The organism is Nocardioides sp. REDSEA-S30_B4 (assembly GCF_001627265.1).
Taxonomy (GTDB): domain Bacteria; phylum Actinomycetota; class Actinomycetes; order Propionibacteriales; family Nocardioidaceae; genus Nocardioides.
Genome location: NZ_LUPI01000094.1, coordinates 1 through 49,954 on the forward strand (window position 1 = coordinate 1; position 49,954 = coordinate 49,954).

Here is a 49,954-nt window from a genome sequence, read left to right on the forward strand (position 1 = left end):
CCCTCACCAAACCCCGCATCCGCCGCTGCCTCAAGCGCTACATCGCACGCGAGATCTACCGACACCTCGCAGCCCTTGACACGCTATAGAAGCGTCTCGGCGCTGGCTCGCCTCGCACCTCGACCAGCGGGACGCCGTGCATCAGTGACGTCTGGGCCGTGCGCGGGCGACGTCTGGGCCGTGCGTGAGTGACGGTTCGGCCGTGCGTGAGTGACGTCTCGGCGTCAGAGCAGGCCGGCCTTGCGGGCGAGGCGGTCGGCGAGCTCGGCGGGGTCGAGGTCGTCGCGCAGGATGCGGGCGGTGGACCAGCCGGAGGTGTCGAGGCCGGAGATGGCGGTGAAGGTCGCGAGGTCGTCGGCGTAGGTGTCGGCGAGCAGTCGCAGGTCCTCACCGGTCGGTGGAGGCGCGTCGAGGCGCCGCTCGTGGGAGTTGCGTGGGCGGGGGTCGATGTCGCGGCCGAAGCGGTGCAGGCCCAGGAAGTCGGTCATCGAGTCCAGCGCCGCGCCCGGGTCGCCGACGACGTCGTCGAAGCGCATCAGCAGCATCCGCTCGCGGGGCAGGTGCTCGAGCGCGCGGCGCAGCTGGATGCCGTAGAGGCCGCGCGCGACGACGGAGTACTGCCGCGCGTCGCGCTTGCTCCAGCCCTCCGGCACCTCGGAGACGCCGGGCGTGCGCATCCGGATCAGCTCGCCGAAGGAGGGGTACTCCCGCTTCCCGGCGAGCTTGTCGGTGAGCATCGTCCACTGCGAGAACGCCCGCTCGATCGGGTCGCGGAAGCACAGCACCACCTGCACCTGCGGCCCACCGGTCGCGGCGAGGTGGGCGTCGTAGGCGGCGATCCGCTCCACGGCCCCCGGCCAGAAGAGGTACGACGGTGTCGAGTCGATCGCCCGGCGTGCGAGCCCCTGCTGGTCGGCCCGCGGGACGGTGCCGTAGTCGGAGTAGTCCGGCGTCGACCAGTCGCGGGAGTCGTCGTCGAAGAAGTGCCGCTCCTTCACCCCGTGCCGGGCGACGTGACGGTGCCGGACCAGCAGCGCGTGCAGGGTGCCGGAGGCCCCCTTCTGCACGCCGCCCAGGATGATGCTGACGGGCAGGAACGTCGCCTCTTCCCCAGTCATGGGTCGCGAGTCTAGGTCGGCCGCGGTCGGCTCAGGCCGACGTGGTCGCGTCGCCGGGCAGGACCAGGACCAGCCGTGCACCGCCGTACGGCGACCGCTCGGCGTGCACGCGGCCCGCGTGCCGCTCGGCGGCCTGCGCCACGATCGAGAGGCCGAGCCCGGAGCCGGGCATCGCCCGGGACTCCTCGGACCGGTAGAACCGGTCGAAGACGTGGGGCAGGTCCTGCTCGGCGATGCCGGGGCCCTCGTCGTCGACGGTAAGCACGCCGTCGACCAGCGAGACCCGCACGGTGCCACCGGGCGGGCTCCACTTCGCGGCGTTGTCGAGGAGGTTCGTGACGGCGCGCTCCAGCGTCCCGGCCTCGCCGCGCACCACCCAGGGCGCGACGTCGACCTCGAAGGTGAGCAGCGGCGCGCGGCGGCGGACGCGCTCGACCGCGTGGTCGACCGCCTCGGCGAGGTCGATGGTCTCCACGACGGTCGGCAACGGCTCGTCGCGGGCCAGCTCGACGAGGTCGCCGACGAGCTGGCTGAGCTCCTCGATCTGGGCCGACACGTCGTCGAGCAGCTCCTCCCGGGTGCCGGGGGGCAGGTCCGCGCCGCCGCCGTCGGCCTGCCCGAGGAGCTCGATGTTGGTGCGCAGCGAGGTGAGCGGCGTGCGCAGCTCGTGCCCGGCGTCGGCGACGAGCTGGCGCTGACGGGCCCGGGAGTGGTCGAGCGCCTGCAGCATCTGGTTGAACGCGGTGGCCAGCCGGGCGACCTCGTCGTCGCCCTCGACGGTGATCGGCTCGAGCCGCTCGGTGCGGGCGATGGTCTCGACTGCGCCGGTGAGCCGGCGCACGGGACGCAGGCCGTTGGTCGCGACCGCCCACCCGGCCATGGCGGCGGTGATGATGCCGGAGAGGCCGAACAGGATGCTGACGAAGCCGAGCTTGGCCAGCACCTTCTCCTGCGGGTCCAGCGACTGCGCGAGCACGAGGGCCTGGCGGTCCTGACCGGCCGGCACCGCGACCACCCGGAAGCGCTCGTCACCGGTCTCGACGGTGCGCAGCGAGTAGTCGGCCGTGCCCAGCGCGACCGCGAGCTCCTCGTCGCCGAGGGAGATCTTGGGGTCGTCGGCGCTGTCGGCCGACAGGACCGGCGGGTTGTGGTCGAGGTCGATGAAGGCGATGCGGATGTCACCGGCACCCAGCGCCCACGGCGGGATGTCGGCGCGCACGTTGTTGGCCAGCGTCGCCTGGGTCGCCGCCTGCTGGGCCCGCTCGAGCAGCGAGGAGTCCAGGCTGCTCTGCAGCTGCAGACGGGTGGTGACGAACGCACCGAGCGCGACGAACGCGACGGCGACGCCCACCGCGATCGTGGTGAGCAGCGTGTCTTGCGGCGCAGGTAGCCGACGTAGACCTCCAGCGAGTTGGCGGTCGTGGGGAAGTCGTAGCCCCAGACCTCCTCGAGGATGAAGGACCGCTCGAGCCCCCGCCGCGGCCGGCGCAGGAACATCTCCAGCAGCGTGAACTCGGTGCGGGTCAGCTCGATGGCCCGCTGCCCGCGGTGCACCTCGCGGCTGGCGGTGTCCATGGTCAGGTCGGCGAAGGAGAGCACCTCGTCGTGGGCGCCCTCGGCGGGGGTGACCCGGCGCAGCAGGGCGCGCAGCCGTGCCAGCAGCTCGGCGAGCGCGAAGGGCTTGGTGAGGTAGTCGTCGGCCCCGGCGTCCAGGCCCTCGACCCTGTCGCCCACGGCGTCGCGCGCGGTCAGCACCAGCACCGGCAGGTCGTGGCCGGCGGCCCGCAGCGCACGGGTCGTCTCCAGCCCGCCCAGGCGCGGCATCATCACGTCCATCACGACCACGTCGGGCCGCGCGGTGCCGATCGAGGCCAGGGCCTCGGCACCGTCGCTGGCCAGCACGACGTCGTAGCCGTTGTACTCCAGGCTGCGGCGCAGCGACTCCCGCACGGCCTTGTCGTCGTCGACGACGAGGACGCGCTGTCGGGTGTCGGCGGAGGTGCTCACCCGATCACTGTGCCAGGCACGGCTGAGCGGTGGCTGAGAGTGCCCGCGGTGTCATGGGGTCCGGTCGTGGGGCGCGCGCTCACAGGTAGCGCGCGGCCAGGTCGGCGGCCCGCGGGCCGTAGCCGCCACCGAAGAGGCACGCGTGCACCAGCAGCGGGAAGAGCTGGTGCAGCGCGAGGCGGTCCTGCCAGCCCTCGGCCAACGGGTGCACCGACTCGTAGGCCTCGAGCACCTGCGGCAGGTGCGGCAGCCCGAAGAGGGCGAGCATGGCGAGGTCCACCTCGCGGTGCCCGCCGTACGCCGCCGGGTCGACCAGCCAGCCCTGCGCAGGCTCCCCGGGGGACCCGGCGCCCCACACGACGTTGCCGTTCCACAGGTCGCCGTGGAGCAGGGCCGGCGGCTCCTCCGGCAGCAGGCCGGGGAGCCGTCCGACGAGCGACTCGATCCGGGCGGCCTGGTGGTCCTCCAGTGCACCTCGGTCGCGGGCGAGCTTGAGGTAGGGCAGCACGCGGCGTACGGCGTAGAACTCCGCCCACGTGGGGGCGGTGCGCTGGGGCAGGGGGAGGCGGCCGATGAAGCCGTCCCGCTCGGCACCGAACGCCTCGGCGCCGGCGAGGTGGGTGTGCGCCAGCGCGCGCCCGAAGGCCGTCGCGGCCTCGAGGGAGGGACGCGCCGGCTCGACCCAGCGCACGACCAGGCACTCCTCGTCGACGGCCAGCACGTCGGGGACGGGGGCGGCGTCGCCGGGGGCGGAGCCCAGCCAGCGCAGCCCGGCGGCCTCGGCCTCGAAGAAGCCGTCCGGGACGCGGGGCGCGGTCTTCATCAGCGCGGTCGTGCCGTCGGAGAGACGCAGCTTGGTGGCGCGGCAGGTGTCGCCGCCGGCGACCTCCGCGGGCACGTGCGCTCCACCATCGACAGCACCTCCTCGAAGCCGGAGTCCCCACCGTAGTAGGGGTCCGGTACCTCGCCACCGGTGCCGACGGGGTCGAAGTCGCGGAAGAGCCGGACCCGGTCGGACCGGCCCCCGATGTCGGCGAGGTTGGAGCCGTCCATGGCCAGCAGCAGGTCGTGGTCCTCGAGCCAGGTGGGGGCGAACTGCTGCGCCCGGTGGACCGGGTCGTAGCCGGCGGCGGTGAGCGTGGCGGCGGCCCGACGGTCCATCGGGTCGCCGACGTGCCAGCCGCCGGTGCCGCAGGAGTCGACGGCGACCGAGGCGGCCAGGCCGGCCTCGTCGACGCGGGTGCGCAGCACGACGTCGGCCATCGGGGAGCGGCAGATGTTGCCCAGGCAGACCAGCCCGACGCGGTAGCGGCCGGGTTCGCGCGGCGCGGGCAGCGCAGGGGTGGTCACGAGGTGTCCCGAGAGCTCTGTGGCGGTGGTCAGTCGTCGGTGCCGAGGACGCCGTCGACGATCCAGGTGACGACGGTGATCACGATCGCGCCGCCGACCGCGGGCCAGAACCCGGTCACCTCGAACCCGATGTCGGCCGCCTCGGCGATCGCGTCGGTCAGCAGCAGCATGCCGGCATTGATGACCAGCAGGAACAGCCCCAGCGTGAGCAGGATCAGCGGGAAGGACAGCACCTTCAGCACCGGCTTCACGAACGCGGTGACCGCACCGAGGATCAGCGCCACCAGCAGCAGCGGCACGATCTTCTCCGAGGTCGGCGCGTTGCCGGGGGTGAACGTGATGCCGTCGATCAGCCACGCGGCGGCAGCCAGCGCGACGGCGTTGGTGAAGAGCCAGGTCACGATGCGCACCCCTCGATCATGGCAGGTGGACGCAGGTCCCCGCAGGGGCGCGGGTCCACACCCGGCCGGGGTTGCGCCACTACCCTCGGGGCGGTGTTCCCGGTCGGTGGTGTGGGCGTGATGCTGCTCGGCATCGCGGTGGCCGGCGTGCCGTGCCTGGCCCTGGTCGCGGTGCTGCGTCGTCGTACGGGCGCTGCGTGGGCGTGGTCCCTGGGCCTGCTGCTCTGGTCGCTGGCCACGATCGGCGTGCTCACGCTGATCCCCACCGACGGTGCGCCAGGCGTGGTCTACGCCGACGAGCGCTTCTACAACTCCTGCTCCTTCGACTACGGCGGGCCGGCGCCCGATGGCTTCTGGATCGTCAGCGGCGGGCAACGGCTGCTCAACGCCGTGATCTTCGTGCCGTCGGGCGCCCTGCTCGTGCTGGTGCTCGCCCGGTGGCGCAGCGCCCGGTGGACGATCCCGGTCGGGCTGCTCGGCCTGGGCCTGGTCTCGGTGGGGATCGAGGCCACCCAGCAGGTGCTCTCGCGCCTGGACCGCTCCTGCGACGTCACCGACGTCGTCGACAACCTCACCGGCGCCGCGATCGGGGTCCTGGTCGGGCTGGCGCTGCTGCCGCTCGTCCGTCCGTGGCGTCGGGACGTCGACGCCTAGGGTGGTCGTCATGACCACCCCGTCGACCCCGCAGCCGCGCTCGCACATCCGCGAGATCCCGGCCTACGTCCCCGGGAAGCCGCCCACCCCGCGGCCGGACCTGGTGACCTACAAGCTCTCCAGCAACGAGAACCCCTACCCGCCGCTGCCCGGCGTCATCGAGGCAGCCCGTGGCGCGGTGGACCTGATGAACCGCTACCCCGACATGGGCAACGCGACGTTGTACGCCGGCCTGGCCGCGCGCCTCGGCGTGCCGGTCGAGGACCTTGCCGCCGGCACCGGCTCGGTGGCGCTGATCTACCAGCTGCTGGCCGCCTTCTGCGACCCCGGCGACGAGGTCGTCTACGCGTGGCGCTCCTTCGAGGCCTACCCCATCGCCGTGACGTCCGCGGGGGCCGTCTCGGTGCAGGTGCCGCTGACCGACGAGGCCCGCCACGACCTCGACGCGATGGCCGCGGCGATCACCGACCGCACCAAGGTCGTCATCGTCTGCACCCCCAACAACCCCACCGGCCCGTCGGTGACCCAGACCGAGCTCGACGCGTTCCTCGCGAAGGTGCCGTCGCACGTCGTGGTCGTCGTCGACGAGGCCTACCTTGAGTTCGTCCGGATGCCCGACGCCGTCGACGGCCTCGCGACCTACCGCGCGCACCCCAACGTGGTGCTCTTCCGCACCTTCTCCAAGGCCTACGGCCTGGCGGGATTCCGCGTCGGCTACGCCGTCGCGCACTCCGAGATCGCCGCCGCGCTGCGCGCGGTCTCGCTGCCCTTCGGCGTCTCGGCCGTCGCCCAGGTGGCCGCGGTCGCCTCGCTGGAGGCAGAGTCGGCGCTGCTCGAGCGGGTCGACGCGCTGGTCGCCGAGCGCGACCGGGTCGGCGCGGCCCTGCGTGAGGTCGGTTGGGACGTGCCCGAGGCCCGAATCCCCGACAGCCAGGGGAACTTCTTCTGGTTCGCCCTCGGCGAGCGCACCGCCGACTTCGCCGCCGCCTGCGACCAGGCCGGCATCGTGGTCCGGCCCTTCGCCGGCGAGGGCTGCCGGGTCTCGGTCGGCGAGCCCGAGGCGAACGACCGGCTGGTGGAGGTCGCAGCCCGGTTCGCGTGAGTCGGCCGCGTGAGTCGGGCCGCGTGAGGCTGGTCGGGGTGCTGTGAGGTTCATCGGCGCCCCGATGGACCTCACGGACCCCCCGACGCAGCTGCATCGGCGTACCGAGAGGTTCAGCGGCCCCCCGCTGAACCTCACGGGCCGTTCCCCGCAGCGACCCCGGTGGTCCCCCCTCGGGCGTTACCGCGGCGCAACCCTCGTCCGGCAGGCTTGCGCCATGTCGATCAAGGTCGCGCTGGAGCACCGCACCACCTACGACTTCGCCGAGCCCGTGTCGGTGGCACCGCACGTGGTGCGGCTGCGGCCGGCGCCGCACTGCCGCACGCCGATCGAGGCCTACAGCCTGGACGTGAAGCCGGCCAACCACTTCGTGAACTGGCAGCAGGATCCCTTCGGCAACTGGCTGGCCCGTCTGGTCTTCCCCGAGAAGGTCGAGACCCTCGACATCACCGTCGGGCTGGTCGCGGACCTGATGACGATCAACCCGTTCGACTTCTTCATCGAGGAGTACGCCGAGCGGTTCCCCTTCACCTACGAAGACTCGCTCGCCGCCGACCTCGCGCCGTACCTGCGCCCCGTCGACGCCAGCGACGACCTGGCCGCCTGGCGGGAGAGGCTGCCCGACCTGCCCGAGGACGGCGTCCCCACGGTCACGTTCCTCGCCGAGCTCAACTCCGCGGTCCACCGCGACGTCGCCTACAGCGTGCGCATGGAGCCGGGCGTGCAGGACCCCGACGAGACGCTGCGCCTGGGCATCGGGTCCTGCCGCGACTCCGCGTGGCTGCTGGTCAGCCTGCTGCGGATGTACGGCCTGGCCGCCCGCTTCGTCTCCGGCTACCTCGTCCAGCTCGCCGCCGACCAGGAGAGCCTCGACGGCCCCAGCGGCCCGGCCGAGGACTTCACCGACCTGCACGCCTGGACCGAGGTGTTCGTCCCGGGCGCCGGCTGGGTCGGCATGGACCCCACCTCCGCGCTCTTCGCCGGCGAGGGCCACATCCCGCTCTCGGCGACCCCGCACCCCAGCAGCGCCGCGCCCATCGAGGGCGCCACCGACCCGGTCGAGGTCACCTTCTCCTTCCACAACCAGGTCACCCGCGTCCACGAGGACCCCCGGGTCACCAAGCCCTACACCGATGCCCAGTGGGCCCGCATCGACGCGCTCGGCGAGGCCGTCGACGAGCGCCTCCAGAAGGGCGACGTGCGCCTGACGATGGGTGGTGAGCCCACGTTCGTCTCCCTCGACGACGCCACCACGCCGCAGTGGAACACCGACGCCGACGGCCCCGAGAAGCGAGCGCTGGCCCGCGACCTCGCCGACCGCCTCCGGCAGGTGTACGCCGGTGGAGGGGTCGTGCACCGGGGCCAGGGCAAGTGGTACCCGGGCGAGCCGCTGCCCCGCTGGAACATCGGTCTCCAGTGGCGCACCGACGGGGTGCCGCTGTGGCAGGACCCCGCGCTGTTCGCCGAGCCCTGGGTGGAGGCCCCCGACGGGCAGAGCGCCACCGACGAGGACGCTCGCGCACTGGCCGAGCGGGTCACCGCCGTGCTGGGCCTGCCCGCGGAGCAGCTGCGGGCGGCGTACGAGGACCCGTTCGCGGCGCTGGCCGACCACGTGCGCCAGCCGCACGGCGAGCGCCCGAGCGAGGAGGAGGGCCTCGAGGGGCTGGACCAGCAGGCGCTGGACCTGGTCGCCCGGCTCGACGCCGACGTCACCGAGCCCACCGGCTGGGTGCTGCCGCTGGCCACCGGCGAGGAGTGGACCAGCCCGCAGTGGCGCTTCCGCCGCGGCCGGCTGGTGCTGACCCCGGGCACGAGTGCCGTGGGGCTGCGCCTGCCGCTGGACTCGATCTCGTGGACCGACCCCGAGGCGACCGACCAGCCGTCGTACCTCGAGGCCGGCCCGCCGCTGGAGCCGAAGGTGCCGAGCGTGGAGGTCGTCGACCCCGAGGGCGCGCCCACCACGGCGCTGGCCTTCGAGGCCCGGGACGGGCACGTGCACGTCTTCCTGCCGCCGACCGAGCGGCTGGAGGACTACGCCGACCTGCTGCGGCTGGTCGAGGTGTCTGCCCGCAAGGTGGGCCGACCGGTGGTGCTCGAGGGCTACGGCCCGCCGCCGGACCCGCGCCTGACCAGCCTCACCGTCACCCCCGACCCCGGCGTCATCGAGGTCAACGTGCAGCCGACCCGGTCCTGGGCCGAGCAGCGCGACCTGACCGAGACGCTCTACGAGCACGCCCGGCAGGCGCGGCTGACGACCGAGAAGTTCGACCTCGACGGGCTGCACACCGGCACCGGCGGCGGCAACCACCTCACCCTCGGCGGCCACCAGCCCGTCGACAGCCCGCTGCTGCGGCGCCCCGACCTGCTGGTCAGCCTGCTGACCTACTGGCAGCGGCACCCCTCGCTGTCCTACCTCTTCTCCGGGCGCTTCATCGGCCCGACCAGCCAGGCGCCGCGCTTCGACGAGGGCCGGCCCGAGGCGGTCTACGAGATGGAGATCGCGATCCAGGAGATCGGCCGGATCGTCGAGCACCTGGCGACCGAGACCGACGAGGACGGCGAGCCGCTCGAGCCGCGCCCGTGGCTGGTCGACCGCGCCCTGCGACACCTGCTGACCGACCTGACCGGCAACACCCACCGCGCGGAGTTCTGCATCGACAAGCTCTACAGCCCCGACTCCTCGCGGGGACGCCTCGGGCTGCTGGAGCTGCGCGGCTTCGAGATGCCGCCGCACCCGCAGATGGCGTTGGTGCAGGCCCTGCTGGTGCGCAGCCTGGTCGCGATGTTCTGGGACGAGCCGTGCACCGACCCGCTGATCCGCTGGGGCGCCGCGCTGCACGAGGACTTCCTGCTCCCGCAGGGCTGCATCCGCGACATCGCCGCCGTCGCGGCCGACCTGAGGGCAGCGGGCATCGGTTTCGAGGAGTCCTGGCTCGACCCGTTCACCGAGTTCCGCTTCCCGCGGATCGGGCAGACCGAGGTGCCGCTGGGCGCCGGCCGGCCGCCGGCAGAGCTCGAGCTGCGCCAGGCGATCGAGCCGTGGATGGTGCTGGGCGAGGAGGCCACCAGCGGCGGCACCGCCCGCTACGTCGACTCCTCCGTCGAGCGTCTCCAGGTCACGGTTCGGGGGATCGACCCCCGCCGGCACCTGGTGACGTGTCAGGGTGTCCCGGTGCCCCTGACCCCGACAGGACGCCCCGGCGAGCTGTACGCCGGTGTGCGCTACCGCGCCTGGCAGCCGTGGTCGGCCCTGCACCCCTCGATCGCGGTGCACGCCCCGCTGCACGTCGAGGTCGTCGACACCGCCGCCGAGGTCAGCCTGGGCGGCGCGACCTACCACGTGTCCCACCCGGGCGGTCGCAACTACGCCACCCCGCCGGTCAACGCCCAGGAGGCCGAGGCCCGCCGTGCGGTGCGCTTCGAGCCGCGCGGGCACACCGCCGGCACGCTCGACGTCGGCGGGATGCGCGAGGCCGCGGCCCGCGCCACCGCGCCGGAGACCCCGCACACCCTCGACCTGCGTCGCGTCCCGGGGCGGCTCCTGACGTGAGCGCGGTGCGAGGGAGGGCCGGATGACGGTCCTCCGCGACTACGCCGCCGCCACGTCCCAGCCCACGCTGGGCGACCCCGACGGCCCCGGTCGCTTCGACGAGGTGGTCGGCCCCGACGGGTCGCTGCGACCGGCGTGGAAGGGCCTGGCCGAGCTGGCGGTCTCGCTGACCCCCGGGGACATGTACCGCGCCGACAGCGACATCGCCCGCTTCCTCGCCGACGACGGCGTCACCTACGCGCGTCCCGGTGACCGGCAGGGACCGTGGCGCCTCGACCCGGTCCCGCTCGTGATCGACGCCCGCACCTGGGCGCCCCTGGAGAAGGGCCTCGCCCAGCGCGCGGAGCTCTTCAACGCCCTGCTCGTCGACCTGTACGGCGACCAGCGGCTGCTCGCCGAGGGCGTCGTCCCGCCCGCGGTCGTGCTCGGCCACGGTGGCTTCACCCGTGCGGTCGCGCGGCGCTCGCTGGGCGAGCAGCCGATCGACCCGCGGCCGCTGGTCTTCTCCGCCACCGACCTGGCGCGCGACGCCGCGGGCGAGTGGCGGGTCATCGGCGACCGGGCCCAGGCCCCGTCGGGCCTGGGCTACGCGATGGAGAACCGCCGCGTCATCTCCCGCGTCGTCCCCGAGCTCTACCGCCAGGCCGGCCTGCACCGGATGGAGCCCTACTTCTGGGCGCTGCGCTCGGCGCTGATCCAGTCCGCCAACGGCGACCTCGCCGACCCCCGGGTCGTGGTGCTCTCGCCGGGCACGCACTCCGAGACCGCCTACGACCAGGCCTTCGTCGCCTCCACGCTCGGCTTCCCGTTGGTCCAGGGCAGCGACCTGCTGATCCGCGACGGGTGGGTGTACCTCCGCCAGGGGCGGGGCCGCATGGAGCGGGTCGACGTGATCCTGCGGCGCGTCGACGCCGCGTGGTCCGACCCGCTGGAGCTGCGCGGGGAGTCCCAGCTGGGCGTCGCCGGGCTCGTGGAGGCGGTGCGTCGCGGGCGCGTCCGGGTCGTCAACGGGCTCGGGTCCGGCGTGCTCGAGAACCCCGGCCTGGCGCCGTACCTCCCCCTGCACGTGCGACCCATCGACGGCCCCTCGGCGGAGCTGGAGCGCCTGCCCACGGCCAAGGTCATCGAGCGGATCCTCGACGAGCCGCACCGCTACGTCGGCCAGGAGCGACTGCCGTTCTCCCAGGTGCCGACCTGGCGCAGCGGCGCGGCGCGGCCGCGGCCGGTGACGCTGCGGACCTTCGCGCTGCGCTACGGCGGCTCCTACCGCCCGCTGGTCGGCGGGCTGGCCAACGTCTACGACGACGGCGGCTTCCGCTCCTCGGCCAGCAAGGACGTCTGGGTGCTCAAGGCCGACCCGGCCGACGCCGACCAGGGCCTGGCCGAGGTGATGTCGATGACCGCCGCGCGCGCCGTCGCGGTCACCGTCCCCCGTGTCCTCGAGGACCTCTTCTGGGTCGGCCGGTACGCCGAGCGCGCCGAGGACATGCTGCGGCTGCTCATCGTCACCCACACCATCTCCGAGGACTTCCGCACCAGCCCCGGCTCGGTGGGTGGCGCCAGCCTGGCGGTCCTGCTGGGCACCATCGGGCGTCTCGCGGGCCGGCAGTTCGACGACCTCGACGCGGAGTTCCGCTCGCTGCTCACCGATGCCGACCGCGTCGGCTCGGTCGCCCACTCGATCGAGAACCTCCGCACCGCCCTCACCGACGTCCGCGACCAGCTCTCCGCCGACACCTGGCGTGCGTTCGGCGTCGTCGAGCGCGCGCACGAGGCGTTGGCCGCGAACCCGCACAGCCACCAGGTCGCCGACACCGCCGGTCGCATCCTCACCGGCGTGCTGTCCCTGCAGGGCGTCTTCGCGAGCATGATGCGCGACGACGGCTGGCACATGATCGGCGCGGGCCGCTCGCTGGAGCGTTCCCTGCAGCTGGTCCACCTGCTGCGTTCCTCGACCACGGTGCGGCGCGGCATCGACGTCGACCGGACGGTCCTCAACGCGGTGCTGGAGTCCGCGGAGTCCTCGGTGACCCACCGCCGTCGCTACCGCGGCTACGTGCGCCCCGCCGGGGTGCTCGAGCTGCTGGTCGTCGACCCCGACAACCCGCGCTCCCTGGCCTTCAGCCTCGCCGAGGTGCGCGACCACGTCGCGGCGCTGCCGGCCTCGACCGGGTCCACCCGACCCGAGCGGCTGGTCGAGAACCTGCTGGCGGAGGTCGAGGACCAGTCGGTGGCCGAGCTGGTGGCGATCGGCGGGGTCAACCGGCCCAACCTCGAGTCCTTCCTCGACGACACCCTGGACCGGCTGGCGCGGCTCGGTGAGTCGGTCGAGGACCTGCACCTGCGCTCCGGCCCGCCGCCGCGCTCCTTCGGCGCGCTCGCGATCGTCGACTCGCTGCCGGCCGAGCCGGCCACCGGCACCATCCCGGCCATCACCGAGCCGCTGGCCGACGACGCCCCGGGCACGCGGGAGGGCGCGTGAGGTACCGCGTCTCCCACCGCACCGTCTACTCCTACGACGAGCCGGTCACCGACTCCTTCGGCCTGGCCTATCTGACCCCCAGGTCGCTGCCGTGGCAGGAGGTCGCCAGCCACGAGGTCGCGGTCGACCCGGAGGCGTCCGACCTGGCGCAGGAGACCGACTACTACGGCAACCTGGCGACGTACTTCCAGGTGACCGAGCGGCACACGACGCTGATCGTCGACGCGCTCTCCGAGGTCACCGTCACCACGCCCATCCACTCCGACGCCGCACTCGGCGGCGCGTGGGAGCGGGCCCGGCCGCTGCTCGACCCGACGCTCCCCGGGGCCTGGCAGGCCACCGACTTCGCGCTCGCGTCCGGCTCGGCAGAGCAGACCGCCGAGGCCAAGGAGTACGCCGCGGAGTCGCTGACCCGCGGTCGCCCGATCGGCGAGGCGGCATCGGACCTGATGACCCGCATCCACCGCGACTTCGCCTACGACAAGACCGCGACGACCGTGACGTCCACGATCGACGACATCTTCGGCAAGCGCGCGGGCGTCTGCCAGGACTTCGCCCACCTCACGCTGGCCTGCCTGCGCGGCCACGGCCTGGCCGCCCGCTACGTCTCGGGCTACCTCGCCACCGAGCCGCCCCCGGGCAAGGAGCGGATCGTCGGCGCCGACGCCTCGCACGCGTGGGTGGAGGTGTGGCTGCCCGACCACGACGGCGGCGGGCCGGGGGAGTGGCTGGCCATCGACCCGACCAACGACCAGTGGGCCGGCGACCGCTACGTCACCGTCGCCTGGGGCCGCGACTACGGGGACGTGCCGCCGGTCAAGGGTGTGATCTTCACCGAGGCCAAAAGATCCACCCTGCGGGTGGAGGTCGACGTCGCACCCCTCTGACACCATCTCGACGTGAAGTCCTACCGCTGCCGGGTGTGCGACAACCCGCTCTACTTCGAGAACTCGGTGTGCGTCTCCTGCGGGACGGCCCTGGGCTACTCCCGCGCCGAGCGCGCGATCGTCCCCGTCGACGAGCAGGGGCGCTACGTCGACGCCGAGGGGTTGGTCTGGCACGTCTGCTGCAACCTCAACCTGTCCGGCTGCACCTGGCTGGCCACCACCGAGGGCGGGCAGTGCTCGGCCTGTGACCTGACCCGCACCCGCCCCGCTGACGACGACGAGGTCGGGCTGACCAACTACCCCGCGGCGGAGAAGGCCAAGCGACACCTCGTCGCCGAGCTCGACACCCTCGGCTTCCGGGTCGTCGGCAAGGATCCGGCCCAGGGCGGGGACCCCGACGAGGGCCTGGCCTTCGACCTCCTCTCCTCGGTGGAGGAGAACGTCGTCATCGGCCACGAGGACGGCGTCATCACCATCGACCTGGCCGAGTCCGACGCGGCGTACCGCGAGAAGGTCCGCGCCCAGCTCGACGAGCCCTACCGCACCATGCTCGGGCACTTCCGGCACGAGGTCGGCCACTACTACGAGTGGCAGCTGGTCCGCGGCGAGGAGCGGATGGCGCGCTGTCGCGAGCTGTTCGGCGACGAGTCGATCGACTACCAGGCCGAGATCGACCGGCACTACTCCGAGGGCCCGCCGGCCGGCTGGGAGCAGCGGTTCATCTCGACGTACGCCACGATGCACCCCTTCGAGGACTTCGCCGAGACCTTCGCGCACTACCTGCACATCTGCGACACCATCGAGACCGCCGGTGAGTACGGCCTGACCTCGGTCGCGCCGGTCTCGGCGTTCTCGAGCTTCCGCGACGTCGTCAGCGGGATCTGGGTGCCGCTGTCGGTCGCGCTGAACATGATCAACCGCTCGATGGGCAAGGACGACCTCTACCCGTTCGTCATCCCAGACCCGGTCCTCGACAAGCTCGACTTCGTCGCCTCGCTGCCGCAGTAGCCACCGGGGTGAACGGACTGGTTGAAGCCTCACCTAGTCTCGAGCCATGAGTGACGACCAGACCCCGTCGTACGTCGAGAAGGGCGGCTTCGAGCGGGACATGAACTACGTCCTGGACCGGATCACCCGCGGTGGGGAGAAGCCCGAGCACGGCCCGGTCAACGGGGAGCTGTGGCCGGTCGAGCCGGGGCGCTACCGCCTCGTCGCGGCCCGCGCCTGCCCCTGGGCCAACCGCGCGATCATCGTGCGCGAGCTGCTCGGCCTGCAGGACGTCATCTCGCTCGGGACGCCCGGGCCCACCCACGACAAGCGCTCGTGGACCTTCGACCTCGACGAGGGCGACAAGGACCCGGTGCTCGGCATCCACTGGCTGCGCGAGGCCTACGACAAGCGCTTCCCCGACTACCCGCGCGGCATCACCGTGCCGGCGATCGTAGACGTCCCGACCGGGGAGATCGTCACCAACGACTTCCCGTGGATCACCCACGACTTCTTCTTCGAGTGGCGCGACCACCACAAGCCCGACGCGCCCGACCTGTGGCCCGACGACCTCCGCGAGGAGATGGAGGAGGTCATGCAGCGGGTCTTCACCGAGGTCAACAATGGTGTCTACCGCTGCGGCTTCGCCGGCGACCAGGACAGCTACGAGGCGGCGTACGACCGGCTCTTCGACGCGCTGGACTGGCTCGAGTCACGGCTGGAGGACCGGCGCTACCTGATGGGGGACTCGATCACCGAGGCCGACGTCCGCCTCTTCACGACCCTCGTGCGCTTCGACGCCGTCTACCACGGCCACTTCAAGTGCAACCGCAACAAGCTGGCCGAGATGCCCAACCTCTGGGGCTACGCGCGCGACCTGTTCCAGACGCCCGGCTTCGGCGACACCATCGCCTTCGACCAGATCAAGGCGCACTACTACGTGGTCCACAAGGACATCAATCCGACCGGGATCGTCCCCAAGGGGCCCGACGAGACTCTCTGGCACACGCCGCACGGGCGCGAGCGGCTCTGACGCGCAGGCCGCCGGGCGCACCGTCGAGCGGGCTCAGGCCCGCTCGACCTCGCTCTTCAGCTTCAGGACCGTCGTGCCGTCGGACTGCTCGATGACGTACGCCGGGTCGTCCTTGCTGCCCTTGCGCTTGATCTTCTCGCCCTTGACCTGACGCTCGACGGTGTCGTGGTGCACCTCGGTGACGGTGCCGCTCGCCGACCCGTTGCCCCACGACCAGCTGACCTCGGTGCCCTTGCGGATGCTCATGCCCTCGACGGTAGGCACGCGCGGGGCCGCGTCCGCTCACCCGACAGGCTTCCTGACCGCCCTGGGTCTCGAGGCTCGCTCCGCTCGCACCTCGACCGGAGGAAGGGCCGGCTGCGCTCGCACCTCGACCGCCGGGCGGACAGCGGTGCCCGGTTGGCGGACGTCCGGTGCGTCCCGGTACGGTGTCGACACAGTGTGTCCCGGGTCACAGGCCACACCACCCCGTGACCACGACCCGGCACCACAGGCAGCAGACGAGCGGAGACCCCGCACCGTCTCGTGACCGCAAAGGAGCGCGCGCGTGCCCGACAGCAACCCGAGTCCCGGATTCGGCCCGGACCTCGCCGAGGTCTTCGGCCCGGCCCACTCCGACGGCGGTCCCGAGCTGGTGCAGCTCCTGACGCCCGAGGGCGAGCGGGTCCACCACCCCGAGTTCGACCTGGACTTCTCCGCCGAGCAGATCCGCGGCTTCTACCGCGACATGGTGCTGACCCGGCGCATCGACACCGAGGCCACCGCGCTCCAGCGCCACGGCGAGCTCGGCATCTGGGCCCAGCTGCTGGGCCAGGAGGCCGCCCAGATCGGCGCCGGCCGCGCGCTGCGCCCGCAGGACTACGTCTTCCCGACCTACCGCGAGCACGGCGTCGCCTGGTGCAAGGGCATCGACCCGCTCAAGCTGCTCGGGCTCTTCCGCGGCGTCGACCACGGCTCGTGGGACCCGCACGAGTTCAACTTCGGTCTCTACACGATCGTCATCGGCGCCCAGTGCCTGCACGCGACCGGCTACGCCATGGGCATGCAGCGCGACGGTGTCGTCGGCACCGGCGACCCCGACCGCGACGCCGCGGTCATCGCGCACTTCGGTGACGGTGCCTCGAGCCAGGGCGACGTCAACGAGTCCTTCATCTTCGCCGCCTCCTACAACGCCCCGGTCGTGTTCTTCTGCCAGAACAACCAGTGGGCGATCTCCGAGCCGATCGAGCGCCAGACCCGCATCCCGCTCTACCAGCGCGCGCTGGGCTTCGGCTTCCCGGGCATCCGCGTCGACGGCAACGACGTGCTGGCGACGTACGCCGTCACGCAGGCCGCCCTGCAGCGGGCCCGGGACGGCCAGGGCCCGACGTTCGTGGAGGCCTACACCTACCGGATGGGTGCCCACACGACCACCGACGACCCGACCCGCTACCGGCTGTCGGCCGACGTGGAGTCGTGGAAGCTCAAGGACCCGATCGCCCGCCTGGAGGTCTACCTGCGCCGCAACGGCCTGGTCGACGACGGCCTGGTGGAGGACGTGAAGGCCGAGGCCGACGAGCTCGGCGCCCACCTGCGCGAGGGCTGCAAGGCGATGCCCGACCCGCGGCCGATGGACATGTTCGACCACGTCTACGCCGAGGTGCCCGAGGAGCTCGCGGCCCAGCGCGACGGCTTCGCCGACTACCTCGCGTCGTTCGAGGGGAGCCACTGATGAGCGAGCAGAAGACTAGCCAGAAGATCACCCTGGCCAAGGGTCTCAACATGGGCCTGCGCAAGGCCATGGAGGGCGACCCCAAGGTCCTGCTCATGGGCGAGGACGTCGGCAAGCTCGGCGGAGTCTTCCGCATCACCGACGGCCTGCAGAAGGACTTCGGCGAGGACCGCGTCATCGACTCCCCGCTCGCGGAGTCCGGCATCGTCGGCACCGCGGTGGGCCTGGCGCTGCGCGGCTTCCGCCCGGTGGTGGAGATCCAGTTCGACGGGTTCGTCTACCCCGCCTACGACCAGATCGTGTGCCAGGTGGCGAAGATGCGCTACCGCTCCAAGGGCCACAGCCCGATGCCGATGGTCATCCGCATCCCCTTCGGCGGCGGCATCGGCGCGGTCGAGCACCACAGCGAGTCGCCCGAGGCGCAGTTCGCGCACACCCCGGGCCTGAAGGTCGTCGCCTGCTCCAACCCCGTCGACGGCTACTGGATGATCCAGCAGGTGATCGCCTCCGACGACCCGGTGATCTTCCTCGAGCCCAAGCGGCAGTACCACGCCGACAAGATGGAGCTCGACACCGCGATCACCCCGCCGCCGCTGTTCACCTCCCGCGTCGCGCGCCCCGGCACCGACGTGACGGTGCTGGCCTACGGCCCGACGGTGCGCACCGCGTTGACGGCCGCCGAGGCCGCCGCGGGCGAGGGCCGCTCGATCGAAGTGATCGACCTGCGCACGCTCAGCCCGCTCGACATGGGTCCGGTCCTGGACTCCGTGCGCCGCACCGGTCGCTGCGTGGTCGTGCACGAGGCGCACGTCAACCTCGGCATGGGCGCCGAGCTGGCCGCCCGGGTGACCGAGGAGTGCTTCTACTCCCTGGAGGCGCCGGTGCTGCGCGTGGGCGGGTTCGACACGCCGTACCCCGCCTCCCGCATCGAGGAGGACTTCCTCCCCGACCTGGACCGCCTGCTCGACGCCGTCGACCGCACCTTCGCGTTCTGATGCCCGCCGCTGGTCGAGGTGCGAGGGCGGCCACGCCCGAGCCTCGAGACCCGGTGACCCGAACCGTCGGTCGAGGTGCGAGGGCGGCCACGCCCGAGCCTCGAGACCCGGTGACCTGAGAGGAAACCTGATGCCTGAGTACAAGCTGCCCGACGTCGGCGAGGGACTGACCGAGGCCGAGGTCGTCGCCTGGCGGGTCAAGGTCGGCGACGTCATCGAGGTCAACGAGATCGTCTGCGACATCGAGACCGCGAAGTCGATCGTGGAGCTGCCCTCGCCGTACGCCGGCGAGGTCACCGCGCTGCTGGTCCCCGAGGGCGAGACCGTCGCCGTCGGCACCCCGATCATCCGCATCGGCGCCGACTCGGCGGTCGAGGAGGTTGCGCAGCAACCGTCTCGAGACCCCGACGCCGACATGGAGATCGACCTCTCCAACCCCGCGGCCTCCGGTGGCGGTGAGGGCGAGAGCCTGGTGGGGCGCAACAAGGCCGACCGTGGACCGACCCGTCGAGCCCGGCGCGCCCCGGGCGCCGAGGCCGCCAACAAGCAGGCCCAGGCCGCCTTCGACCCGGGCACCAGCCCGGCGCCGGAGCTCGAGGAGCTGCCCGAGGTCTCCCCGCCGTCCTACTCGGCGGTCGAGGAGGGTGCGCAGCGGCCGTCTCGAGACCCCGCGCCGGCTGACGCCCGCGTGCTGGCCAAGCCGCCGGTGCGCAAGCTGGCCAAGGACCTCGGCGTCGACCTCACCACGCTGACCGGCGAGGGCCCCCAGGGCTCGGTGACCCGCGAGCAGGTCCAGGCCGCGGCAGCCTCCGCGCCGGAGGGTGGTCGAGCAGCGGCGAGCCCCAGCGAGCCGCGGGCGTCGAGACCACTGGCCACCGGCGCCCGCGAGACCCGCGAGCCGATCAAGGGCGTGCGCAAGATGATGGGCCAGGCGATGGTCGACTCGGCCTTCACCGCCCCGCACGTGACCGAGTGGGTCACCCTCGACGCGACCCGCACGATGGAGCTGGTGGAGCGGCTGAAGTCTCACCGGGAGTTCCGCGACGTCAAGGTCAGCCCGCTGCTGGTGCTGGCCAAGGCGTGCCTGCTGGCCATCCGGCGTACGCCGGAGATCAACTCCTTCTGGGACGAGGCGGCCCAGGAGGTCGTCTACAAGCACTACGTCAACCTCGGGATCGCCGCGGCGACCCCGCGTGGCCTGGTGGTGCCCAACGTCAAGGACGCCGACGCGATGACCCTGCGCGAGCTGGCCGAGGCGCTGGGCGACCTCACCGCCACTGCGCGCGAGGGGAAGACGCAGCCGGCCGACATGAGCGGTGGGTCGTTCACGATCACCAACGTGGGCGTCTTCGGCGTCGACGCCGGCACGCCGATCATCAACCCCGGCGAGTCGGCGATCCTGTGCTTCGGCTCGATCACCCGCAAGCCGTGGGTGGTCGTCGAGGACGGCGAGGAGCGCATCGTGCCGCGCCACGTCACGACGCTGGCGCTCTCCTTCGACCACCGCCACGTCGACGGTGAGAAGGGCTCGCGCTTCCTGGCCGACGTCGCCGCGATCCTGGAGGACCCCGCCTCCGCGCTGCTGTTCTGAGCTGAGGTCCCGACCGGGGTCGTGCCCCTGAGCGGGCGCCATGGCGCCCGCTCAGGGGCACGACTCACTCCGCAGGTCTGGACCGCTCGTCCAGACGTGTTCCTCCACCTCCGCAGGTCGCCGATGGGACACCGGAGGGGCCTGCCCGTGCCGGGGCGGCCCCCGAGGGAGGACACCATGCGCAACTCGATCAAGGCCGCGCTCGCGGCGACCACCGGCGCCGCACTGCTGCTCGGGGGTGCCGGGTCGCTGGCGTACTGGTCCGACGAGGAGGTCATTCCTGGCGGGACCATCAACGGCGGGTCCTTGGACCTCACGTCTGGCGACTGCGGCGTGGGCTGGGAGCTCAACGGCGAGGATGTGACCTTCAACTTCTCCCGCCCTCTGGTGCCGGGCGACGTCCTGACCAAGACCTGCCGCTACGTCCTCGACGCCACGGGCGACAACCTGCAGGCCGACGTAGCGGCGAGCGCCCCCGACTTCGGCGCTGTCACGGCACTCACTGCCGAGCTGGACTTCAGCAGCAGCTTCACGCTCGACGCCGTGGGGGACCCCGCGCCGGCAGGCTTCACGCCGACGGCGCAGATCACCGAGGCCGACGACGGCAAGGAGCTGATCGCCTCGCTCATCGTGGACTTCGACTTCGCCAGCGCGACGAACGCGAGCAACAGCGGCGTGGAGTACAACGCGGCGCCGCTCCAGGCCGCGCTCGAGGACATCACGATCACCGTGACCCAGACGAACGCCACTCCCTGAACCGATGGCGCGCCACCTCGTGCGCGCCGTCTCCTGGGTGGTGCTGCTGGGGGCGACGGCGCTGGTGACAGTCGCGGTGGTCGTGCCGCGGGTGGCCGGCGCCACGCCGTACACGGTGCTCACCGGCTCGATGAGCCCTGCCTACCCGGCCGGCACCCTGGTGGTGGTGCGACCCGTCGACCTCGCCGACGTGCGGGTCGGGGACGTGGTGACCTACCAGCTGCGCAGCGGCGAGCCGGCCGTCGCTACCCACCGCGTCGTCGGGGTCGGATGGACCGCCGACGGCGAGAAGGTCCTGACCACCCGCGGCGACGCCAACGCCGCGGTCGACGCCGCACCGGTGCGCGAGGTGCAGCTGCGGGGCGAGGTCTGGTACTCCGTGCCCTGGGTGGGCCGGCTCAACGTCCTGCTTTCGCCTGAACAGCACCAGTTGCTGGTGCAGCTCGCCGCAGGGGCGCTCTTCCTGTACGCCGCGGTGCTGCTGCTGCGCGGGTGGCGGTCGGACCGAGGGCACATGCCGGCACGGCACGCGGCCGAGCACGGGATGCCGCTCGTGTCGTCGCGCCGGGCTCGGGGCGTGCTGGTCACGCCGCCTGGCCGTCACGCCGGGTCGCAGCACGACGAGAGTGACACGGCCCCGGCAGCGGCCGCGGCGTCGGAAGAGGTGTCGGCATGAGCGGCCGGCACGCGGCGCCGCGACGTGTTGAGCCGCGGCGGCCCGCCCGCCGACGCGCTGCGTCCCGTACCGCACCTCGGCCGACGCGACCGTGGACGCCGGTCGTCGTCGCCCTCGTCGGGGCGCTGGGGCTGGTGGGTGGCCTCGGGACGCAGGCGTACTGGAACGACGTCGAGACCGTGTCGGGGGCCACCGTCACGTCGGGGTCGCTGGACCTGCTGGTGGAGGGGCAGCAGAGCTACACCTGGACGGCGCTCGACCTGGCCAACATCGCGCCGGGGGAGAGCACGGCCAAGGTGCTCACCCTCAACAACGCCGGCACGACTCCCTTCACGGTCTCCATCACCGCTTCCGCGACGGCCTCCGATGTGGCCCTCCGCGATGCCATGCGGGTCACGGTGGTGCCGGCAGGGACCGTCAACCAGACCAGCGCGGTCTACCCGCGCGCGCAGAGCTGCACGGGCACGGCATCGTTTGGCCCGGCAGCCCTGACCAGTTCTGCGACCACCGTGCTGAGCCAGAGCGTGACCGTCGACCCGTGGGGGTCGCTGACGATCTGCGTGCGACTCCAGCTCGACCTCTCAGCTGCCAACGAGACGCAGTCCGACACCTACACCCCGACGTTCACTCTCACCGCCACGCAGGTGACGCCATGAGGCGCGCGGTGACGGTGGGAGTCATCGCGACGGTGATGCTGGCAGGCACCTCACCGGCGGCAGGAACCTGGAGTGACAGCGCGACGGTGACCGGCAAGAGCGTGACCGCCGGCATGCTGGAAGCGCCTGTGCTGGGCTGCGAGCCGAGCGGCCTGGGGTCGAAGGTGAGCTGGACGCCGTCGACGGTCCCCACCGCGCTCACCTACACCGCGCAGCTGCTGTCCCCCAGCTCGCCGCTGAGCATCACCTCGAGCTCGGTGACCGTCACGCCGACGCTGCTCGACGGCCTGCTCGGGGGCCTGCTCGGGTCGACGGTCACGGTGCGGGTGACTGCCAGCCTGCCCGGCACGTCGTGGACGGTGTCCAGCGACCGGGTCCTCCACTACCGCCTGATCCTGGTGGTCCCGACCGTCTCCTGCACCTGAACAGCCCTCGAGGGGCTCAGCCCAGGTCGACCGGCCCGACCTCCCAGCCCTGGGGCGCCATCGGGTGCAGCATCGCGTCGGTGCCGCCGTCGACGAACAGGCACGCCCCGACGATGTTGGTGGCGCCCTCCGAGAGCAGGAAGCAGACGGGCGCCGCGACCTCCTCGGGTCGGCCGGTGCGCCCGATCGCGGTCGGGTAGGCGTCGATCGCGCTGCCCAGCAGCGGGTCCGCGCGCATCTGCTCGACCATCGCGGTCTCGGTCGCGCCGGGGGCGACCGAGTTCAGGCGGATGCCGGCGCCGGCCCACTCCGGCTTCACGCCTTCGCGCCGCGCCCACCACGCCAGCCCGGCCTTCGAGGACGGGTAGACCATGACGGAGTCGACCTTCGCCGCCTCCGCCCGCGCGGCCCCCTCGTCGTCGCGCAGGCACGCCTCGACCGTCGGCACGTTCCACCCGGGCATCCCGGTGATGGAGTTGCTGGCCAGGAAGACCACGCCCGCGTCGCCGTCGCGCTCGGCCGCCGCGGTGAGCTGCGGGTGCAGGCCCCGGGCCAGCGCCACGGCGCCGAAGAAGTTCACGGAGACGACCAGGTCACCGGGTACGCCGGTCCGCCCGGCCAGCCCCGCGGCCGGCACGAGCCCGTGGACCACGTCGGTCAGCCCCTGCACACCGGTGACCGCGGCCGACCGGCCCTCCGGCGTACCCAGGTCGGCGGCGACGTCCACGCCCTCGCCAGGGTGCAGGTCGATCCCGATCACCCGGTGCCCCTGCCCGCGCAGCATCGCCGCCGTGGCGGCCCCGATCCCCGACGCGGCCCCGCTGACGACGTACGTGCGACTCATGCGCCGGACTGTAACGCGTTCTAGTTCTGGGGTCTGCGCCTTCCGACTCGCCGGCTGCCCCCACCCGCCGACCCGCGTCACGCCGCCCGAGCGCCCTCAGCCGCCGAGGTACCGCGCCGCCCGGTCAGCAGGCGCGCCCGGGCCGCGGGTGAGCAGCCCGGCCAGCTCGGCGGCGAGGACGGCGCCGACCCGGCGGCAGAACTCCTCGGGCTCGGCGGCGGCGTCCGGCTTCTCGGCGACGACGCGGTCCACGACACCGAGGGCGTGCAGGTCCAGCGCGCGGACCCGCTGGGCGCGGGCCATCTCGGGGGCGTGGTCGATGTCGCGGTGCACGATCGCCGAGGCGCCCTCGGGCGGGAGCGGGGAGAGCCACGCGTGCTGCGCGGCGACGACCCGGTCGGCCGGGAGCAGGGCGAGCGCGCCTCCGCCGTTGCCCTCGCCGAGCATCAGCGACAGCGTCGGGGCGTCCAGGGTGACCAGGTCGCCGAGGCAGCGGGCGATCTCACCGGCGAGCCCGCCGTTCTCGGCGTTGACCGACAGGGCGGCGCCGGCGGTGTCGATGACGGTGAGCAGCGGCAGATCCAGCTCGGAGGCCAGCCGCATCCCGCGGCGCGCCTCGCGCAGCGCCTCCGGCCCGAGCGGGTGCGCGGCGGTCTGGCCGCGGCGGTCCTGCCCGAGGAACACGCACGGCACGTCGCCGAAGCGCACCAGCGCGATCAGCAGGCCGGGGTCGGACTCGCCCTGCCCCGTCCCGTTGAGGGGTACGACGTCAGCGGCCGCGTACTTCAGCAGGCGACGGACCCCGGGGCGCTCGGGGTCCCGGGAACGCGTGACCGCCTCCCAGGTGTCGACGTCCGGCACGGGGTCGTCGGCCGGGTCCTCGACGGCCGACAGGGCGGCGCGGTCGGGCAGCATGCAGGTCAGCGCGCGGTCGAGGATGTCGGGGATGTCCTCGGGCGCGACGACGGCGTCGATGATGCCGCGGGCGTAGAGGTTCTCCGAGGTCTGGACGTCCTCGGGGAACGCCTCGCCGTACAACGCCTGGTAGACCCGCGGACCGAGGAAGCCCACCAGCGCCCCGGGCTCGGCGACCGTCACGTGGCCGAGCGAGCCCCACGAGGCCATCACGCCGCCGGTCGTGGGGTGGCGCAGGTAGACGAGGTAGGGCAGCCCCGCGCGCCGGTGCGCCATCACGGCCTCGGCGATCCGCACCATCTGCACGAACGCCGGCGTGCCCTCCTGCATCCGGGTGCCGCCGGAGATCGGCGCGGCGAGCAGCGGCAGCCCCTCCTCGGTGGCCCGCGTGATCGCGGCGACCAGCCGGTCGGCGGTGGCCCGGCCGATCGATCCGGCCAGGAACCCGAACTCGCCCACCAGCACCGCCACGCGGCGCCCGCGCATCAGTCCCTCGCCGGTCAGCACCGACTCGTCGGTGCCGGCCTTCTCGCGCGCGGCGGCCAGCTCGGCGGCGTAGGAGTCGCTGATGTCGCCGTAGACCGGCGGGGTGTCCCAGCTGCTCCACGACTCGGCGTCGAGGACGAGGTCGATCAGGTCGTGGGCCGTGAGACGGGTCGGCATGGGTGGAGGTTAGGCCAGTGAGTCCAGCACCTGGCGCTCCTGCTCACGGGTCAGTCCGGTCACGACGGCGTCGGGCGTCGCGCGCAGCCACTCGAGCGTGTCGCGCGCGGTCTCCGCGATCGGGCGGGCGGTCAGGCCCGCGTCGCGTGACGGGCTCCAGTCGTGCGCCAGCATCCCGTCGTACGCCGGACGCGGCAGCCACAGCGGCAACGACCGCGGCCCCATCCAGGGCGCGACGTCGTGCACCTCGAGGACCGTGTCGGACGCCCAGGTCCAGCGCGGCTCGACCCCCAGCCCCGCGGCCACCTCGGCCAGCAGGTCGCCGAGCGCCGTCGCCGGACCGACACCGTCGAGGTCGCCGGTCAGCCCGGCCTCCGCGGCGGTGACGATCCACGCGGCGAGGTCGCGCACGTCGATCACCTGCACCGTGTCACTCGGGTCCCCCCCGACCAGCACGGGCTCACCGGGCTCGACGTCGGCCAGTCGCGCCGGCCAGTACGTGAAGCGCCCCGTCGGGTCGCCCGGCCCCACGATCAGCCCCGGCCGCACCACGAACGCGCGCTCCGCGCCCTCGCGCACCAGCTGCTCGCAGGCGACCTTCATGGGGCCGTAGGCCTCCGGGTGGGCGCGCAGGTCGACGTCCTCGGGCTGCGCGTCGACCAGGGGGAGCGAGGCGGGCGTGCCGCCGGGGGTGGTCTCGTCGGCGTACACGTTGATCGTCGACACGAACGTCCAGTGCGCCCGCGGCCACGCCGTCACCGCTCGCCCCACCCACGACGGGGTGCGGGCGACGTCGACGACCGCGTCGAACTCCTCGGCCGCCAGGTCGGCCGGGATTCCCTCGGTGCGGTCCAGCACGACGTGGCGTACGCCGTCCGGCACCGAGCCCGACGCCCCGCGGGCCGCCACGCTCACCTCGTGCCCGCGCGCAGCCGCCTCGACCGCCACCGCCCGCGACAGGAAGACCGTCCCGCCCAGCACCAGGAACCTCATGCGCACGACCTCATGGGCCGAGTGTGCCCTGCCGCACCGACAGGGTCTCGTGGCTCGTCGCTGGCGCTCCTCGCACCTCGACCAGCGGAGGGCTCGTCGCTGGCGCTCCTCGCACCTGACCAGCGAGGCGGTGGTCGAGGTGCGAGCGGAGCGAGCCTCGAGACCCCCCGCACCTGACCAGCGGTGGGCTCACCGCTGCGGCGAGGTCTCCCCGAGCAGCCACGCGTCGAAGACGGGCGCCAGGTCACGGCCGGACTCCCGCGACCACCAGCCGACGATGCCGTCGTAGTCCGAGGAGCCGTAGGGCATCGACTGCGGCCACTCCCGCACCAGCCGCCAGAACTCCCGGTCACCGAGCAGCCCGCGGATCTCGTGCCACATCAGCGCGCCGGAGTAGTAGGCGTTGCCCTCGCCGAAGGTGGCCGGGTCGTAGTCGGCGGCCGGGCCGGCCTCGGCGCGCATCTGCGGCTCGTCCTGTGCCCAGTAGTCCATCAGCTGCTGCAGCGTGTACGCCTCCTCCGAGGCCATCCAGGCGCCCTGGAGGTACATCGCCATGCCCTCGTTCATCCACAGGTCGCGCCACGTGGTCGGGCCGATCAGGTCGCCCCACCAGTGGTGCGCGATCTCGTGGACCAGCACGGGGGTGGAGGTGGTGTACTCCGTCATCCCCAGCGTGATCATCGTCTGGGTCTCCATGCCCGACTCCGAGTCGACGAAGAGGAAGCCGAGCGCGTCGAACGGGTAGGGGCCCAGCTTCTCCTCCAGCCAGGTCAGCCCGCGGTCGGCCTCGGCGAGCCCGGCGTCGGCGTCGACGCGGTCCTCCTCGCCGACCGGCACCCAGTACGACAGCGGCACCCCCGAGGAGGACACGGCCTCGCTGAGGGCGTACTCGCCGGTCGCGACGGTGACGAGGTACGACGACGCCGGCTGCTCCATCGACCAGCGCGTGGTCGTCACCCCGTCGGACTCGGTGCGCGAGATCATCTGGCCGTTGGCCACGCCGACCCGGGGGGACGGCACGGAGATCGTGATGTCGTAGGTGGCCTTGTCGGCGGGCTGGTCGTCCACGGCGTACCAGCTGTAGGCACCGGTCGGCTCCTGCATCGTCCAGGTGTCGCCGTCGTCGGTGACGGTCCAGCCGTTGGTGCTGAAGTCGCCGCGGGTCGTGGGCGCGGCGACCGGCTCGGGGGAGCCGGCATAGTCGATCTCCAGCACGTGCCGGTCGTCCGTGCTGACCTCGGCGTCGACGCGCAGGTCCTGGCCGCGGCGGTCGAAGGGTCGCTGCTCGCCGTCGAGGCGCACGCCGGAGACCTCCAGTGCGGGGCTCAGGTCGAGCACCAGCCGCTCGCTGTCGCGGGCGACCCGCAGCAGCAGCGTCTCGCGGCCGGTCAGCAGCCGCTCCTCGGGGTCCCAGGCCAGGTCGAGGTCGTAGTGCAGGGCGTCGACCACGGGGTGGCCGACGCCGGGGTAGATCGGGTCGCGCCGCGGTCGGCTGACCGAGGCGTCCAGGGCGGGGTCGTCGAGCGCGGGCAGCTCGCCCAGCGCCACCGGTGCCAGCCCGACCTCCCCCGGCTGCGCCAGCACCTCGACCTCGGCGTCGGGGCCACCGGCGGTGCAGGCGGACAGCCCGAGCGACACCGCGAGGACCAGACCGAGGGGTCTCGAGGCTCGCTCCCCTCGCACCTCGACCACCGAGGGGGCTCGGTGCGCTCGCACCTCGACCGCCTTTCCGCCGGTCGAGGTGCGACGAGCGCCAGCGAGGAGCCTCGAGACCCGCCTCATGCGTCGGCCGCCAGCAGCGGCCGGGTCAGCTTCCGCCCGTGGTGGATCTGCGCCTTGACGGTGCCGAGCGGGAGCTCGAGCAGCTGCGCGATCTCGTCGTACGCCAACCCGTGCACGTCGCGCAGCAGCAGCGGCTGCACGAGCTGGGGGTGGTCGCGCTCGATGACCTCCATCGCCTCGAGCAGGTCGAGCCGGGTGCCGGCGATGACCGAGGTGGTGCGCGGGTCGGGGCGCTCCAGCGGGCCGGCGGCGGTGAGCTCGGTGGGGTCGGCGGGGACGGCCTGGTTCTTCAGGCGGCGGTACGTCGACCGGGCGCTGTTGACGCAGACCGCGTGCAGCCACGTGGTGAACCGGCCGCGGCCATGCCACGAGCCGATCTTGCGGCTGACGTTGAGCAGCGCCTCCTGACAGGCGTCCTCGGCGTCGGGCAGATGCGGCAGCACGCTGCGACAGGCACTCAGCGCGCGGGGTCGGACGGCGCCCAGCAGCACCTCGAGCGCGTCGGCGTCACCGGCCTGGGCGCGCCGCGCCAGGTCGTCGATCTCGTCCGGGTCCCGGGCCCCTGCACTGGTCACGCTTTACCTCCATGCCCCATCATGCCCGGGTGTCGGACACACCTGCTCGCCTGGGACGCTACGTCGTGCGTCGACGGTTGGGATCCGGCGCGTTCGCGACCGTGTGGCTGGCCTACGACGAGCAGCTGGACTCGCCCGTCGCGGTCAAGGTGCTCGCCGAGAACTGGGCCGACGACGGCCAGGTCCACCGCCGCTTCCTCGAGGAGGGCCGCTACCTCCGTCGCGTCGAGTCGCCCCACGTCGTCCCCGTCTACGACGCCGGCGAGCTGCCCGACGGCCGCCCCTACCTGGTGATGGCGTACGCCGACCAGGGGACGCTCGCGGCGCGCTACGACCCCTCGCAACCGGGCGGCGGCACGCCCCCGACGCCGGGCCAGGCGCTGGCGGTGCTGCGCCAGGTCGGCTCGGGGCTGCAGGCGCTGCACGACCGGGGCGTGCTGCACCGCGACGTGAAGCCGGCCAACGTGCTGTTCCGCACCGTCGAGGGCCCGGCCGGTGGCGGGGCGCAGGTGCGGGCGATGCTCGGCGACCTCGGCCTGGGCAAGGCGCTCGACGTCTCCTCGCGGCTGACGATGATCGCCGGCACCCCGTCCTACGTCGCGCCCGAGCAGGCGCAGGCGGAGTCGCCCGACGCCCGCGCCGACCAGTACTCCCTCGGCGCGCTGGCCTACCTGCTGCTCTCGGGCCGTCCCGCGTTCCGCTTCACCAGCCTCCAGCAGGCCGCCGACCCCGCGCCGCCCGACCCGCTGCCGGGTCAGCCCGCGGAGGTCGACGCGGTGGTGCGGCGCGCGTTGGCGCGCGACCCCGACGACCGGTGGCCCGACGTGACGACCTTCGTGGAGGCGGTGGAGGCTGCCGTCGAGCAGACGGCCGGCCCCCTCGACGAGGGCCCCACGCTGCCGTGGCTGCCATTGGATCCCGACGCCACGCGCGCCGGCGCCGGCCCCACGTCCGGTGGTCGAGGTGTGACGAGCGCCAGCGAGGAGCCTCGAGACCCGGCGGGATCTCGTGGCTCGCTGCGCTCGCACCTCGATCAGCGGAGGACCTGGCCGTACGCCGCCGCCTCGCTGGTCCTCGGCGCGGTCGCGGCGACCGGGGCGTTCCTGGTCGCCCGCGACCTCGCGACCGAGCGGCTGCCGGACCTCGCGGTCGTCGCCGACGCCTCGGGCACCCTGGAGGCGGAGGTCCCGGGCGAGTGGACCGCGGTCTCGGGCGGCGACGGGTGGACGGCCCCGCAGGACGAGGCCGGGTACCCCGCGCTGTCGGTCGGGACCGTGCGCGACTGGACCGCGGAGACCTCGACCGGCCACGGCGTGTTCCTCGCGCTCATGCCGGGCTCGGACCTGCCCGACCGGATGCCGGGTCACCCCGAGTGCGACACCCGCCAAGCGCCGTACTCCGAGAGCGGGAGCCAGCCCTCGCGCACTGTCGTCCACTCCGGCTGCCCCGGCGGCGTGACGGTCGAGCGCGTCGTCCAGGTCGCCGCCGACCGGCTGCTGTGGGTGCAGGTGCGCAGCCTCGACACCGCCACCGCCAACCGGGTCCTGGACTCCGTCACCACCCGCGGCATCTGACGCCGAGCCGGCCCGTCCTTCCGGAAGGTTGCGCCGGTTCGGCCCGCCAGTACGTCGAGCTGGCCCGTCCTTCCGGAAGGTTGCGCCGGTTCGGCGGGCCTTGGACTGCGCGGGAGGTCAGAGGTCGGAGTGCACATGACGGCCGGCGACCCACGTGCCGGAGACGGTGACCTGGCGCAGGTGCGCGGCGGCGTCGGCGGGGGAGTCGGCCGCCTGGAGCGGGGCGTGGTCGAGCAGCGCCAGGTCGGCGAGCGAGCCGACGCCCACGGTGCCGGCGCCGTCGACCGAGGCGCGCAGCACCTCCAGCGGCGTCAGCGCGTGCTCGCCGTGCCAGGCCTCGCGCTCGTCGCCGCTGCGGTGGACGGCCGCGGCCATCGCCAGCCACGGGTCGAGCGGGCTGACCGGCGCGTCCGAGCCGAGCACCAACTCCACGCCGTCGTCGAGCATCCAGCGGAACGCGAAGCACCGTGCCGACCGCTCGCCCCAGATCCGCTCGGTCAGGTCGCGGTCGTCGAGCAGGTGCGCGGGCTGGACGCTGGCGCGGATGCCGAGCCGGGCCATCTCCTTGACGTCGCCGCGGTTGACCATCTGGGCGTGCTCGATCGAGCCGCGCGCGCCGGTGTCGGCGTACGACGCCAGCGCCTCGGCCACGGCCGCGTCACCGATCGCGTGGGTGGCGACCTCCAGCCCGCTGGTGTGGGCGATGCGCAGCAGCTCGCGCAGCTCGGCGCCCGAGAGGTTGGGCTGGCCGGAGGGGTACTCCAGCTTGTAGGCGTCGCCGTAGGGCTCGCAGCACCACGCGGTGCGGGTGTTGAGCGAGCCGTCGCTGATGATCTTCAGCGGCCCCATGGTGAGCCGGTCGTCGCCGGGGATGATCGGGTCGCCGGTGCGCAGGCCGCGCCCGAGGACGTCGTCGAGCCCCTCGGCGTACGTCGCCATCCGGATCCGCAGCAGGTCGCAGCCCTCGGCCCACTTCTCCTGCCACTCCGGCACGCCGCCGGAGAACTCGAAGTCGACCAGGCCCACCACTCCCATCGACGCGGCGTGGTCGAGGGTGCGGCGGTAGGCCTCGGAGCTGGTGCCGTCGTTGCCGACGAGCGAGGAGAGTCGGGAGTACGCCGCGAACCACTCGGCCTCGCGCACGACCGAGTCACGCACCGGCATCGCCAGGTGCAGCAGGGCGACCGTGTTGAGCCAGGCGTGGTGGCCGTCGCCGGAGATCAGCACGACGGGGGTCTCGCCGGAGACCGCGTCGAGCTCGGAGACGGTGACCTCACGCTCCCAGCCGGCGGAGCGGTGACCCCAGCCGATGACGGGGAGGTCGGGGTACTCCGCGACCCGCACCCGCACCTCCTGCAGCGCGTCCTCGGGGCTGCGTGCGGCGGCCAGGTCGAGGCGTCCCGACGTCAGCGTCCACTGGGCCAGGTGCACGTGCTGGTCCCACAGTCCGGGGATCAGCCAGCGGCCGTCCGCGCGGACCTCCTCCACGCCCTCGGGCCGGTGCAGCGTCGGCCCGACCTCGACCACCCGGCCGCCCTCGACGAGGACGTCCACGGGCTCGGTCGGGGCGGCCGAGTCCACCGGGACCAGGCGCGCGTCGCGCAGGATCAGGCTGTGCATGGCGCCGAGCGTAGGCAGAGACCGCACGGGGGCGTGAACCACGGTGGCACGCGGCTACGGTGCTGCCCGTGGACGGACGACGGCTCGGGCTCGCGGCGTTGACGGTGGTGGCCATGGCCGCGGCCGGCGCCGGGCTCGGGTACGCCGTCGCCGAGGACGCCCCCGAGCCGCTGCTGGTCGTCGCGGGGCCGGTGGCCGCCGACGACCCGGCGTACCCCCAGGACCGCGAGGTGGAGGTCCTCGAGGACAAGGAGTACCCCACGCTCGAGCCGGGCCTGCCGGCCAGCCGGCGGGTGGTCGGCACCAGCCCGTTCGCGGTCAGCCTGCCGGTCCCGCGCGGCTGGGTGAGCTCGGACTCGACGGCGGGGGAGACGCGCTTCTACCCGGCGCCCTACGACGACACGATCAAGAACACCTACTTCGTCCGGGTGCGGCTGGTGGCCAACCAGTACCTCTCGGTGGCCGCGCAGCTCGACACCCGCATCCGGGCGCTGTCGACAGCATCGGGCATCGAGGACTTCACGCTCGAGTCGCGCTCCTTCGACGCGTTGGTCGCCAACTACGTCTCCGAGGGCTACCGCCGGGTGGCGATGGAGCAGTACGTCGCCAAGCCCGGCCAGGACACCGCGTTCGCCTACGTCGCGGTGATCGGCCGCGAGCAGGACCGCGACGGTCTCGCGGACCTGCTGGACCGGCTGGTCAGCGGGCTGGAGTACGAGTAGGCCCCACCCGTGCGCGAGCGACCTCTCGGGCGTGCGTGAGTGACGGCTCGGCCGTGCGTGAGTGACCTTTCGGCGACGCGGGTCAGCCGCGCAGGATGCGCACGATCTCCTCGGCCACGGCCTGTTGCTCGGCGGCGAAGGGGTGGAAGGCCAGCGCCTGGCCCGGGACGGTGTCGCGGCCGGCGATCCACGGGTCGTCACTGCAGATGTCGTGGCCCTCGGTGAGGGCGTAGACGTCGACGTACTCCGCCTTCGCCTTGCGGGCGCCGCCGGCCACGGCGTCGGCGAGGCCCTCGTTGACGGTGCGGGCGAAGGGCAGGTCGCCCGCGGCCAGCGGCAGCGCGTCGCAGGACTCGTCACCCTGCGGGACGATCTGGGGGTAGCCCACGACCAGGATGCGCGCGTCGGGTGCTCGGTCGCGGATGCCCTCGACGGCTGAGGCGACCCGCTGCTCGATCTTGGCCAGCACCTCGGTCGACTCGCCCACGCCGACGTCGGTGCAGGGGCTGCCGTCGGGGTCGGTCTGGGCGAGCTGGGCGCAGCCGCCGACGAGGGCGGAGAACAGCCCGAAGTCGTTGCCGCCGATCGAGAGCGTGACCAGCGAGGTGTCCTCGGTGACGGCGTCGAGCTGGGCGGGCTGGGCGGCCCCGTCGAAGGTGCGCTGCACGCCGATCAGGGAGGTGGTGTCGGCGCCGGAGCAGCTGACGTCGACCAGCGCCGTGCCCTCGAACGCCTCGGCCACCAGTGAGGGGTAGTTGCCGCTGGAGCGCAGGCAGCCGTCGCTCGGGTCGGTCTCGGGCACCAGCGGCGCCGCGGTGTAGGAGTCGCCGAGGGCGACGTAGCGGGGGTACTCGCCGGCGCCGACCGACGGCTCCGCGGAGGGGGACGTCGGTGCCTCGGACGTGCTCTCGGCGGCCGGCTCGGCGCGCCCGTCGTCGGCGCAGCCGGCCAGGACGGGCGCGGTCAGCGCGAGCAGCAGCGCCGGCGCGAGGGAGCGGGCCCGGATCGGGGCTGGGAGCAGGGGGCTGCGCATGTGGCGACTATGCCAGCGCCACGGTGAGGGCCAGCACGGTCTCGGGGTCCTCCAGCCCGTCGCCGTACAGCTCGCGCAGCTGGCCCATGCGGTAGCGCACGGTCTGCGGGTGCACGAAGAGCGCGGCGGCGACCTCCTCGCGCCGGCCGTGGTGGAGCAGCCAGGCGCGCAGCGTCTCGGTGAGCTTCTCGGCCTGGGCCGGCCTCAGGTCGGCGAGCGGGGCCAGCACCTGGGCACGCAGGTCGGCGCGCGCCTCGGCGTCCGCGCCGAGCACGAGCGCCGGCAGGTGGGCCTCGGTGTCCGGGCCGAGCCCGGCGGCGTGCGCACGCAGCACCCGGTCGTACGACGCCCGCACCTCCAGCCACGGTCGCGCCGGTCCCACGACCGCCTCGCGGCCCTCCACGGCGCGCAGCAGCGCACCGCGACCCCGACCGTGCGCATCGGGCACGAGCAGCAGCCCGGCCTCCTCGACCCCCGGCGCCTCGGGCAGGGCCAGGGTCGCTCCGCTGACGGCGGTGAGCACCGGGCGCAGCTGCGCCTGTGGGACCAGGACGGCGGTGAGGGTGGTCGGCGGTGCCCACTCGGCGACCTGCGCGGCGTCACGCGCCGCCTCCTCGGAGACGCCGTCGAGCAGCTGGCCGGCCAGCCGCTCGAGCAGCCGCTGCCGCACGCGGCCTGTCGTGGCCAGCTCGTCGGTGTGCCCGGCCGCCGAGGAGGCCGAGAGCTCGTCGATGAAGGCGAAGACCAGCTCGGCGAAGCGGGCCAGCGTCTCGGCGTCCATGCCGCTCTCGACCGCCCCGCGGGAGAGCTCGCGCCAGGAGACCCGGGCGCCGATCCGGTAGGCCGAGAGCAGCGCGTCGGTACTGCGCCCGCTGCGGGCCTCGCCACGGCCGAGCTGGTAGGCGCCCTCGACGGCCGGCGCCGTGGGTGTGCGTGGGTCGGCGCCGCGACGACCGCCGGCCAGGGACAGGAACCCGCCGAGGGCCAGTTGCACCGCGTTGCGGATGGTGTCGCCCATCGAGCCGGCCATGGCGGTCTCGTAGGCCGGCACCTCCTCGATGATCGCCGCGACCACCTGCTCGGCGACCGAGGGCAGGTCCTCGCGCAGCCGTGCGGCGGTGCGCGCAGGGAGCACCAGCCCGTGGTCCGCGGTGCGACGGCCGGGCATGCGGGGCAGTGAGCGCGGCATTTTGTCCCTTCCGAACAAGAACCACTCATCGGTTCACGTCGTCGGCACAGGACTTTATCGCCATGAGCCAGCACCATGGAGGACATGACGACGCTCCCCCTGCCCGCCCCGCGCCAGCGCGGTGCCGGCCGGCTGCTGCGCCAGCGCGCCCGCTCGCTCGCCCAGGCCGCGGTCACGCCGCTGGACCTCGACGACCTGCTCGACCACTTCCACCCGCTGCGCCGTGGCGCGGAGCTCTCCGGCCGCGTGGTCGAGGTCCGCCCCGAGACCGCTGCCTCCGCGACGCTGGTCGTCAAGCCCGGTCGCGACTGGGCCGGTCACGTGCCCGGCCAGTACGTCCGCGTCGGTGTCGACGTCGACGGCGTCCGCCTCTGGCGCACCTACTCCCTGACCCACGGCCCGCGCCCTGACGGCTGCATCTCCATCACCGTCAAGGCGATCGACGGTGGCGTGGTCTCCGGCCACCTCGTGCGCTGCACCCGCCCCGGCACGATGCTGCGCCTGGCCCAGGCCGCCGGCGACTTCGTGCTCCCTGACCCGCTCCCGGGCAAGCTGCTGCTGGTCACCGCCGGCTCCGGCATCACCCCGGTCATCGGGATGCTGCGCAACCTGTTCTCCCGCGCCGAGGTGCCGGCCACCGACATCGTGCTGATCCACTCGGCGCTCTCGCAGGCCGAGGTCATCTTCGCCGACGAGATCCGCTCGTACGCCGACCGCGGGCTGCTCCGGCTGGTCGAGCTGCACACCGACACCCACGGCCTGCTCGACGTCGACTCGCTCGACGAGCTGGTCCCCGACCTCGCCGAGCGCCCGACGTACGCCTGCGGGCCGGCCGGGCTGCTCGACGCCCTCGAGGCGCACCACGAGGCCCACGGTCTGGTGCTGCACACCGAGCGGTTCCGACCGGTCGTGCTGGCCGCCCCCGGCGAGGGCGGCACCGTCACCTTCGCCTCCGGCACGACCGTCGAGGCCGACGGCGCCACCCCGATCCTCGACGCCGCCGAGGACGCCGGCGTCCTCATGCCCAGCGGCTGCCGGATGGGCATCTGCATGGGCTGCGTGCTGCCGATGAAGGAGGGAGCCGTCCGCGACCTGCGCAACGGCGCCCTCACCGTCGCCGTCCCGGGCGAGACCGACCCGGCCGGCGTCCCGATCCAGACCTGCGTGAGCGCCCCCGCCGGCGCCTGCTCCGTCGACCACTCCTGACCCGACCCGCCGCTGGTCGAGGAGCGAGGGCGGCCACGCCCGAGCCTCGAGACCCGGTGACCCGAAAGGTGACCTGATGACCACCATCACCCGCAAGCCCGAGAACCCCACCGCCCACCTCACCGAGGCCGACATCGAGCAGATCGGCATCGAGCTCGACGCCATCCGCCAGGACGTCATCGACTCCCGCGGCGAGAAGGACGCGGCGTACATCCGTCGCATCGTCGACGTGCAGCGCAAGCTCGAGCTCGGCTCGCGCGCCGTGCTGCTCGGCTCCGCGCTGCCGCCGCTGTGGGTGCTCGGCACCGTCGGCCTGTCGGTCGCGAAGATCCTCGAGAACATGGAGATCGGGCACAACGTCATGCACGGCCAGTGGGACTGGATGCGTGACCCGAAGATCCACTCCACCACCTGGGAGTGGGACAACGCCTCGACCGCGGAGGGCTGGAAGCACAGCCACAACCAGGTCCACCACACGTACACGAACATCGTCGGCAAGGACAACGACCTCGGCTACGGCATCATGCGCGTCGACGAGGACCAGCGCTGGGTGCCCTTCTACCTCGCCCAGCCGATGTGGAACTTCATCAACGCCTGCTTCTTCGAGTACGGCATCGCCGCCTACGACCTCGAGCTCGGCAAGAACCTCCGGGTGCCGAAGGAGAAGCGCAGCGAGGAGTTCAAGGCGAACCTGTCGAAGACGCTGAAGAAGATCCGCAAGCAGGCCACCAAGGACTACGTCGTGCACCCGCTCGTCGCGCTGCCCCTCGGCGGCGCGGTGGGCGCGCTGACGGCGAACTTCGTGGCCAACGTCGTGCGCAACGTCTGGTCGCACTCGGTGATCATGTGCGGCCACTTCCCCGAGGGCGTGGAGACCTTCGAGAAGAAGTCGATCCCCGACGACGAGACCCGCGGCCAGTGGTACGTCCGCCAGATGCTCGGCTCGGCCAACATCTCCGGCGGCAAGGTCACGCACCTGATGACCGGCAACCTCTCCCACCAGATCGAGCACCACCTCTTCCCCGACCTGCCGTCCAACCGGTACGCCGAGGTCGCCCCCAAGGTGCAGGCGCTCTTCGAGAAGTACGACCTGAACTATCACCAGGCGCCGCTGCCGCAGCAGGTCTACTCCGCGTGGCACAAGGTCGTGCGGCTCTCGCTGCCCAACGACTGGCTGGCCACCACCACCCCGAAGAACCTGCCCAGCCAGCTCAAGACGCTGTGGGCGATGTCGACCAAGGGCCCCAAGGTCCGTCGTGCGGCCCAGGCCCGGCTCACGCAGCTGGCCCGTCGCCAGGCGGCCGAGCGTGCCGAGGTGTCGGCCGCGGCCTGAGTCCACGAGCCGACGCTGGTCCCCCGTGGATCCCGATCAGGCCGGGACCAGCTCCCGCTCCCCGCGCTTCTCGCTCACCAGGCGGTGCTGCGAGAGCGCGAGCAGCACTGTCGCGACGACGGTCGTGGTGACGGTGACCGCGAACGCACCCGTGTGGCTGCCGGTGGCATCGGCGACGCGGCCGGCGACGGAGGCACCCAGCGCGTAGCCGACGCCGGTCGCGCTCGCAAGGACGGTCATGGCCGCCCCCACCCGCGCCGGCGGCACGACCCGCTCGCCGAGGGTGAAGACCGCGATCATGTACGGCGCGACCGCGCAGCCCAGCGCGAGCACCGCCAGCGTGACTGTGAGCAGCGAGCCCACGAGCAGCAGCGGGGTCGAGAGAACGACGAGCGCGACGGCGGCACCGAGTGCGCGCCGCTCGTACCCGATCCGGGCGGGGAGGTACGCCGTCGCCAGCCCGGCCACGGCGCTCCCGACGCCCAGCGTGGCGTGGACGAACCCGGCCGCGCCCGGGTTGCCGGCCGCGGTGGCCAGCACCGTCGCCCCGGTCTGGGTGGCGCCGAACAGCACCCCGATGCACAGCTGGGCCAGAGCGAGGACGACCAGCGCGGCGCTCAGCAGCCGCCCGGCACCACCGAGGTGCGCGTGCGTGAGGGCGTAGGCGTGGGTGCGGACCGCCGACTGGTCGAGCGCGAAGGCGGTGCCGAAGACCGCGAGCAGGGCCGCCCCCGCGAGCAGCGCGCCGCTGGGGTCGATGGCCACGGCCAGCAGGCCGACGAGGGCCGGGCCCAGGGCGAAGGAGGCCTCGTCGGCCGCGCCCTCGTAGGCGAACGCGGCGTCGACCAGGCGAGGCTGGTCGGCGCGGCCGTGCGTCAGCGGCCGCCACCGCACCCGCGCCAGCGGACCGACCTGCGGCATCGCGAGGCCGGCGAGCGCGGCGATGACGACGGTCGTGGTGGTCGAGCCGCCGACCTGCGCGACCAGCGCGACCAGGCCGGCCGCGCCGAGCAGCGACTGGACGAGCACGACGGGGCGCTGCCCCACGCGGTCGGCGAGGCCGCCCGCGACGGGTGCGCCGAGCGCGTTGGCGACGGCGAGGGCGCCGGCGGCGAGGCCGCCGAGGCCGTAGCTGCCGGTGGCGGTGGAGACGAGCAGCAGGGTGCCGAGCTGGCTCATGGCCAGTGGCAGCCGGCCGAGGAAGGCGACGAGGACGTAGCCGGGGCCGGCGAGGTCGAAGAGTCGCTTGTAGGAGGCGAGGGGGCTCACAAGGGTCCTTGGGTGCGGTCGAGTCCGCGCCGTACCCACCACCAAGTGCGCGTGTGACCCTGTGCTTCTTCGATTGTGTCGATCATGTTACGCGGCAGTCCGTGGGGTCAGCACATCCGCGCGGGTGGCTCACGACCCTCGCGCCCGGCGACCGGAGGGTCTGTCGTGAACCCCATTCACGTCACGCCCTCCGGTCCCCTCAGCCCAGCGCCGCCGAGACCACCGCGCGTGCCTCCTCCTGCACCTGCGCGAGGTGGTCGGGGCCGCGGAAGGACTCGGCGTAGATCTTGTAGACGTCCTCGGTGCCCGACGGCCGGGCGGCGAACCACGCCGACTCCGTGGTCACCTTCAGCCCGCCGATCGCTGCGCCGTTGCCGGGCGCCTCGGTCAGCCGGCCGGTGATCTCCTCTCCGGCCAGCGTCGTCGCGGTGACGGCCGAGGGGGAGAGCGCCGACAACGCGGCCTTCTGCTCGCGGGTGGCGGGCGCGTCGACCCGGGCGTACGCCGGCTCCCCGTGCGCGGCGACCAGGTCGGCGTAGTGCTCCGAGGGCGAGCGGCCGGTCCGGGCGATGATCTCCGAGGCCAGCAGGCACAGCAGCAGGCCGTCCTTGTCGGTGGTCCACGCGGTGCCGTCCATCCGCAGGAACGACGCCCCCGCGGACTCCTCGCCGCCGAAGCCGAACGAGCCGTCGATCAGCCCCGGCACGAACCACTTGAAGCCCACCGGCACCTCGACCAGCGGCTTGTCCAGCCCCGCGGCGACCCGGTCGATCATCGCGCTCGAGACCAGCGTCTTGCCGATCCGTGCGCTGTCCGGCCAGTCCGGGCGGGCGCCGCCGAACAGGTGCTGGATGGCGACGGCCAGGAAGTGGTTGGGGTTCATCAGGCCGGCGTCGGGGGTGACGATGCCGTGCCGGTCGGCGTCGGCGTCGTTGCCGGTCGCGACGTCGTAGGACGACCCCCCGTCGATCATGGGCGCGATCAGCGAGGCCATCGCCGAGGGGGAGGAGCAGTCCATCCGGATCTTCCCGTCCCAGTCCAGCGTCATGAAGCGCCAGGTCGGGTCGACGAGCGGGTTGACGACGGTGAGGTCCAGCCCGTGCCGGTCGGCGATCTCGCCCCAGTAGTGCACCGCCGCTCCGCCCATCGGGTCCGCACCGATGCGCACCCCGGCCTCGCGGATCGCGGCCACGTCGACCACCGAGGGCAGGTCGTCGACGTACGCCCCGAGGAAGTCGTACGCCGAGGCAGCCGCCCGCGCCCGCGCGAACGGGACGCGCCGCACCCCGTCGAGGCCCGCGCGCAGCAGCTCGTTGGCGCGCGCGGCGATGACCTTGGTCGCGTCGGAGTCCGCGGGCCCGCCGTGCGGCGGGTTGTACTTGAAGCCGCCGTCGGACGGCGGGTTGTGCGAGGGGGTGACGACGATGCCGTCGGCGAGGCCGGCGCCGGCCGTCCGGCCGCCGTTGGCCCGCAGGATCGCGTGGGAGACCGCGGGGGTCGGCGTGTAGCCGTCCCGGGAGTCGACGAGCACGGTGACGTCGTTGGCGGCGAGCACCTCGAGCGCGGACACCCAGGCCGGCTCGGAGAGCGCGTGGGTGTCGCGGCCGAGGAAGAGCGGGCCGTCGATGCCCTGGGTGGCGCGGTACTCGCAGATCGCCTGGGTCGTGGCCAGGATGTGGGCCTCGTTGAACGACCGGCTCAGGGCCGACCCGCGGTGGCCGCTGGTGCCGAAGGCGACCTGCTGGTCGACCTCGGCCGGGTCGGGCTCGTCGGCGAAGTAGGCCGTCACCAGGTGGGCGACGTCGACGAGGTCCCCGGGCTCCGCGGGCTGTCCGGCACGTGGGTGGCTCATGGGTCGATCATGCCGTCTGCGCGAGGCCTGTGGGGGTGGGAGAATGCACCGCATGTCCTCACCGCTCGAGAGCCGAGACAACTCCCACGTGACCTGCACCGTGATCGACGGCGTCGCCCACGTGCGGCTGGCCCGCCCCGAGAAGCTCAACGCGCTGACGCTGCAGATCCTCGACGACCTGGCCGCCACCGCGCGCACGCTGCGCCGCGACCGGACCCTGCGGGCCGTCGTCCTCTCCGGTGAGGGCGACGCGTTCTGCGCCGGTCTCGACTTCGCCCACGTCCTGAAGCAGCCGGCCCGCGTGGTGACCTCGTTCGTCCCGCGGCCCTGGCGCGGCACCAACACTTTCCAGGAGGCCTGCTGGGCCTGGCGCCGGCTGCCCGTCCCGGTGATCGCCGCGGTCCACGGCCACTGCCTCGGCGGCGGCCTCCAGGTCGCGCTGGCCGCCGACTTCCGGGTCGCCACCCCCGACTCGCAGTGGTCGGTGCTCGAGGGCAAGTGGGGGATCATCCCCGACATGTCGGGCGTCCGCTCGCTCAAGGAGCTCGTCGGCATCGATGTCGCCAAGAAGCTCACGATGACCGCCGAGGTCGTCTCCGGCAAGGAGGCCCGCGACCTGGGCCTGGTCACCAGCCTCGACTCCGACCCCGTCGCCGCCGCGCTCGAGATGGCCGAGCACCTCAAGGGCCGCTCGCCCGACCAGCTCGCCGCCGCCAAGCGGCTCTTCGACGACACCTGGACCGCCGGGCCGCGCTACACCTTCTTCCGCGAGCGGGTCGAGCAGGCCTGGCTGCTGGCCGCCCGCAACACTGCGGTCGCCCGCAAGGCCGCCTTCGCCCGCGTGGTGCCCGAGTTCGGTCCGCGGGGGCGCTGACGCCCGTGCGCTGGACCCGAGCGGCCGCCTGGGCGGTGGTCGCGGCGCTGTGGCTCGCCATCGGGCCGCTCGTGCTGCTCGCGGCGGTCCTCACGCTGGCGCACCCCCGGACCCGTGGCCTGCTGCGGGTCGGCCGACCGGGCCGGCGTACGGCGCTGGTGGGGGTGGGCGTGCTCGCGCCGGTCCTCGGGGCGGTGTGGCTGGTCCCGGACGGCCGGCTGCCGGTGCCGCCGGGCGGTGGCGCCTGGGTGACCCCGGGCTACACCGGCCGGCCGTTCAGCCCGCAGCCCCTGCCTGCGACGGCCGACGTGCCCGACCGGCCGGGCCCGCTGGGGCTGTCGGTCGAGGTCGACTCCGGCTGGTACGGCGCCGAGCACTGCGGCCACCTCCTGCCCGACACCCACGAGCGGCTGCTCGCGCTGTGCACCAGCCGCTCCGGGGCCCGGCTGAAGGTGCTGGACCCGCGCACCCTCCGGCCCGTCGCCACCGCCTCGCTGCCCGAGCCGTGCGCCGACGTGCCTCCCGCGGCGGGGACCGACGAGGAGTTCGTGGTCGCCACCGGTGACCGTCGGCTGCTGCACGTCACCACCACCGACGGCGCCGACGAGCCAGCCGTGGTCACCCAGCGGGCGGTCGACCTGGCCCGGGTCCTGCCCGCGGGCGCCTGCGTGGTGTCGGTGGCCGTGGACCCGGTCGGAAGGACGTGGTTCGTCACCGGGGCCGGCGACGTCGGGGTCGTCGCCGAGGAGGGCGAGCCGGCCGTGCTCGCGCTCGAGGAACCGGTGAGCCAGCCGCTCGCGGTCGACCGGGACGGTGCCTACGTGACCACGGTCGAGGCGGTCCACCGGGTCGTCACCCGCGCGGGTGCACCCCTGGAGACCTGGCGGGCGGCGTACGAGACGGGGAGCGGGCGCAAGCCCGGCCAGCTCGATGCCGGCAGCGGCAGCGGCGTGACCCTGCTCGAGGGCGGGCTGCTGGCGCTGACCGACAACGCCAACCCGCGGATGCACGTCGTGGTGCTGCGCGCCGTCGACGGGTCGCAGGTGTGCCGGCAGGAGGTGTTCGGCGACGACGCGTCGGCGACCGAGGCGGCGCTGACCGCGGTCGGTGGCACGGGGGTGGTCGTGACCAACGGGCACGGCTGGACCGGCCCGTGGCGGGGCGTCCTCGGCCGGCGTCCGCCCGGGGGCATCACGCGGGTCGACGTCGTCGACGGCGCGTGCGCCACGGCGTGGACCTCCGAGGAGGTCGCCCCCACCTCTGGCACGACGGTGTCGCGCGCGACCGGGCTGCTCTACGCCTGGACCAAGCGCCGCAGCTGGCTCGGTGTGGACGCGTGGTACCTCACCGCCCTCGACGCCCGCACCGGCCGCACCGCCTTCGCCGCCCGCGGCGGCACGGGTCCGTGGGCCGGGAACGCCGGCTCGCCGGTCACCATCGGCCCCGCCGGCACCGCCTTCGTCGGCACCCGCGCCGGGCTGGTCCGCGTCGTCGACGGCACCCGCGGCCTGCGCGACTGAGCTGCGTGGCGGGACGCGTGGGTCAAGGCCCCGGACACCTCACCGGGTCTCGTCACGCCGGTCGCGACCTCGTCCCTCGGTCGCGGCTCGCTCGACCACCAACAGCGAGTCCGCTGACGCGTCCTCGCTAGGGGTAGCGGATGCCGGTCGTCTGCTCGGAGAGCTCCCAGAGCCGGGCGGCGGCGTCCTCGTCGCGGGCCAGGCTGGTCATCAGGGTGACCTGGGGGCGGCCGGCGAACTCGCCGAGACCGCCGGGCCCGCAGTAGGTGCCGCCGGGCAGCTCGGCGGTGGCCGCCATCAGGGACGGCTGGGCCCCGGCCGCCGCGGACTGCGAGACCGCGCGGATCGTGGCGTCGAGGATCGAAGCGACGCCGCCGGAGGAGCGGCCGTACTGACCGTTCGCGGCCAGGTGCGTCCCCGCGAAGCCGGGGTGTGCGGCCAGGGCCTTCACCGGTACCTCGGCGCGGCGGCAGCGGCGGTCGAGCTCGAGGGTGAAGAGCAGGTTGGCGAGCTTGGAACGCGCGTACGCCGCCCACGGCCGGTGCCGACCGCCCTCGGCGCGCGGGTCCTCCAGCGGGGCCCGGCGGGCCACCCGGTGGAAGTGCGAGGAGACGGTGACGACCCGGCCCGCGCCGCTCTCGACGAGCTGGGGCATCAGCAGCCCGGTGAGAAGGAACGGGCCGAAGTGGTTGGTGGCCATGGTGAGCTCGAGGCCGTCGAAGGTGCGCTGCTCGGCCACGCCCATGACGCCGGCGTTGTTGACCAGCACGTGGACCGGGCCGATCGCCTCGGCTCCCTCGCCCGCCGAGCGGACCGAGGCCAGGTCGGAGAGGTCCACGACCAGCGGCGAGACGTCGGCTCCCGGCACCTCGCCCGCGATGGCGACCGCGGTCTCGTCGAGCTTGCGCGGGGTGCGCCCGGCCAGCACCACCCGGGCCCCGCGCCGGGCGAGCTCCAGCGCCGTGTGGTGGCCGAGGCCACCCAGGGTGGGGCCGGTCACGACGACCGTGCGGCCGGACTGGTCGGGGATGTCGGCGGGCTGCCAGGTGTCCACGGCGTGCTCCTGGGAGGGGTGGGGGCGGGCCGGGTGCGGGTGACTAGGGGGTGGTCGCCATCGAGTCGACGACCCGCTGACCGAGGGCCTCGTCGCCCTCGATCCGCACGGCGCCGGGTGCGGGGCGACGGCCGCCGGCGAGGCAGACGAAGCTCTCGCGGTCCATCGCCAGGCGTACGTCGGGCTCGGCCGGGACCTCGGGCAGGGCCTTGCCGCGGCGGTCCTCGCCGACCTCGAAGGCGAACGGCTCGCTGCCGGCCATCTCCAGCACCAGCGTGGTGCCGGGCTCGGCACCGACCTTCTTGGCCAGCACGAAGCCGAGGGACTCGGCGAGGTACTCGGCGGTGTGCTTGGCGGGCACGGTGTCCATGCCGCCGGGGCGGCCGACCGCGCGGCGGACGTCCTGCTCGTGCATCCACACGTCCAGCGGCCGGTTGCGCAGCAGCACCCGCCAGCTCCAGGGGACGCCGCCGAAGATCCGCTCGGGCTGGGCGTCGGCGTCGGTGGGCGGGTCGGCGAGCAGGGCGGTGCGGCGCGCCGTCGCCGCCTCGCGGATCTCGTTGATGAGCGCGTCGGGGGCGGCGTCGCGGCGGTTGACGACGCCGATCTCGGTGTAGTGGCCCATCAGGGAGGTGATGTGGTCGGGCACGGGGTCGCCGAGGTCGGCGGTCTCCTCCTGACCGGTGGCCAGCACCTTCTCCAGGTGGGCGATGTGCGCGGCCACGGCCCGGACGTCCCACCCCGGGAGGTCGGTGGGCCGGTCCCAGTCCTCGGGCTCGAGGGTCTCCAGCAGCCCGGTGAAGTCGTCGATGGCCTGCCACCACACGTCGGCGTACCCCGCCAGCAGCTCCTGGTCGCTCATGGCCGGGACTCTAGCGAGGCCGGCCGAGAGGTCGCTCACGCACGGCCGAGAGGTCGCTCACGCACGGTCGAGAGGTCGCTCACGCACGGTCTGAGCCGAAGCGGACCGCCAGGACCGCCACGTCGTCGGCCAGGTCGCCGTCGTGGAGGTCGTGCAGCACCTCGTCCAGGAAACCCTCGGGCGGCAGCCCGGCGTGGGTGACGGCGCTGTCGCGCAGCCGCATCAGGCCCTGGTCGAGGTCCTCCCCACGGCGCTCGACGAGACCGTCGGTGTAGAGCATGAGCAACGAGCCACGGGGGATGTCGGCGCGGTTGTCGGTGCGGTGCGCGTCCGGCAGCACCCCGAGCATCAGGTCGCCGGCGTGGTCCTCGAGGTAGCGCACCTCACCGGAGGGGCAGACCAGCAGCGGCGGCGGGTGACCGGCGTTGGTCCACCGCAGCACCCGGGTGCCCGTCGCGTCGGGCTCCTCGATCCGTCCGTAGACGAGCGTGGCCATCCCCTCGACCCCCAGGTCGAGCATGGCCTCCTCCAGCCGCAGCACCTGGCGAGACGGCGGGTCGTCGACCGCCCACGCCAGGGCGCGCAGGGTGGTGCGCATCTGGCCCATCGTCGCGGCGGCGCCGATGTCGTGGCCCACGACGTCGCCGATCATCAGGCTGGTGGCGCCCGAGGGCATCACGACGGCGTCGTACCAGTCGCCGCCGACCTGCCCGCGGGCCGTCGCCGGCCGGTAGCGGGCGGCCATCTCGAGGTCGCCGGTGTCGGGCAGTCGCGGCAGCAGCGCGCTCTGCAGGATGACCAGGGCGTCGGACTGCTCCTGGAGGAGCAGGGCGCGGCTCAGGGCCTGGGAGGTGTACGACGCCAGGGCCGTCATGGTCGCCAGCTCGTCGCCGGTCAGCTCCTTGGCGTGGTCCCAGATGATGGCCATCGCGCCGAGGGTCTGGCCCGCGTAGACCAACGGGAGGAACGCCCGGGCCTCGCCGATCTGGGCGCGCAGGTCGAGGTGGCCGTAGATCTCGTTCTGCTCCTCCCGGTCGCGGAACCACACCGGGCGCTGGCTCAGCAGGGCCTCGCCGAGCGGGTTGGACTCGTCGGCCGTCAGCACGCGGTTGAGCTGGGCGGAGTGCCAGGTGTCGGTGACCTGGGGGATGTAGTTGAGCCGGCCCGCCTCGAAGGCGCGGATCGGCAGGTCGGCGGCCCGGCTGGGGGAGCCGTCGTCGGTGAGCCACAGGCCGGCGCGCAGGCAGCCGAGGTGCTCGACGGCGACGGACTCGACGGCCACCGCGACCTCCACCAGGCTGCGCGCGTTGGAGAGGCTCTGGGAGAGCGCCAGCAGCAGGGCCGAGCGACGGCTGAGCGCCTCGGCCTCCACGGCGGAGCGGTCGGCCAGGGTGCGCATGGTGCGCTGGGAGATCTCGGTCGAGCAGGCTGCCGCGAGGTCGCCGAGCACCTGCAGCGAGGCCTCGTCCCACTCGCGGGGCTCGGAGTCGATCGCGCACAACGAGCCGATGATGCGGCCGGTGTGGTCGCGCAGCGGGTGACCGGCGTACGCGACGACGCCGAGGTCGGGGATCGCGAGGTTGTCGCGCAGCCGCTCGTCGAGGCGGGCGTCGGCGGTGACGACCGGGGCCTGGTCGTGGACGACCCACTGGCAGAAGGAGTGGGTCAGCGGCGTCTGGCGTGCCTCCTGGAGCTCGGGCTCGAGGCCCACCGCGCCCACGAAGACCTGCCGGTCGCGCTCGACCAGGCTCACCAGCGCGACGGGGACGTCGAGGGCGCGTCGCACGATGCGGGCGTAGCGGTCGAAGGACTCGTCGACGCCGACGTCACCGGATCCGAGGTCCACCCTCAGCATGTCTGCGGCCCTCCGTCCGTCAGGCGCACGGTAACCCGCCGACGGTCACCCCAAGCACGCTTCGCTGATTGTCTGTCCACTGGGGTGAGCGGGGAGAATCCGCGGGTGAGCACCACCCCTTCGTCCGGCCTTCCCACCGGCTTCTCCTCTGGCCCCGGTGCACCCCGGCGTCAGCCCGTCCGCGCCCCCGAGCTCGTCGGTCGCGGCTGGCTCAACACCGACGGCCCGCTGAGCATGGCGGGCCTGCGCGGACGCTTCGTGCTGCTGGACTTCTGGACCTTCTGCTGCGTCAACTGCCTGCACGTGCTCGACGAGCTGCGGCCGGTGGAGGCGGAGCACGCCGAGGAGCTGGTCGTCGTCGGGGTGCACTCCCCGAAGTTCGTCCACGAGGCCGACCCGGTGGCCCTCGCCGCGGCCGTGGAGCGCTACGGCGTGCACCACCCCGTGCTCGACGACCCCGACCTGGTGACCTGGCAGGCCTACACCGCGCGCGCCTGGCCGACGCTGGTCCTGGTCGACCCCGAGGGCTACGTCGTCGCGCAGTACGCCGGCGAGGGGCACGCCCACGCGATCGCCGCCCTGCTCGCCGAGCTGGTGCCGGTCCACCGCGAGCGCGGCACCCTGCAGCCGGGCGATTCGCCGTACGTGCCGCCCGTCGTCGAGCCGACCGACCTGCGCTTCCCGGCCTCGGCGGTGCCGCTGCCCGGGTCGGTGGCCGGGTCCGGTGGGGTGCTGGTCGCCGACGCCGGGCACGACGAGGTCGTCGAGCTCTCGGCCGACGGTGACGTGGTGCGCCGCATCGGCGGGTTCAAGGAGCCCAACGGGCTGTGCCTGCTGCCGGCCGACGTCGCCGTCGCGGTGGGGTACGACGTCGTGGTGGCCGACACCGCGGGCCACCGGGTCTCGGGGCTCCGCCTCGAGGACGGCTCGGTCCGCACGCTGGCCGGCGACGGGACCCAGTGGATGCCCGGTGACGACACCTCCCGCCTGTCCTCGCCCTGGGACGTGGCCTGGTGGGGCGACCGGGTCTGGATCGCGATGGCCGGCACCCACCAGCTGTGGACCCTCGACCCGCTGACCGGGGCGGTCGAGGTGGCCGGCGGCACCACCAACGAGGGGCTCCTCGACGGCCCGCTCGAGCAGGCGTGGTTCGCCCAGACCTCCCGGCTCGCGCCCGCGGGGGACCGACTGTGGCTGGCCGACTCCGAGACCTCGGCGCTGCGCTACGTGCAGGACGGCGCGGTCACGACCGTCGTCGGCACGGGGCTCTTCGACTTCGGGTTCCGCGACGGTCCGGCCGACGAGGCGCTGATGCAGCACCCGCTCGGGGTCACCGCGCTGCCGGACGGCTCGGTGGCGGTCTGCGACACCTACAACGGCGCCGTGCGCCGCTACGACCCGGCGACCGGCCACGTGTCCACGATCGCGCAGGGTCTGTCCGAGCCGTCGTCGGCGTACCTCGAGGTGGGGGAGGACGACGAGCCGTTGCTCGTCGTCGTGGAGTCCACGGCGCACCGGCTGACCCGGGTGCCGCTGGCGGGCGTCGTGGCCGTGGACGGGTTCGCGCACTCCACGCAGCGGCCGGTCACGCCGGTGGCGGCGTCGGTGTCGCTGGTGGTCACCTTCACCCCGCCGCCGGGGCAGAAGGTCGACGACCGGTTCGGCCCGCCCTCGCAGCTGGTCGTCGAGTCCACCCCGCCCGGCCTGATCCGCTCCGGCGGCGGCCGCGACACCGCGCTGACCCGGGTGCTCGAGCTCGACCCGCACGTGGGCGACGGGGTGCTCCACGTCGCCGCCCGGGCCGCGTCCTGCGACGCCGACGGCGGTGAGGGCGCTGCGTGCCGGATGCACCAGCAGGACTGGGGCATCCCGGTGCGGATCGAGGAGGGCGCGCCCGGGGAGCTGCGGCTGCCGCTGGGGGGTGTGTGAGGTTCAGCGGGGCGCCGCCGTCCCTCACGGACCGACGCTGAGGCTGCGCCCCCTTGCCGTGAGGTTCAGCGGGGCCGCCGCCGTCCCTCACGGACCGACGCTGAGGCTGCGCCCCCTTGCCGTGAGGTTCAGCGGGGCGCCGCTGGATCTTTTCGCGACAGGTGCCGGCCTCACCCCCGCGCCAGCTTCACCGCGATCAGCAGCATCGTCACGCCGATCAGCGCGTCGAGCACCTGCCACGCGCGGGGACGGGCGAAGAGCGGGGAGGCCAGGCGGGCGCCGTACCCGAGCCCGGTGAACCACACGATCGACCCGAGCACCGCGCCGACGGCGAACCACCACGGCCGTCCCGAGCCGTTGGCCAGCGAGCCGAGCAGCAGGACCGTGTCGAGGTAGACGTGCGGGTTGAGCCAGGTGAGCGCCACGGCCGTGCTCACCGCGGCGGCCGCCGACCCGACCGGCCCGCCGCCCGCCGAGAGCTTCTCCCCGCCCTGCCAGGCGCGGCGGAACGACAGCAGCGCGTACGCCGCCAGGAACACCACTCCGGCCCAGCGCACCACGTCCAGGACGACCGGAGCGCGGGTCACGATGGTGCCGATCCCGGCGACGCCGGCGCTGATCAGCACCGCGTCCGAGAGCGCGCACACCAGCACCACCGGCCCGACGTGGTGGCGGGCGAGCCCGCAGCGCAGGACGAACGCGTTCTGGCTGCCGATGGCGACGATGAGCGTGAGGCCGGCGGCGAAGCCGGTCAGGGCGGTGGTGAGCACGCGACGACGCTAGGCAGCGCAGCGCCACAAGGGAAGCGAAAGAATCTGCAGGTCCCTTAGCATCGCTTCATGGACCTTCCCGCCCCGCAGCTCGCCGCCCTGGTGGCCGTGGTCGATCACGGCACCTTCGAGGCGGCCGCCCGGGAGCTGCACGTCACCGCCAGCGCGGTCAGCCAGCGCATCCGGGCGCTGGAGTCGGCCGTCGGACAGGTGCTGGTCCGCCGCGCCAGCCCCTGCACCGCGACGCCGGCCGGCGCGACCCTGGTCCGGCTGGGCCGGGCCCAGGCACTGCTGCAGGCCGAGGCGCGCACCGCGCTGGAGCCCGACGAGGGCCGGCGGACCGAGCTGGGACTGGCGGTCAACGCCGACTCGTTGGCCACCTGGTTCCGCGACGTCCTCGCCGAGGCCGCGACCTGGGACGACACGGTGCTCCGGCTCGAGGTCGAGGACCAGGCGCACTCCCACGAGCTGCTGCGTCGCGGGGAGACGCTCGCCGCGGTCACCAGCGACCCCGAGCCGGTGCAGGGCTGCTCGGTCGAGCCGTTGGGGACGATGCGCTACCTGGCGGCTGCCGCGCCCGCGCTGCTCGAGCGGCACCTCTCCCGCGGCGCGCCTGACTGGGGCCGGATGCCGGTGGTCGCCTTCAACGCCAAGGACACCCTCCAGCACGACCTGCTGGCCGAGGTCGGCGTGGTCACCGGACGCGAGCCGCCCACCCACCGCGTGCCCACGTCCACGGACTTCCTGGAGGCGGTCACCCTCAGCCTGGGGTGGGGGATGGTGCCCGAGACCCAGCTGCTGCCCCTCGAAGCCGCCGGGCGACTGGTGCGGCTGCGACCCGACCGGCCCGTCGACGTACCCCTGCACTGGCAGCGCTGGCGTGTGGACTCCCTCCTCCTGGGCAGGGTCACCGAGGTGGTGCGACGGGCGGCCTCCACCCACCTGCGTCGCTGATCCACGGGCCTCTCGTCCACGGCTTGGCGACAAGATTCATCGGCCGGCCGATGAACCTTGCCACGAGACGATGGAACTTCGTCGTCCCCCCTGTCTGCCAGTCTGCGTGTGAGTCAGTCGCTCTGATCTAGGAGTGATCGACTTGCCCATCGAAGGTGTCTACAGCGTCGAGGAACGACGCGCGT

At 73.5% G+C, this 49,954-nt stretch carries 42 protein-coding genes and 1 pseudogene; 23 read left to right on the forward strand and 20 right to left on the reverse strand.

Going from position 1 to position 49,954, the window contains the following annotated elements:
- Positions 1-206: 206 nt before the first annotated feature.
- Positions 207-1,133, forward strand: a complete 927-nt coding sequence (locus A6R01_RS18365) for a hypothetical protein (RefSeq protein ID WP_366925122.1) — start codon at positions 207-209, stop codon at positions 1,131-1,133.
- A gap of 16 nt (positions 1,134-1,149) precedes the next feature.
- On the opposite strand, the gene A6R01_RS16240 is transcribed toward A6R01_RS18365, so the two are convergent.
- The 5 genes and pseudogenes from A6R01_RS16240 to A6R01_RS16260 all read right to left on the reverse strand — a co-directional run bounded on the left by A6R01_RS16240 (position 1,150) and on the right by A6R01_RS16260 (position 4,885).
- Positions 1,150-2,469: a HAMP domain-containing sensor histidine kinase gene (locus A6R01_RS16240; RefSeq protein WP_292608060.1), complete on the reverse strand. Its 1,320-nt coding sequence runs from the start codon at positions 2,467-2,469 to the stop codon at positions 1,150-1,152.
- Between the two features lie 20 nt (positions 2,470-2,489).
- A pseudogene (locus tag A6R01_RS16245) lies at positions 2,490-3,125 on the reverse strand (response regulator transcription factor); the annotation flags it as partial.
- Positions 3,126-3,204: 79 nt separating this feature from the next.
- Positions 3,205-4,023 carry a fructosamine kinase family protein gene (locus tag A6R01_RS16250; protein ID WP_292608063.1) on the reverse strand — a complete coding sequence of 273 codons (819 nt, stop codon included), beginning with the start codon at positions 4,021-4,023 and terminating at the stop codon, positions 3,205-3,207.
- Positions 3,948-4,475 carry a low molecular weight protein-tyrosine-phosphatase gene (locus A6R01_RS16255; RefSeq protein ID WP_292608066.1) on the reverse strand — a complete coding sequence of 176 codons (528 nt, stop codon included), beginning with the start codon at positions 4,473-4,475 and terminating at the stop codon, positions 3,948-3,950. Before A6R01_RS16255 ends, A6R01_RS16250 begins: the two co-directional genes overlap by 76 nt.
- A gap of 29 nt (positions 4,476-4,504) precedes the next feature.
- Positions 4,505-4,885 carry a phage holin family protein gene (locus A6R01_RS16260; RefSeq protein WP_292608068.1) on the reverse strand — a complete coding sequence of 127 codons (381 nt, stop codon included), beginning with the start codon at positions 4,883-4,885 and terminating at the stop codon, positions 4,505-4,507.
- Positions 4,886-4,969: 84 nt separating this feature from the next.
- On the opposite strand from A6R01_RS16260, the gene A6R01_RS16265 reads away from it, so the two are divergent.
- From A6R01_RS16265 to A6R01_RS16295, 7 genes are all read left to right on the forward strand, one after another.
- Positions 4,970-5,530, forward strand: a complete 561-nt coding sequence (locus tag A6R01_RS16265; RefSeq protein WP_292608071.1) for a VanZ family protein — start codon at positions 4,970-4,972, stop codon at positions 5,528-5,530.
- Between the two features lie 10 nt (positions 5,531-5,540).
- Entirely contained in the window at positions 5,541-6,632 is a 1,092-nt protein-coding gene (gene hisC / locus A6R01_RS16270; protein ID WP_292608074.1) for a histidinol-phosphate transaminase, read from the forward strand.
- A gap of 217 nt (positions 6,633-6,849) precedes the next feature.
- Positions 6,850-10,182 carry a DUF2126 domain-containing protein gene (locus tag A6R01_RS16275; RefSeq protein ID WP_292608076.1) on the forward strand — a complete coding sequence of 1,111 codons (3,333 nt, stop codon included), beginning with the start codon at positions 6,850-6,852 and terminating at the stop codon, positions 10,180-10,182.
- Between the two features lie 22 nt (positions 10,183-10,204).
- Entirely contained in the window at positions 10,205-12,664 is a 2,460-nt protein-coding gene (locus tag A6R01_RS16280) for a circularly permuted type 2 ATP-grasp protein (protein ID WP_292608079.1), read from the forward strand.
- Complete coding sequence (locus A6R01_RS16285; RefSeq protein WP_292608082.1) at positions 12,661-13,551, forward strand: transglutaminase family protein; 891 nt, start codon at positions 12,661-12,663, stop codon at positions 13,549-13,551. The genes A6R01_RS16280 and A6R01_RS16285 overlap by 4 nt, the downstream gene beginning before the upstream one ends.
- A 12-nt stretch (positions 13,552-13,563) precedes the next feature.
- Positions 13,564-14,559 carry a putative zinc-binding metallopeptidase gene (locus A6R01_RS16290; protein WP_292608085.1) on the forward strand — a complete coding sequence of 332 codons (996 nt, stop codon included), beginning with the start codon at positions 13,564-13,566 and terminating at the stop codon, positions 14,557-14,559.
- Between the two features lie 46 nt (positions 14,560-14,605).
- Positions 14,606-15,571 (forward strand): glutathione S-transferase C-terminal domain-containing protein, encoded by a 966-nt coding sequence (locus tag A6R01_RS16295; protein WP_292608089.1) that lies wholly within the window; start codon positions 14,606-14,608, stop codon positions 15,569-15,571.
- Between the two features lie 33 nt (positions 15,572-15,604).
- On the opposite strand, the gene A6R01_RS16300 is transcribed toward A6R01_RS16295, so the two are convergent.
- Positions 15,605-15,817 carry a DUF2945 domain-containing protein gene (locus tag A6R01_RS16300; RefSeq protein ID WP_292608092.1) on the reverse strand — a complete coding sequence of 71 codons (213 nt, stop codon included), beginning with the start codon at positions 15,815-15,817 and terminating at the stop codon, positions 15,605-15,607.
- A gap of 301 nt (positions 15,818-16,118) precedes the next feature.
- On the opposite strand from A6R01_RS16300, the gene pdhA reads away from it, so the two are divergent.
- The 7 genes from pdhA (at position 16,119) to A6R01_RS16335 (ending at position 22,381) form a co-directional block, all read left to right on the forward strand.
- Positions 16,119-17,282 (forward strand): pyruvate dehydrogenase (acetyl-transferring) E1 component subunit alpha, encoded by a 1,164-nt coding sequence (gene pdhA, locus A6R01_RS16305; RefSeq protein WP_366925123.1) that lies wholly within the window; start codon positions 16,119-16,121, stop codon positions 17,280-17,282.
- Positions 17,282-18,277, forward strand: coding sequence for an alpha-ketoacid dehydrogenase subunit beta (locus tag A6R01_RS16310; RefSeq protein ID WP_292608095.1), 996 nt, complete (start codon positions 17,282-17,284; stop codon positions 18,275-18,277). Before pdhA ends, A6R01_RS16310 begins: the two co-directional genes overlap by 1 nt.
- 130 nt (positions 18,278-18,407) lie before the next feature.
- Positions 18,408-19,868, forward strand: a complete 1,461-nt coding sequence (locus tag A6R01_RS16315) for a 2-oxo acid dehydrogenase subunit E2 (protein ID WP_292608098.1) — start codon at positions 18,408-18,410, stop codon at positions 19,866-19,868.
- A gap of 177 nt (positions 19,869-20,045) precedes the next feature.
- Entirely contained in the window at positions 20,046-20,624 is a 579-nt protein-coding gene (locus tag A6R01_RS16320; RefSeq protein WP_292608101.1) for an alternate-type signal peptide domain-containing protein, read from the forward strand.
- Between the two features lie 4 nt (positions 20,625-20,628).
- Positions 20,629-21,300 (forward strand): signal peptidase I, encoded by a 672-nt coding sequence (locus tag A6R01_RS16325; protein WP_292608104.1) that lies wholly within the window; start codon positions 20,629-20,631, stop codon positions 21,298-21,300.
- Entirely contained in the window at positions 21,297-21,956 is a 660-nt protein-coding gene (locus tag A6R01_RS16330; protein WP_292608107.1) for a TasA family protein, read from the forward strand. Before A6R01_RS16325 ends, A6R01_RS16330 begins: the two co-directional genes overlap by 4 nt.
- A gap of 86 nt (positions 21,957-22,042) precedes the next feature.
- Positions 22,043-22,381: a hypothetical protein gene (locus tag A6R01_RS16335; protein WP_292608110.1), complete on the forward strand. Its 339-nt coding sequence runs from the start codon at positions 22,043-22,045 to the stop codon at positions 22,379-22,381.
- 16 nt (positions 22,382-22,397) lie between these two features.
- Here A6R01_RS16335 and A6R01_RS16340 read toward each other — a convergent pair whose 3' ends face one another.
- The 5 genes from A6R01_RS16340 to A6R01_RS16360 form a co-directional block, all read right to left on the reverse strand.
- Entirely contained in the window at positions 22,398-23,225 is an 828-nt protein-coding gene (locus A6R01_RS16340; RefSeq protein WP_292608113.1) for an SDR family oxidoreductase, read from the reverse strand.
- A gap of 96 nt (positions 23,226-23,321) precedes the next feature.
- Positions 23,322-24,803 carry a carboxyl transferase domain-containing protein gene (locus tag A6R01_RS16345; RefSeq protein ID WP_292608117.1) on the reverse strand — a complete coding sequence of 494 codons (1,482 nt, stop codon included), beginning with the start codon at positions 24,801-24,803 and terminating at the stop codon, positions 23,322-23,324.
- A 9-nt stretch (positions 24,804-24,812) separates the two neighbouring features.
- Positions 24,813-25,796, reverse strand: coding sequence for an NAD-dependent epimerase/dehydratase family protein (locus A6R01_RS16350; protein WP_292608120.1), 984 nt, complete (start codon positions 25,794-25,796; stop codon positions 24,813-24,815).
- Between the two features lie 189 nt (positions 25,797-25,985).
- On the reverse strand, positions 25,986-27,434 hold the full coding sequence (locus tag A6R01_RS16355; RefSeq protein WP_292608125.1) for a M1 family metallopeptidase: 1,449 nt from the start codon (positions 27,432-27,434) through the stop codon (positions 25,986-25,988).
- A 140-nt stretch (positions 27,435-27,574) separates the two neighbouring features.
- On the reverse strand, positions 27,575-28,153 hold the full coding sequence (locus A6R01_RS16360; protein ID WP_292608128.1) for an RNA polymerase sigma factor: 579 nt from the start codon (positions 28,151-28,153) through the stop codon (positions 27,575-27,577).
- Positions 28,154-28,182: 29 nt separating this feature from the next.
- On the opposite strand from A6R01_RS16360, the gene A6R01_RS16365 reads away from it, so the two are divergent.
- Positions 28,183-29,727, forward strand: a complete 1,545-nt coding sequence (locus A6R01_RS16365) for a serine/threonine-protein kinase (protein ID WP_292608131.1) — start codon at positions 28,183-28,185, stop codon at positions 29,725-29,727.
- Positions 29,728-29,844: 117 nt separating this feature from the next.
- Here A6R01_RS16365 and A6R01_RS16370 read toward each other — a convergent pair whose 3' ends face one another.
- Entirely contained in the window at positions 29,845-31,347 is a 1,503-nt protein-coding gene (locus tag A6R01_RS16370) for an amidohydrolase family protein (RefSeq protein ID WP_292608133.1), read from the reverse strand.
- A 68-nt stretch (positions 31,348-31,415) separates the two neighbouring features.
- Here A6R01_RS16370 and A6R01_RS16375 point away from each other — a divergent pair, with 68 nt between their 5' ends.
- The gene (locus A6R01_RS16375; protein WP_292608136.1) at positions 31,416-32,069 is read left to right on the forward strand and encodes a hypothetical protein; all 654 of its coding nucleotides are present in this window, start codon (positions 31,416-31,418) and stop codon (positions 32,067-32,069) included.
- 82 nt (positions 32,070-32,151) lie between these two features.
- Here A6R01_RS16375 and A6R01_RS16380 read toward each other — a convergent pair whose 3' ends face one another.
- A complete protein-coding gene (locus A6R01_RS16380) occupies positions 32,152-33,102 on the reverse strand; it encodes an SGNH/GDSL hydrolase family protein (RefSeq protein WP_292608139.1) in 951 nt (316 codons plus the stop codon).
- A gap of 7 nt (positions 33,103-33,109) precedes the next feature.
- A complete protein-coding gene (locus A6R01_RS16385) occupies positions 33,110-34,270 on the reverse strand; it encodes a CdaR family transcriptional regulator (RefSeq protein WP_292608142.1) in 1,161 nt (386 codons plus the stop codon).
- 105 nt (positions 34,271-34,375) lie between these two features.
- Between A6R01_RS16385 and A6R01_RS16390 the strand changes: the two genes are divergently transcribed.
- On the forward strand, positions 34,376-35,497 hold the full coding sequence (locus A6R01_RS16390; protein WP_292608145.1) for a ferredoxin reductase: 1,122 nt from the start codon (positions 34,376-34,378) through the stop codon (positions 35,495-35,497).
- 76 nt (positions 35,498-35,573) lie between these two features.
- The gene (locus tag A6R01_RS16395; RefSeq protein WP_292608148.1) at positions 35,574-36,830 is read left to right on the forward strand and encodes an acyl-CoA desaturase; all 1,257 of its coding nucleotides are present in this window, start codon (positions 35,574-35,576) and stop codon (positions 36,828-36,830) included.
- 36 nt (positions 36,831-36,866) lie between these two features.
- Here A6R01_RS16395 and A6R01_RS16400 read toward each other — a convergent pair whose 3' ends face one another.
- Together A6R01_RS16400 and pgm are read right to left on the reverse strand one after the other, a co-directional pair.
- The gene (locus tag A6R01_RS16400; protein WP_292608150.1) at positions 36,867-38,099 is read right to left on the reverse strand and encodes an MFS transporter; all 1,233 of its coding nucleotides are present in this window, start codon (positions 38,097-38,099) and stop codon (positions 36,867-36,869) included.
- Between the two features lie 199 nt (positions 38,100-38,298).
- A complete protein-coding gene (gene pgm, locus A6R01_RS16405) occupies positions 38,299-39,951 on the reverse strand; it encodes a phosphoglucomutase (alpha-D-glucose-1,6-bisphosphate-dependent) (protein ID WP_292608153.1) in 1,653 nt (550 codons plus the stop codon).
- Between the two features lie 52 nt (positions 39,952-40,003).
- Here pgm and A6R01_RS16410 point away from each other — a divergent pair, with 52 nt between their 5' ends.
- Positions 40,004-40,825 (forward strand): crotonase/enoyl-CoA hydratase family protein, encoded by an 822-nt coding sequence (locus A6R01_RS16410; RefSeq protein ID WP_292608156.1) that lies wholly within the window; start codon positions 40,004-40,006, stop codon positions 40,823-40,825.
- Between the two features lie 5 nt (positions 40,826-40,830).
- Positions 40,831-42,345 (forward strand): hypothetical protein, encoded by a 1,515-nt coding sequence (locus A6R01_RS16415; RefSeq protein WP_292608159.1) that lies wholly within the window; start codon positions 40,831-40,833, stop codon positions 42,343-42,345.
- A 127-nt stretch (positions 42,346-42,472) separates the two neighbouring features.
- Here the strand turns inward: A6R01_RS16415 and A6R01_RS16420 are convergent, their stop codons facing one another.
- From A6R01_RS16420 to A6R01_RS16430, 3 genes are all read right to left on the reverse strand, one after another.
- Entirely contained in the window at positions 42,473-43,399 is a 927-nt protein-coding gene (locus A6R01_RS16420; protein ID WP_292608163.1) for an SDR family NAD(P)-dependent oxidoreductase, read from the reverse strand.
- Between the two features lie 43 nt (positions 43,400-43,442).
- The gene (locus A6R01_RS16425) at positions 43,443-44,261 is read right to left on the reverse strand and encodes a maleylpyruvate isomerase family mycothiol-dependent enzyme (protein ID WP_292608166.1); all 819 of its coding nucleotides are present in this window, start codon (positions 44,259-44,261) and stop codon (positions 43,443-43,445) included.
- A gap of 79 nt (positions 44,262-44,340) precedes the next feature.
- Positions 44,341-46,116 (reverse strand): SpoIIE family protein phosphatase, encoded by a 1,776-nt coding sequence (locus tag A6R01_RS16430; RefSeq protein WP_292608169.1) that lies wholly within the window; start codon positions 46,114-46,116, stop codon positions 44,341-44,343.
- 105 nt (positions 46,117-46,221) lie between these two features.
- Here A6R01_RS16430 and A6R01_RS16435 point away from each other — a divergent pair, with 105 nt between their 5' ends.
- The gene (locus A6R01_RS16435; protein WP_292608173.1) at positions 46,222-48,045 is read left to right on the forward strand and encodes an NHL domain-containing thioredoxin family protein; all 1,824 of its coding nucleotides are present in this window, start codon (positions 46,222-46,224) and stop codon (positions 48,043-48,045) included.
- A gap of 170 nt (positions 48,046-48,215) precedes the next feature.
- Here the strand turns inward: A6R01_RS16435 and A6R01_RS16440 are convergent, their stop codons facing one another.
- Positions 48,216-48,815: a LysE/ArgO family amino acid transporter gene (locus tag A6R01_RS16440; RefSeq protein WP_292608176.1), complete on the reverse strand. Its 600-nt coding sequence runs from the start codon at positions 48,813-48,815 to the stop codon at positions 48,216-48,218.
- Positions 48,816-48,884: 69 nt separating this feature from the next.
- Between A6R01_RS16440 and A6R01_RS16445 the strand changes: the two genes are divergently transcribed.
- Positions 48,885-49,769: a LysR family transcriptional regulator ArgP gene (locus tag A6R01_RS16445; RefSeq protein WP_292608179.1), complete on the forward strand. Its 885-nt coding sequence runs from the start codon at positions 48,885-48,887 to the stop codon at positions 49,767-49,769.
- Positions 49,770-49,954: the final 185 nt, after the last annotated feature.

Bases quoted from the DNA above. Each gene is read 5' to 3' on its own strand.
- hisC (WP_292608074.1), top strand. From the start codon at position 5,541: ATGACCACCCCGTCGACCCCGCAGCCGCGCTCGCACATCCGCGAGATC.
- A6R01_RS16275 (WP_292608076.1), top strand. From the start codon at position 6,850: ATGTCGATCAAGGTCGCGCTGGAGCACCGCACCACCTACGACTTCGCC.
- A6R01_RS16280 (WP_292608079.1), top strand. From the start codon at position 10,205: ATGACGGTCCTCCGCGACTACGCCGCCGCCACGTCCCAGCCCACGCTG.
- A6R01_RS16295 (WP_292608089.1), top strand. From the start codon at position 14,606: ATGAGTGACGACCAGACCCCGTCGTACGTCGAGAAGGGCGGCTTCGAG.
- A6R01_RS16300 (WP_292608092.1), bottom strand. From the start codon at position 15,817: ATGAGCATCCGCAAGGGCACCGAGGTCAGCTGGTCGTGGGGCAACGGG.
- A6R01_RS16310 (WP_292608095.1), top strand. From the start codon at position 17,282: ATGAGCGAGCAGAAGACTAGCCAGAAGATCACCCTGGCCAAGGGTCTC.
- A6R01_RS16315 (WP_292608098.1), top strand. From the start codon at position 18,408: ATGCCTGAGTACAAGCTGCCCGACGTCGGCGAGGGACTGACCGAGGCC.
- A6R01_RS16320 (WP_292608101.1), top strand. From the start codon at position 20,046: ATGCGCAACTCGATCAAGGCCGCGCTCGCGGCGACCACCGGCGCCGCA.
- A6R01_RS16325 (WP_292608104.1), top strand. From the start codon at position 20,629: ATGGCGCGCCACCTCGTGCGCGCCGTCTCCTGGGTGGTGCTGCTGGGG.
- A6R01_RS16330 (WP_292608107.1), top strand. From the start codon at position 21,297: ATGAGCGGCCGGCACGCGGCGCCGCGACGTGTTGAGCCGCGGCGGCCC.
- A6R01_RS16340 (WP_292608113.1), bottom strand. From the start codon at position 23,225: ATGAGTCGCACGTACGTCGTCAGCGGGGCCGCGTCGGGGATCGGGGCC.
- A6R01_RS16345 (WP_292608117.1), bottom strand. From the start codon at position 24,803: ATGCCGACCCGTCTCACGGCCCACGACCTGATCGACCTCGTCCTCGAC.
- A6R01_RS16350 (WP_292608120.1), bottom strand. From the start codon at position 25,796: ATGAGGTTCCTGGTGCTGGGCGGGACGGTCTTCCTGTCGCGGGCGGTG.
- A6R01_RS16370 (WP_292608133.1), bottom strand. From the start codon at position 31,347: ATGCACAGCCTGATCCTGCGCGACGCGCGCCTGGTCCCGGTGGACTCG.
- A6R01_RS16380 (WP_292608139.1), bottom strand. From the start codon at position 33,102: ATGCGCAGCCCCCTGCTCCCAGCCCCGATCCGGGCCCGCTCCCTCGCG.
- A6R01_RS16385 (WP_292608142.1), bottom strand. From the start codon at position 34,270: ATGCCCGGCCGTCGCACCGCGGACCACGGGCTGGTGCTCCCTGCGCGC.
- A6R01_RS16390 (WP_292608145.1), top strand. From the start codon at position 34,376: ATGACGACGCTCCCCCTGCCCGCCCCGCGCCAGCGCGGTGCCGGCCGG.
- A6R01_RS16395 (WP_292608148.1), top strand. From the start codon at position 35,574: ATGACCACCATCACCCGCAAGCCCGAGAACCCCACCGCCCACCTCACC.
- pgm (WP_292608153.1), bottom strand. From the start codon at position 39,951: ATGAGCCACCCACGTGCCGGACAGCCCGCGGAGCCCGGGGACCTCGTC.
- A6R01_RS16410 (WP_292608156.1), top strand. From the start codon at position 40,004: ATGTCCTCACCGCTCGAGAGCCGAGACAACTCCCACGTGACCTGCACC.
- A6R01_RS16425 (WP_292608166.1), bottom strand. From the start codon at position 44,261: ATGAGCGACCAGGAGCTGCTGGCGGGGTACGCCGACGTGTGGTGGCAG.
- A6R01_RS16430 (WP_292608169.1), bottom strand. From the start codon at position 46,116: ATGCTGAGGGTGGACCTCGGATCCGGTGACGTCGGCGTCGACGAGTCC.
- A6R01_RS16445 (WP_292608179.1), top strand. From the start codon at position 48,885: ATGGACCTTCCCGCCCCGCAGCTCGCCGCCCTGGTGGCCGTGGTCGAT.